We start from the raw sequence: 56,399 nt of genomic DNA, 5'->3' as shown, positions 1-56,399 counted from the left end.
TGCGCAGCCCGAAGCGGAACTGGGAGTTTCGGTGGCCGGAATGACCAGGTTGGTGGTGGGAACCAGTGCGCCTGTCACGTCTCCGCTGCCCGAGTAATCCAAGGTGGCCACCTCGTAGGGAGTGGGTGTGGGCGAGACTTGTGCAAGCGTCGCCGGGCTGACTTCCTGGTAAAACGGGAACTCGAACTTCTGCTCGGAGACCTTGTAGCCCGCCTTCTTCAACTTCTTCTTGACGTAGTCGGCCGAGGCCTCGAATCCGGGCGTTCCCGAGGCCCGTGTTCCGTCGTTGTTGTTTGCAATTCGCTGCAGGACGCGCTCGTGGGTCAGGATGTTGCCCACCGTGACGGCCTTGCGCAATTTGTTGGTGTTGACGTCATCCACGGCTGACGCGGCCGATACTGGAACCAGCATGGCCGCGACGACCGCCCCGGCTGCCAGCATTGCTCTTCCTTGCATGATTTCTCCTTCGCTCTAGCCCCAAGCGGGGATTACTGCACACGGTAGAGCGTTCCGCAAAGAGGGCGACTGCGATAGGGTCGTTATGCAATTGTTATAAATGGGAGCGTGTTTCACAGCCTAATTGCCGAGGGATCGCAAGGGGATGTGTTATTGGAATCTTTTACGCTGCACGCGCCTTGCTGCCAGGCGCGGGAGCAATTTTTTCACCGCTGGGCACTGGTACGATTCCGGTCAAAACGAAACCCCCGGTTCCCTTGCAATAAAAGGGAACCGGGGGTTTTCAATTGGCGGTGACGGTGGGATTTGAAGCCTTTTATGTGCCCAGCAGTGGCGGCAATTTACCGGATTCTAGGCAAATATTCATCACTGACAGTCATTGAAAACAGGCTGTTTCAGGATCAAATGTGCCCATTATGTGCCCAGATGGCGGAGGATATTCCCCCGCGAAACATCCCCGTCAAGTTTGGCGGCGTCGATCGCCGCTTCAAATTCTTTATCACTGGCTAATGCCATGGCCATTGAGTCGTGCATCTCCTGATCTGAACTGAAGTAGCTACGGATAGCAGCGTTACGGCTCCTGTACGCTTTCTGTTTACATGCTGGGCTACAGAATTTGCGGTCAGCCCTGCCTTCCATGGCGGACCCGCAACCCATGCACTCATGCGTTACGGCTACATGTACGGCTTTCTGCGCTTTGCGGAGGGCGGCAACCCGACACCGGGTCGAGCAGTAAGGGGCCTTACGCCGCTTATCTGCGGCCACAAGCAGAGGAACACCACAATGTGCACACTCGTGCGGCTCCCAGCCCTCTGTGAACTCTGGCGATGAGACCATGAACAAGTTGTCTTTGCCGCCCATTCCGGCGCGGCCAGTCGTGGCGCAGTCATTGCATGCAAGTACTTCGCCCCGATAGTGCTTGAATTTATGCTTCGGTGTAGTCCGCTTTTCGGCAAAGCGCATTTTGACGCCGGGATTCTCGGCAGTGATCGGCCCCAAGCAGATTGGACACTTAGCATCTGTACTCATAACCGTAACGTTACGGTTAGATGTACGTTTATGTCAACTGGGCGATGTTCAGCGGCAACAGTTCCATGCTCGTCCCCGGCAGCGCTGTTCCAAGCGCCACGTACCGGCCTGTTGAATAGATTTCAATGTTCCGGCCGTCGCGGATAACTCGGCCCTTCGTTGGTGCCAGCAAGCCCCAGACGTGGAGCCCTTCACCGGACTGTGAAACCTCCGTGAACGTCCCAGGATTAGCGGCCAGAACCTCGGCAGCCCACGGCAGAATCACTCCGTCAACAATCGCATGGTCAAGATCAATGACGCCTATGCCGTCACCACGGAGAACAAAGCCGAGCCCTGCCCCTGCGGTGGATGCCTGGGCTTCATCGAAGCTTGACCATGTGCGCGGATTGGTAGAGCTGGCAGCACGCCCGGTAACAGTCAGGGGCCGCTTGTCCGGTGCCCGTCGAACCCATCGCCTAAGCTCCATCATCGCGGCGGGAAGTGCTGGCGGCTTGTTCGCTTGGCGGCGGAAATACGTCCCACATTTGGGTGTGCAGAACTTTGCACCACGTCGCGGCAGGTTCATAGCCCCTCCGCAGTACCCGCAAGCCCTTGTTTCCATGCTCCCATTCTACCGTTTTGTACGCGATAAAACCAATGAATACAAGGAACTTGACCGCGCTTTACGGATGCATGGCAAGGGCAAAACTGAGGCTGCCCTCCACCATTTCCGGGGTCAAATATGCTCCATGAAACACCCAAACAGCGCCAAACAGGCCCCTAACGCCGCCTGAAACAGCCCCAAGCCCAATACTGCCGCACCTCGGGGGGGGACAAGCCCTGTCGCTAGTGGAGTGCCTGACGTAGGCGCAGGGAGGGGGCTGCTCCCCTGGGTGTCATCTATGAACTTACAGCCCTTGCGAGCCCTTAGAACGGGCCACCAACCATTGCGGACGTGTGGAAAAAACCGCAGCCTGTGGAATTTGAGCCCCGAGAGTGAAAACCCTCGCTATGCATGGGGTACGGGGCAGCGGGGAGGGGAAGGGTTAAGGCCCCTGGATGTTATCCGGTGAACTTGGTTGGTGCTTCGTGCCTCGTTGCTGTCGTTGCTGTCGTTGCTGTCGTTGGTGCGTTGCCTTGTGTTGGTTGCTTGTCGTGGCAGCGTTGACAGATCACTGTGTAGTGTTCGCCGTCGCGCCGTGTGGTGGCTGTGTTGGGGAGCGTTCCACGGTCGAAGTTGAGCGGCACTGAACAGTCTTTGCAGTGTGTTTGATGTTGTTGTGCTGCTCTGATTGCTTTGATTCTGTCGCGGTTCCATGGGCTGTCTGGCTTGCGTGGCACTGCTGTCCTGTCGTTGGTAATGGGTAAGGCCCCGCACCTTGGAAGATGCGGGGCCTTGTGGTGTGCTGCTTGGCTATGCCGTGATGGTGATCTTGACGGTTGACTTGGGCTGAGGGAAGCCGAACCCAACACGCATGGATGCTCTAATGGCGATTCTGTCAGAAGTGAAGTGGCTCTGGTTACTGACGGCGAGCTGCACGTCTTCCCGCAGGATGGTAAGGGTCTGCACTGCGTCGAGTCCCCAGATGGTCTTGGCGGTGGCCTTGTCACTGACGAACACGGGGCGTCCGAGGATCTCGCGGGGGTTGTCCAGCAGGGCCTTGTTTGAGGTGCCGGTGTCCTTGAGTTTGGCAATGGCCAGGGCGTCGGAGGGGTGGACTACAAACCCGGTGAGGTTGAACCCGGCCACTTCTGCTGCTGAGATTGCTTCTGCGAACACGTCCAGGTTGGTGAGTGTTCCCGTGACGGCGGTGGTGGTGGCAGCGAGGGAGCCGAGGCCCTTCTGTGCCGGGGCGGCGGCGTTACCCAACCATGCGGTGTTGATCTGGGTAATGATGGAGCGGGCGAGGCCGTCACCAACCATTTTCTGTGCGTCGGGGCTGGAATCGTCGGCGAGTTCGCGGGAGACGATGGTCAGGCCTGCAACCTTTGACGGGGTGATGGTCAGCTCGTCCAGCGTCGGGTCATCCGGGGTGATCTCTCCACCTTCTGCGACCCAAGCGGCACCGGCGTCCTTCTTGAGGACGGGGACGCTGAATGATGCGCTGCCGGTCGTGACGACGGTAGCGAGGGAGGGATCAAACGGGAGTGCAAGGGCGGCGACGGGGCCGGTAATGAGGGTGGAGTATTCGGGGGGCAGGATGCCGGTTGCGGCAGCTTCAAGAAAGGTCATTGTGTCCTCCAAGGACGGGTATTTAGTGCGAGTGTGCTTTTTCGGGAGGTCCAGCCTCTACCGGGTGCCCGTCCTGGGGCGTCTAGTCATAAGTGCGGCCCCTGGCCGGCAGTCTTACCACTAGGGCAATTCTACCAGTCCAGGGGCCGTTTGTTGAGCATTCTGCCCAGTTGGTGCGCTATTTGCGTTTCAGTGCGTCACTCCATGTGGGGCCGTCAGTGCCCGCATAGTGGCCTGTGCCGGAGCCGTGGACCGGGGAAAGTCCGAAGTGCAGCCCGAGGCGCTGGTGTGCTTCCTTGACTGCCACGGTGAGCTTGTCAGGGTCCAGTGCACCGGCTTCGTCAAAGAAGTCAGCGGGGTTGGCCCCTGAAGTCCATAGAAGCTCTGCCCCGGCGCTGCTGCCCGGTGGCATGTTCCCGGCGACGATCTGCTTACGCAGGGTGTCCACGGAACTGGTGAGGGTGTCGCGTTCGGCTTCGGTGTCGCGGAGCTGGCGGCGGTACCTGGCTGCTTCGTTGGCTGTCTTGCCTGCCTTGCCTTCTGGGGCCTCGGGAGCCTCTGCGGGCTCTACTACCTCGGCAGGGGCTGGCGGGGTCGGCACGGGCGGCGTCACGGTCGTATCGGGTGCCTCGGGGGCGGTGGTGGTGGTCTCGGTGCTGGTATTGGCTTTGGTGTTCATTTTCATTTTCCTAGTCTGCGTAGATGTTGTTGTTGATCTGGGCTTGCTCGTGAATTTCCTTGTACCGCTTCCACTCGGCTTTGAACCATTTCAGGGAACGCCCGGTGTCTTTGCAGCGCAGTTCCCACAGCTCGGCCAGCTCGTTGGCTGCCTTCGCTTCGGCCTGTGCTTTCACTCGTGCCCGCTCGGCTGCCTTGCGTGCGGCACGCTCCATAACCAGGGCGTCCATGCCGGCGGCTGCAAGTGGTGTGTTACTCATGCTGCATTCCTGTCTCTTGATTCAATGACATTCAAGATGTCATCGGCTATTTGAACGGCGTTCGCTTCGGTGGTGACGATCCACGCACCCGCATGGAAGATGTGCACGCCGGGGATTTGGTCGCCGTCAGGGGTATTGAGGATAGCGGGGATGACTTTGGCGGTGCGCTTGTTGTGGTGCCAGTGTCCGGGGGCTGCTGTGAACGTTCGCGGTGCTTCGGTCGTCATGGTGCGTCCGCCTTGAATCCGTCGGGAATGGTGATGTTGTAACCGCCTATCGCGTCACAGTGTGATGCTCGGTGCCCGCCGGGATCTCCTGGCCCTTCCCATCCGTGGGTGTGGTTCTTGGGGCAGTGTGGACATTTGACTTCGATTACGTAAAAGCCGGGATAGGTCCGGTTGGGCCAAGCTCTGACGGCTACGGCGTCCGGTGCTGTGTTGGTCATTTGGTGGCGCATTGTTAGGCTCCTTCTGTTTTCGGGGATAAAAAAACCGCCATTGGGGGGCGGTGATAATTTCGGGCGGCTTTCATGCTGCACATCCCTGGTGGCGATCGTGTTCATGCTCATGCAGGGGATCGCCGCAGGCGATGCAGAGCTCCAATGTTCCTAAGGGGTCTCCATTAGTTAGGGAGGTAGGAGGATTAGGGAGATTAGGAACATTGACGGCACATTCAGGCTCAATCTCCCTAACCGTCCTAATGTCCCTAACCTCCTGATATATGGGATCTTGACTAGGGAGGTTGGAGCCGTTGTTGAGCCGGAAGGTGAAGCCGCCGCCGAAGCCGTCACGGATTGAAGTGCCGAGCGCGCTTCGGGCTTTCTCGGATGCTGTCTTTCCGAAGCCCTCAGCCTCTAGATGATCCTTGAGATCGTCCACAGAACAACCGTCTGGATGGTCTTCCATGTAGGCGGTGACGGCTTCTTGTGCCTGCTCCTGCTTCGACTTGGGCCGCAAGGCTTGGTCTTGCTGCTCTTTCCATTCGGCAATCAGGTTGCTTATGTTGGTGTGCGCCCTGGTGTAGTTGGCAAGGCAGGCAGTTGTCCCCGGGTCGTCGTCTGAGGCTTCGCGGACATTCTCAATCTTGAGTCGGTACTTCACAGCATTGGCCTTGCCTGTCACGTTGGACTTGTCCGGGCCGATCCATACGAACTCACCTCCTGATTCCTTATCGTCAGGTGACCGTGCAGCGAACAACACCATGCGGGCCTTCTGCCTGAGGACCGCTGTTGAGCCCATAAGGTCACGCGTGCTGGCCGTGGACATTCTGTTGGTGTGGGTCATGAGGATGACGGCGAGCCTGTGGCGCTGTGCCAACATCTTCCACGGGTGCATGGCTTGGCGGGCCTGCTGGGAGTCCTTGAGCGTCAGGGAGCCCGCTACGGTGTCTACCCAGGCATCCACAACAACCAGTGCCGCGTCTATGGCCCCTTCCTCAAGGTAGGCGTCCAGCGTGGCCATATCGCCGTTCATCGCGTTACCGAACACCGGGTTTCCTGTGCCGTCAGCTTCGCTTGAAAACAAGTAGATATGGTTCAGGTCGGCACCGGCCAGCGTAAGCCGCGCCTTGACTTCGCCGGGGTTGTCCTCCGTGACGATAACAACAACATCGCGGGGCTTACGGGCTGGCAGACTTACAGAAGCATCTGCACGGCCTGACGTGATCGCAGCAGCCCACCGGACCCAAGCAAGGGATTTTCCAAGACCTTCCTCACCAACCAACACCGTAATCTCCGAATAGGGTATCCAGCCCTTGGCGAGCCACTGAGTGGGGGGCGGTGCCTTGATGTCGGAAAGCTTGCGCGGCTTGAGGATCGCTCTGCCGTGCTTGTCGTCTTCTGCTTCCTTTGCTTTCCAGTGCTCTTCTGGTGGCTGGGCGTAGTCGTCCGTCATAGTGCGCTCCTTTCTCTGGCCTTGATTACGTCGAGGAAACTGATTGTGGTCACTAGTTCTTTTCGGATTTCTTCCCACAGAGCAGGACGTGCGGCGGCGCGGCACGTGGTGCACAGCCAGTCGGTGGAGTTGTGGCAGTCGCAGGTAGTCGCAATGCAGCCGGCAGTCACTGTTTAGACCACCGTCCGCTTAGCCATGACGTTCTCCATGGTGGTGATGTAGGAGGACATTTCCAGCAGCGCGTGTGAGTACTTGCGAGTCTCGGAGGCTGTCATGGGGTCATCGTCAGTGGTCCAGAAGGTGAGAGTGAACTCGTTGGTGGTGCGGACCCATTCAGCCGCGATGATCCACCTATCACCTTTCATGCCCTTGCCCGTGTAGAGATCACACACTTGGTCTGACGGCACGAATCCGGGAGGGATGCTACCGGGCAGGATCTCGCTGGGCTTGGTAGGGTGTTGCATAGGAACTACTCCTTGGTAGGTGTTTGTTTCTTCGGTCGTGACGGACTTTGGCGAGGCGTCACGGCCTTTTTCTTTGGTGGCGGGTCTGAAGCTCATGCGGTCACCTGTTCGCCGGTCTGCTGACGGGTCTGTGCTTCGATCCACGACAGCACGTCGGCCTCCATGTAGCGGACCGAGCGCCCGCCAATCTTGACGAACTTGGGACCCTGCCCCATGTATCGCATCTGTGCTAATGCGCCAACAGTGGTGTCGAGCCACTCCGCCACTGTTGCTGGCTTCAAAGCCTTGTTCGCGTCCATCATGATCTCCATCTTTAGTAACTTGACCTTCATCTTTTGAATGTCTAGGTTCATAATAATCACATGAATGGGTCGTAGTCAACAATGGCAGGTGCACCTTCATCCTTTGTATGTCAGACTGGTGCAATGGCTGGACAGAAGATGGAACTAGGACCGACTGGGCGCACCGTCGCCGAGAACATGAAACGGGTGAGAGTTGACCGTGGGCTGAACTATGCAGATCTCTCGCGCAGCGTGACTGAGCGCGGCAGGACTATCTCACCCTTAGCAATCCGGCGCATGGAAGAGGGGGGGCGGCGCATTGATGTTGATGACCTGATGGCTTTGGCTATTGCCTTGGGCGTAAACCCAAGCGCCCTGCTCCTGCCGCACTACATCGGCGACGAAGACTATAGCGATGAGGTCACGGCCATGCCGGAAGGGACCACGGCGGCAGATATATGGGCGTGGGGCGACGGGTGGCAAGCGCTGCCCCATGAGCGGTCTAATGCTTTGGTAATTGACGAGGATGCCACCGACATGGAGCGCGGACGGCAGGCGTATCGTAAGTATGCAGCTGAGCAGGGGCAAGGATTCTTGGATCGCATACGCCCTAGCGGGGAGGTGTACACAACAAGAGAATTCATTGCCGGTGTAAGCAAAACCGTATCGGACCTTGACCCGGGGGAGTGGGTTTCGCTGTGGGTTCATACAGGCAAGGCCGACGTGGGCAGTTTTCGCGTTCGCGCATATCCAGAGGGCGGGTGGAGCGACATGGCAAAGTTCTATGACCGAATAAAAACTGAACTGGCCGGGATTGTCGACTCTGGACTTGCGGCACCATTTATCAAGGAAGTTCTGGCGAAGCGAAAGAGCAATGGCGACAGTTGAAGCCTACGAAACTGCCGGTGGTAAGCGGTATCAGGTCCGCTATCGGAAGCCGGACAGGAAGCAGACCAAGAAGCGCGGGTTCAGGACAAAGCGGGACGCTGAACTGTTCCTGGCTTCTGTTGAGGTATCCAAGGCTAAAGGTGAATACATTGACCCCGGCGCGGCGAGGGTCACTATCGGATCATTGGGACCTGCCTGGCTGAAACGGCAGACCCATTTGAAACCGTCGTCTTATCGGCCCCTTGAGATTGCCTGGCGCGTACATGTTGCGCCTGCTTGGGGTTCCACGGCTGTGTCTGAAGTGCGGAAAACTGAGATCCAAGAATGGGTTTCAGGCCTGACAGTGGGGGACGCTGAAGCGAAGCCAGTGCGCCCGCCCAAGGGTGCAACAACGGTTGTCCGGGCCTATGGGGTGCTGGCGTCCATCCTTGACGGTGCCGTGGATGACAGGCGTGTCTTAATCAACCCTGCGAGGGGCGTGAACCTGCCTAGAAAGGTCAAGAAGCCTCACGTGTACCTCTCACACGAGCAGGTGCATTTGCTCGCGGCAGAATCGAAATACGAGACGCTTATCTTGGTACTGGCCTACTGCGGTCTGCGCTGGGGTGAAGCCGTCGCCCTCCAGGTGAAGCACCTGAACATGCTCAAACGACGGATCAATGTTGAGGTAAACGCTGTTGAGGTCGGCAGCAAAATTGAGGTGGGCACTCCCAAGAGCCACAAGAAGCGATCTGTTCCGTTCCCTGCGTTCCTGACAGAGCCACTGGCGGCGGCGTGCGAGGGTAAGCACCGGGACGATATTGTGTTCCCCGGCGTGGATGGGCAATACCTCCGCAGTGCCAGAATCCATGAAGACAATCAGAGTTGGTTCGCTGGTGCGGTGAAGCGTTCAGGTATCCCAAGGATCACACCTCACGATCTCCGCCACACGGCGGCAAGCCTAGCTGTCAGTGCCGGGGCCAACGTCAAGGCCGTGCAGAGAATGCTTGGGCACAGCAGCGCGGCCATGACTCTGGACATCTATGCAGACCTGTTTGACGGGGACCTGGACGCCGTGGCGGTAGCTCTGGATAAGGCAGTCTCACAATCAGATGTGCCCAAACGGTGCCCAAACGTCTAATTCATGACAAAACAAAACCCCTGCTTCCCTTGTAAACAAAGGGAAGCAGGGGTCTTGTAAACTGGCGGTGACGGTGGGATTTGAACCCACGTTAGGCTCTCACCTAAACAACATTTCGAGTGTTGCACCTTCGGCCGCTCGGACACGTCACCAACGCGTCAACCTTACCGGCTCAAGGCCCCACAGCAAAAATGAGCCTGTGGGTGATCATGGACTCGGTGCACAATGGGTACATGGACAGTGCAACGCAGCGTGCATGGAGCTGGCACAAACAAGGCTTGGACGGCTCATTGGCGGGCAGTGATCCGCGACAGTACTGGGAAAGGCCGGATGGGCGCGCTCCATTGGCGGTGACAATCCGTACCTGACATTGTTCGCCAGGGCCGGGATTCGCAGGCACGAAGCCGACGCCGCCGTGGCAGCCTTGGACATCCACGAACTTCCGACGGCGCGCGGCTGCACCTACGTGCTGGGAGCGAGGGACTTCGCTTGGGCACTCACGCTTGGCCAGGGAGCTGCAGAATCAACCGCCAAGATACTCGACAAGCTCGGGGTGTCCCGCGAAGAAATCCACGCCCTTGAATCCCAAACATTGCAGCTGCTCCAGGATGCCGGAGCCAATGGCACCCGGGACCCCCGGCAACTCAAGGACCAGTTGGGCCCCGCAGTGTGCAGGCTGGGGGAGGAGGGCAAGGAGAAGGGCGCCTCAACCACGCTGCCCACAGTGCTGGGACTGCTGCAGGCCGACGGCCGAATCCGCAGAGTCTCCGTCAACGGCAGGTTCGACCAGCAGCGGTATGCCTACACCGCCTGGGGGCTGCCAGCTGCCACGGAGTCGCCGGAGCAGGCGCGGGCCCAGCTGATGGAAAACCATTTGAGCTGGACCGGCGGCACCACGCTCAAGCAAACGCAGTGGTTCACTTCCTTCACCGTGGCCCAGACAAAGGCTGCGCTCGCAGCCGTCCACGCCGTGGAAGTCCGGATCGAGGGAATCGGGCCGGGGGAAGACGGGACTGCGGGAGTCGAGGCCGAGGATGCCCCCGGGCTGTGGATGCTGCCAGCGGATGTGGACGCGGCGGGCGATTTCGAGACTCCGCAGGAAGAACAAATCCAGCTCCTCGCCGGTTCGGACTCGTTGTTTTTGCTGCGGCGCAACGCAAGCGACCACTTTGCACAGGCGGACCGCGAGAACTTGCAGCTCAGCACGAAATATGTCCTCCAAGCCGACCTGCCGGACCATCCCATTGTGGATCGCGGGCGGATCATCGGCCTGTGGCAGTACGATCCCGGGCAGGAGCGCATTGCCCATTGGCTCTTTGGCGCCCCCACGGAGGCGGTGAAGCAGCGTATCCGGGAGGTCGAGGCTTTCATTGGCGAAGACCTGGGCGACTTCCGCTCCTTCAGCCTCGATTCGCCCTCGAGCGGGCAAAAGCGGATTGACGCGCTCAACCAGGCCGGCAGTTAGCGGTGGCCACCAAAAAAGTCCCGCAGCAATGCCGCGCACTCGTCCTCGCGGACGCCCGGAAACACCTCGACCCAGTGATTTAGCCGACGTTCGCGCAGCACGTCAAAGACTGATCCCGCCGCCCCTGCCTTCTCATCCCACGCCCCAAAAACGACGCGCGGCACCCTCGCCAGCACAATCGCCCCGGCACACATGGTGCACGGCTCCAACGTGACCACCAAGGTGCAATCCGCCAAGCGCCAGGAGCCCAAATTCGCCGCTGCTTCGCGGATCGCCACCACTTCCGCGTGGGCCGTGGGGTCCCCATGCGCCTCACGCTCGTTGCGCCCCACACCCAGGATCGCGCCGTCGGGCCCGAGGACGACGGCGCCAATGGGCACGTCCTCGGTCCGCAGGGCAAGCCGCGCCTGAGCCAGGGCAAGGCCCATCCACTCATGGTGGGAGGCTGATATTGGGACGGCGGGACTAGCTGTGGTGGGCACGGCTCAATGGTAGCTTTTATTCATGCGCGTACTGGTTGCGGATCATCCGCTGATTGCCCACAAATTGACTGTCCTGCGGGACAAAGACACCCCGTCGCCGGTGTTTCGCCAGCTCACCGAGGAATTGGTGACCCTGCTGGCGTACGAGGCGACCCGGGAAGTGCGGGTGGAGCCCGTCAACATTGAAACCCCCGTGACCTCCACAGTTGGCACCGGACTGGTCAAGCCCACACCGCTGGTGGTGCCGATCCTGCGCGCCGGCCTGGGCATGCTCGAGGGCATGACCCGCTTGCTGCCCACGGCTGAAGTGGGCTTTCTGGGCATGGCCCGCAACGAGGAAACGCTTGAGGCGATCACCTACGCCGAGCGCCTGCCCGAGGACCTGACCGGCCGGCAGGTTTATGTCCTCGACCCCATGCTGGCCACCGGAGGCACGCTGATCGAGGCCTTCAAGTTCCTGTTTGACCGCGGGGCAGCGGACATCACCTGCATCTGCCTGCTGGCAGCGCCGGAAGGCCTCGCGAAGCTGGAGGCAGCCCACGGCGGACGCGACAACGTGCACGTGGTGCTGGCCGCCATTGACGAGGGCTTGGATGAGAACGCGTACATTGTGCCGGGACTCGGCGATGCCGGCGACCGCCTGTACGGAGTGGTCGACTGAGCCTTTCCGGGGCGCTGACGTCGCTTGTAGTTGCGCCGACGCTGACGACGGGGCCAACTGGCGGCGACGGCGTATCTTTTCGGCCAGTTGGCGAGGTAGCCCCGTCTTCGGCGAAAACGGTGTTTGGATACCCCGTTCTCGGCGCGCACGGGCTCAGGCGTGGGCCCGTGCGCACGGTGGCCCCGTCGTCGCGCGCCCGTCGACGCGCGAAGGAAGGCCGGTGTCAGTCGCCGGAGCGTTCAAGCAGGGATCGCAGCGGCGTCCACCCGATGGGCAACGGCCCCTTGATGGCTGCCCGCTGTCTGTCGGCGTCGGCGGACCAGCCCTGTGTGGTGGTGGAACCCGGGGCAGCAACGGCTCCGCGGGCCACCCTGAATCCCACGTCTTCCAGGATCGCGTCCGGGGCGCTGCCACGGCGCACTGAGGCCCGGGCGCTCCACGAGGGATCGTCCCAGCCGGCACCGCGCAAGCTTCTGTAGTCCCCGTAGCGGGCCGTGTCGGCATAATCCCAGCACCATTCCCACACGTTCCCGATCATGTCGAACAAACCGAAGCTGTTGGCCGCTTTTCCTCCCACGGGTTGCGGACCTGCCACGTGATCGGCTGCCGTCCAGGCGATGTCCGCCAGCTCCCCGTATCTGGGGGTGGAGGTTCCCGCACGGGCAGCCCACTCCCATTCTGCTTCGGTGGGCAGCCGAAAGCCGTCGCTGCCTGGATGCCATGCAACGTTGCGGCCGCTGATTTGATACGCCGGTGCTGCACCGGCCAATGTTGAAGCGGCGTTGCACCAGCGGACAGCCTCGAACCATGTGACGGGGTTGATCGGCACGGTTTTGCCACGCTCGACGTCGTGCTGCGGGGTCTGGTGCTCCAGTGCCAGCCGCTCCGTGGCCAGCCGCTGCACGGCAAGCCATTGCGCGGAGGTGACTGCGGTCCGGCCCAGCTCGAAAGGCAGCAATCCGACGGTGCGAGTGGAAGCGCTGCGGGCGTCGCGCAGCTCGATGGTGCCGCCGGCAATGGCGTTCAACGAAGGAAGGTCGCCAGGCAGCAAGACGGGGTCAGGATTGTTCGACACGCGCCACCTCGACACGTGCTGCACGGCCGGGAACTTTAGTACCAGTTGACGGCGTTTGAGTGGCCCCAGGCGGCGCAAGGGGAACCGTAGCGCTCCTCGATGTAGCCCAGTCCCCAGATGATCTGGGTTTCGTAGTTGGTCTTCCAGTCGCCGGCGACGCTTGCCATTTTTTCTGCAGGCAGGGACTGGGCAATGCCGTAAGCGCCGCCGTTGGGGTTTTCGGCGGAGGTGAGCCATTCCGATTCGCGGTTCCACAGCTGGGTCAGGCAGCTCATCTCGCCTGCACCCCAGCCACGGGTGGCCAGTTCCGCGGAGGCAAAGGCTTGGGCGGCGGCGGGGTCGTCCACCACGACGGGGGCAGCAGCGGGTGCGGGAGCCTTGCTGGGCGCTGCACTGGGCGCTTCGCTGGGGGCGGCGATGGGCTCTACCTTGGCAGCCTGGGCCTTTGCAGCTGCGGAGGTGGGGGCGGCGGACGGCTTCGAGCTGACGTCCGCGCCCGGGAAAGTGATGGGTGCATCAAGCGGAGCCGAAACGGCAGGTGCCGAAGCGTGTCCCGGAGCTGCCAGCAGGTTGGCGCCATTCTGCGCCGAAGCGGTGGTTTCCTCTGATTGGGTCACTGCACCGGCGGCCACGAGCGCCCCGACAACGGCCACGGCCGCCATGCATTTGGCGGTGGTGGTGACACTTGACCTGCCCGCTGCCCTTGTCCCCTTGCCGGCTGCGGAGAGCGCAAAAAGTGACGGGCGGCTGACGTTTTCGGCACGGCGACGGCCGCGTTGGGGTGATGCAGACATGGGTGTGGCCTCTCTACGCCTGCGAGGTGAGCTGTCGGGAACGGACTAGAGAATCCGGCTACGCGGCGCAGGCAAAATGGCCTAAAGTGCTGCGTTGGCTTAACCCCAAGGGCTTCCAAGTGGAGGCCCGCAAAGATTGGTTCCCCCGTCTCTGCCACGGGAATGGAGGGAAATGGGCGGCGGCAGAGCTCGGCGAACCGTCCATCTGTGCCATGAACCGTTGGTGGCTCAGCAGGCACGTTTGCCAGCGTAACGGAAACGAGACCTTGTGTCACATTTTGGTAACGAGCTTTGTAGCAGGGTGAGCAAAACAACATTTACTTAGCAATGCTAACGATATAAAGTGAAAACCCGGTGCACACAAAACATACTTCCTAGGCAGCTGACCCTCGATGACTGACACTTCCCTGCAACGCACGACGCCGGACACCGGGTCGCCCACGCTGGTGGACCCTGCAACGGTGGAGCCCGCGCCGGTGGAGCCCGCGCCGGTGGAGCCCGCGCCGGTGGAGCCTGCGCCGGTGGAGCCTGCGCCGGTGGAGCCTGCGCCGGTGGAGCCTGCGCCGGTGGAGCCTGCAACAGAAGAGCCTGCGCTAGAGGTGGGGAAGTCTGCCGGGCTGCTTGGCAGGGCGGGCAGGGCCGGCAGGTCCATTGGCGCCGGACCCCTGGCCGCCGAACTGCGGGTGGCAGTGATGCGCACCTCGCGCCGGTTGCGGGCCGAAGCGGCGTCCACGGACATCAGCCCAGGGCAGTATTCAGTGCTGGCGGCCATCTTGGAAGGTCCCCGGACAGTGGGCCAATTGGCCGCCAGGGAACAGATCCAGGCCCCTTCCATGACGCGGATCGTCAACGCCTTGGCTGCCTCAGGGCTGGTGGGGCGCGGGGAGAACCCGCAGGACAAGCGACAGGTGCTGGTGAGCATCACGGAGTCCGGCTCCACCGCCCTCCTGCGCGCCCGGTCCAAGCGGACTGCGTGGCTGGCCCGGCAGGTGGCTGCACTCACGCCGCAAGAACGTGCCACGCTCCACGAGGCGGCCTTGATCCTGCAGGAGATGAGCGCCTAAGTGAATTCAATGTTTCGCGCCCTCAAGGTATTCAACTACAGGCTCTGGGTGACAGGAGCGCTGGTTTCCAACATCGGCACGTGGATGCAGCGGGTGGCCCAGGACTGGTTGGTGCTTACTGTCCTGACCCACAACTCGGGGACCGCCGCCGGCATTACCACCGGCCTGCAATTTTTGCCCATCGTGTTCCTTGGCCCCTACGCGGGACTGCTCGGGGACAGGGTCAACAAGCGCAAGCTGTTGCTCATCACGCAGACCGCCATGGGGTTTTGTGCGCTTTTGTTGGGAATCCTGGTCGTCACGGGGTCTGTACAACTGTGGCACGTGTATGCGTTGGCGCTCCTGCTCGGTGTTGCCAGTGCCTTTGATGCGCCGTCGCGGCAGGCCTTTGTCTCTGAAGTGGTTTCGAAGGAAGACGTGCCCAACGCCGTCGCCCTCAACAGTGCCTCCTTCAACCTGGCCCGCCTGGCCGGCCCGGGCGTGGCGGGGCTCGTCATTGCGATGGTGGGGACCGGCCCGGCTTTCCTGATCAACGCTGCAAGCTTTGCGGCCGTGATCTTCTCGCTGTGGAGGATGCGCACCAAGGAACTGTTCCCTGCCGTTCGGGTGCCGCGCGCCAAGGGGCAGATCCGCGAGGGGCTGGCGTACATCCGCCAGCGCCCGGACCTGATGATGATCATGGTCCTTGTATTCCTGGTGGGCACCTTCGGCATGAATTTCCAGATTACCAACGCACTCATGGCCACGACCGTGTTCCATTTGGGTCCGGGGGAGTACGGGCTGCTGGGCTCGGTCATGGCCGTTGGAACACTGGCCGCAGCCCTCATGGCTGCGCGGCGCAAGAACATGCGCATGCTGTACATCGTCGGCGGGGCGCTCGCGTTCGGCGTAACAGTGGCAATCGCAGCCTTCATGCCCAGCTATGTCCTGTACGCACTGGCCCTCGTGCCCGTGGGGGTCGCCTCGTTGACGTTCATGAACGCATGCAACACCACGGTGCAACTGAATACCGATGCGGCGATGCGTGGCCGGGTGCTCGCTGTTTACATGGTGGTCTTGCAGGGCGGCACTCCCATCGGCGCTCCGCTGGTGGGATGGATCGCCACTGAATTCGGCGCCCGCTGGTCCCTGGGCATGGGAGCCGTGGTGGCCATCCTGGCCGGCCTGGCAGCCTTGCTGCTGATGAACCGACGCAACAACGTCAGGCTGCGCGACCAGTTCAGGGGCCTGCGGCCGTCCTGGCGGGTGTTGGTCCCGCATCGCTCCGGAGCCTAAGGGCAGTCCCGCCGCAGTCGCCACGCCCCTCGGCCGCTCCACTCTCAGTTCTCTCGACGCCTGGACTCTTCGGCCGCTCGATGCCTCGAGCCATGGGCAGCTCGGTTGCGGCAGCAGACAAGCCCGGCCAGCCACCCCGGGAAGTCGACGATTGGTAAACTCCTGTTTACCTAGCGTGAAAAACTGGCAATTCTCTGGGTTCCCTCCATGAGTTGCCCAAGGAAGCTCAAGCGTGCATTGGCACGAGATGAATATTTTTGCTCGAAACGCGTATTTGATCAAATTAATGTCGGTAATAGCCGTGTCATTATTGATTATATTTGACACAAGCCGTCATTTGCCCGCAAAACGAGAGCAATGCAACAACGCGACGTTGGTCACAAATTAGCGCAGAATCCCACATGCTGGACGCTTTGGGCCTTTGTTACTTGCAAGTTCGCTTTGTTACGTAGCAAACTAGCCCATGTGAACAACCACTCAGTGAACTCTGCAGCCGCAGCACCGCTCCGTCTCGGAGCGACCGGACGGTTTCTTTGTGGTTGTCGAATGCAGGCCTAACTAACAACCCTGGTAGCCACGCACCGCCAGCACCCACGCAACGCGGGACAGGCACGCACCAGTTTTGGCCTCTGGGCCGGCCCTGGCACAGGGCAGCAAAGGTTCTGGAGTGCAGAACCAATGGAAGCATTCGCGCCGTTGAGTACGGCCATACACCTAGGTAGTTCAATGTCAGTAGCATCTGGATACGTCCACATTTCCGTACGCAACGCCGCCAAGGCCGTCGCCCGCAGCACAGGGACCGGTTCGCTGGCAGGCCCCGTTTCAACCGAGCAGCCCGGCTATTCCAGCTTCCGCCCCGAATCATCCAGCGCCGCCGACCGGCTGCGCGCCTACCCGGGAAGCGACAGCAATCCAATGACAGCACCCACCCCAGTGATTGCCGGCGGTGCCGAGAAACTGCGCGGCGTCAGCCCCGACAATCTCGCCCGCGGCTTTGTCCTCTATGTTGGCGTCGACGAAGACACCGCAGCGGCAGCCGGCACCTCGCTGGCCAAGCTGGCCCAGGACATCCGTGCCTACGCCCAAACCCTTGTCCCGCAGGCCCAGAGCTACGCCGCGGTGGCGATTGCGCCGTCGGACGCTGTTGGCACACCCCTGGACGTGGTCCGCTCAACGTTCGGCGACCCCACCGTGGCAGCGCGCCAGCGTCACGAAGCGGTGCGGATTCCGGTGGCCGAGCAACGCCCCTCCGGCGTGCTGATCGATCTGGCCCGCCGCGAAGTCCACCTCGACGGGGACACGCTGAACCTGACGTTCAAGGAATTCGAGCTGTTGAACTACCTTGTCGAAAACGGCACCCGCACCGTGGGCCGCGACGAACTCCTCGAAGGCCTGTGGTCCAACGCCGACGAGGTCCCCAACGAACGCACCATCGACGTCCACATCCGCCGCCTGCGCTCGAAGCTGGGCCGCCTGGCCAACACCGTGCGCACCGTCCGCGGCGAGGGTTACCGCTTCTACGAGCACCCCGAAGTGGTTGTCTGGGCGGCACCCGAATACTCCATCTGATCCCCACGCCCCAGCTCGGCAAGCACGACGGCGGACAGCTCACCTGGCGGGTGGGTGCTCCGCCGTCGTACTGCTTTAACGGTGGTTCCACTGACGCCTGGTTCAACTCGAGCACGGCTCAACTAAACTGTGGGAATGAGCGAACACCACATCAAGCGGCTGATTCTGATGCGCCATGCCAAGGCGGCCTTCCCGCTGGGCGTGGACGACCATGACAGGCCGTTGGCCCAGCGCGGACACAACGAAGCACCGCTGGCCGGCAAATGGCTCGTGGAAAACAACACGGTGCCTGATTTCATCCTGTGCTCCTCGGCGCTGCGCACCAGGCAGACCTGCACCTGGGTGTGCCAGCAGCTGGGCGAGAAGGCGCCCACTCCGAAGCTGGAGAGCGCGCTTTACGCAGCCGGTGCCACTTCGATGCTGTCGGTGGTGAACCACGTCCCCGAGACCGTCAACACGCTGATGGTCATCAGCCACATGCCCGGGGTCCAGTCCTTGGCGTTGCACCTGGCCGCCAGGGATTCGGACCAGGACGCCTACATGGACTTGGCCTCCGGTTTCCCCACCAGCGCCTTTGCCGTCTTTGAACACAGCGGGGACTGGGCAACCCTTGACGGACAGGACGCCCAGCTGACGAACTTTGTGGTGCCGCGCTAGTTTGCAACGCGGCTACGCTTCGATTTCGGGCATCAGCGTCTTGAGCGTCCACGTCTTCTTCGTGGCCACGGCAGCCCAGGCGAGCAGGAAGCCCAGCACCATGTAGCCCAGCAAACCCAACACAATGGGCACCAGCGGCGCCAGATCCGCTCCGTAGATGAGGTGTCGCATGCCTTCCACCACGTGGCCCATGGGCAGCACCTGATGCATGATGTGCAGCGGTTCCGGAATGGTCTGCCAGGGGAACGTTCCACCTGAAGAGACCAGCTGGAGCACCAGCAGGATCAGCACCACAAACTTTCCGGGGGTGCCCAACAACGCGACAATGCCCTGAATCAACGCGGTAAACGCCAGGGACGCCAACAACAGCAACCCCAGTGTCAGCCATGGATGGCTCGGCTCCAGGCCCAACCCAAACTTCACTACCGCGTACAGCAGCAACGCCTGGACGGTGGCCACGGTGGCAAAGGGCAGCCAACCGCCAATGGCAATCTTCCACGCCGGGGCATTGGAGGCCAGCGCCCGGACCGTGAGCGGGCGCATGACCTGGACCAGCATGAACGCGCCAATCCACAGGGCAAGAACCAGGAAGAACGGGGCCAGGCCCGAACCATAGTTCGCTGCCTGGGCCTGCGAAATCGACTCAACCCGGATGGGGTCGGCAATGACCCCGGCCGCGTTTTCCTTCTCCTTGTCATTGGGATCCGGAACCTGCCCTGCCCCCTTGCTCAACTGGGTGGACAGTTCGGTGGAGCCTGCCGATAGCTTGCCTGAGCCGTCCTTCAGGTCGCCGGTGCCGGTGTTGAGCTTCGCGGCTCCGCCGGCCAGCTGCGTGGCTCCGTTCAAGGCGCTCTCCTGCCCTGTGGCCAGCGTTGCCGCCCCGTCGTACAGTTCCCCGGCCCCGGCGTGGGCCTGCGAAATCGCCGCGGTGAGGGCCGGCGTCGCGCTTGCCAGCTTGGCGGCTCCGGCCGCGACCGCCGCTGAACCGTCGGCCAATTTTTGAATGTCGGCGGCATCGGTGGCGAGCTGGTCCTTCACGTCCGTGACGGCCGCACTGCTGGTGGCCGATTCCAGTGCAGAACGGATTTCCGCCGCCTGCTCGGTAGTGAGAACCTTGTCGGCAACCAGCGCGTCGAGCTGGCCGTCAATGGCCCCTGTGGCCGCATCGTCCAACTTCCCGGCCGTGCCGATCGCTTCCTGGACCTTGGTGTTCAAGGCAGCATTGCCTGCGGCCACGGCGGCTGCACCATCGGAGAGTGTCTTGGTGTCCGCCGGCAGGGTGGCGGTTTGAGTCTCCAACTGGTCCAGGCCCTTGTCCAGGGCGGCAGCGCCGGACTGCAGCGCCTTGGCCCCCGTCACCAGCTGCTGCTGTCCGGCGACCAGGGAATCGGACCCCTTGACCAGTTCGTCGGTTCCCGACTGCAACGTCCCCACCCCCTTGTCAAGGGCGGTGGCGCCGTCCGCCAACTGTTGCGCGCCGTCGGCCGCCTTCACCAGCTGGGCGTGGATGGTGCCATAGCCGGTCAGCAGCGAATTGGCTGTTTGCTCGCCCACCTGCTGTGCCACCGAAGCATGCACCTGCGTGGCAACCTTGTCCACGATGGAGGTCAGCAGGTAGTTGTTGGCGTCGTTGGTGGTCACGCTCATCATCGCTTGCGTGGCCGCGTCAAAGTTCTCCGGGGAGGCCAGATTGGCCGAAAAGTCCTTGGGAATGGTCAAAGCGAAAGCAAATTCCCCGGCCTTGACCCCGGCGTTGGCTTCCTCCGGCGTGTCCACCCGCTCCCAATCAAACTTGTGGCCGTCAATGAGGTTCTTGGCAACGTCGTCGCCAACCTGCAGCTTCTCGCCGTTCTTGGTGACGGCGCCCTGGTCCTGAACCACCACGGCGGCCTTGAGCTGGTCGAGGTTTCCGTAGGGATCCCAGTTGGCGTAGAGATACACGGCCCCGTAGAGCAGCGGGACCATCACCATGGCCACGATGGTGAGCTTGGGCAGGATCCCGCCCGTCATTCGCTTGAGTTCGGACAACGCCAACCGGAAGACTGTCATTTGCTTTCCTCCGCGGCCTCATCGGCGAGCGTTGCCGTGCTGGATGGGTTGGTGCTGGATGGGTTGGTGCTGGACACATCGGGGCTGGATGGATCGGTACTGGTTGGGGCGGGGTCGGATGGGGCGGGGCCGGGCAGATCGCCGGGGGGCGCTTCGTCGGTGGGGGCGGCCGGTTCGGTCGGTGGGGTGGTGCCGCCTTCGCTGGTTTCCGACGATCGGCCGCTGGCGGCCTCCCGTCTCCCTGACGCAGCAACAGATGACACCACCCCACCGCTGTCTTCCACGCTGTCTGCGCTGTTCGCGTTGCCGGCAACAATGGCCGGGCCCTCCCAACGATCCGGGAGCCGTCCCACCACGCCCACCACCAGCAGCTGCCGGGGCTGGGAGCCTGCAGCGATATGGGGGCCGAGCCCCAATTCCCCTGCAGCGGCCTGCTCCAACAGCGGAAGCCAAGCGTCGACGTCGGCCGTGTGGCGGTCCGGGGAGTCCACCACGAGCAGGTCGACGTCCCGGTCAGCCAGCGCCAGCTCAAGTTGGAGGTGCAGGAGCCGGGCCGGTGCAAGTTCGTCGATCCAGTTGTCCAGGATGTCCCGGAAACCGTGCGTGACAAGCCACTCCGTGGGGCGGGTCCGTTCACGGAACTTGGTCGGCACCAGCGCCAGGTCCTCCGAGGCTAGGGACTTGACGGTTAAATGGTATTCCGGAGCGTTGACATCGGGCGCATCAATAATCGCGCTGCTCCGGCGGAGGGAGGCCATGGAATCATTGTGGCCGAGCACCACTGTCCCGGTGGAAGGCTTCATGCGGCCCGTCAAGGCGAGGGCCAGCGCAGTGCGCCGCTCCTGCCCGTCGGCCTGAACCAGGAGGACCTCGGCCCGGTTCGCCTCCAAGGTGGTGGCAGGGAGCAGCGTGTGCCGCCTGCCGTCGATGTGCAACCGGTTCGTGCTGAGCATGGGAGGTGTTCCTTCGGCAGGGGGTGAGCAGCCTTAAAGTATCAGTGCGGGACATGCCATGCAAGAAATGAGCGCTTCCGCTCAACCATCCAGGGGAACCGTGCCCTCGCACAGAATCTGCGGGTCGGGGCGTGCATGGTTGTCGGCGTTGGGACAGGCGCCGGGGGCCTACAGCCGGATGTACGCCCAGTTCTCCCACTGGCGTTGGGCGAGGTGCAGGACGGCGGACGGGACGGTTCCGACCCCGGGCAGCAGGTTTTCCCTGTCCAGCGCCGCCGCTCGCATGCTGTTTTCACAGGCGAAGACCGCAATGCCAGCCTGCTGTGCGTCGAATACCGGGATTGAGAGACCGCCGTCCACAGCCAAGGCTGTGACTGCCTTCCCTTGAATGACAATTTCAATGGAGGCCGCGGGCAGGGCCGCTGCAGCGTTCAGGGCGCTGCGGAAAACACCGGCCACCTGCTCGCCGGTTACGCCGAAGCCATGAAAAACCAGGCCATTTCGTGTGTCATTCGCATCTTCATTCCCAGCTGTCATGGGAGCTTCCTTTCACGTGGGCCCCGTCCACGGGAACCCCTCAAGTTTGGCTGCTGCGTTCATTCGCAGCAGAGCGCCGATGGAGTCTACTGCCTGTAACCTTCAACTTCGCTGGCGGGGCGCACCTGCGCGTTGTCGGGACTTTCTCCTGCATGAATCTTTGCCTGCCGCTGGCGCAGCAGGTCCCAGCACTGGTCCAGCTGGACCTCGATTTTCTGCAGCTGGGCGGCACGCTCCGGCAGCTTGGTCTGGTCCGCAGTGGAATCCCGCAGGTCTTGTTCCGTCTTGACCAGTTCCGCGATCTTGTGGTGTATCTGTTGATCGTCCATTGCGCATCTCCCTGCCGTCGTGTGGTTCGCCTTGCGCCGTCGCTCTTGCGCCGTCCATCTTTACGTTAGTGCCATTTTGGCCCGTCGGCGAGGGGAGAATCGGCTACGAGGATTGCTTGGACAGCTTCGGGTCCGTCGGGTGCAAGCTCTTGCCACGGCAGCCGCGGCAGCCACTGCCGACCGGCAGGGGGCACGGTTGGTGCCAACTTCACCTGTTGGGAGGTCACCGCTATCAACAACTCCTCACTCGGTGAAGCAACCTTCACCCATGACGCTTCCGGGCGGATCATGGTGTGTAGAAGACCACGGTCATGCCCTCGTAGCCGGGCGCCACCTCGCCGTCTCGGGTGGGCTCCGGGGTGCCTGTGATGGCAAGGAAGCAGCGTCGTTGTTGGTATCGACCCACGTCGCGAAGTTGGTCATATCTAGGGCCAGGGTGGAGGTGTCCAGGTCGTGGTCCTTCACGATGCGGGCCGTGATGCGGGCGCTGACGTCCTCCAGGTGGGTGGGGGTGAGTTGATTCATCGCGTCCCAGAAGCGGCGGTGGCCCAGTTTCGCGGCACTGATGTTCGTGAAGCGAGGTCCGGCGGTGGTGGCCCACCAATCGGCGATTCGCGCTCTGGAACATGCGGCCACGACCCGGTTCAGTGCGGCGATGGCCAGGAACTGGCCCACGCTAATGCCCCTGACCGGGTCGGTACTGCCGAGGACGTCGTCGATGATCTGTGCGATGTCCAGGGATCCGAGCATGCCCCAGACGGCGGCGATGTCACCGAATGTGTGTGGGCGCTGCGCAGCGTGGTGCCGGACGCTTCGGCACTGGCGAGTTTGGCCAAAACCTCCTCGGAGGAGCCCAGATACGTCTGGGAGACGATGCGGGGTTTTCCATCGATGCGTGCCGATTCCACGGCGTACGGGCAGGTCTTGTTTCCCTGTTTCTTGGATACGACGGAAGTCATATATAGGAAATACATGATTTTCCGCGTGATCACACAACACAACGCCACGTTTCACCAGAAAACTCGGAAACTCCCGCTAGCAGTTACTCGTAACAATATGTACTATTATTATGAGTAACTCGATAAGTCATAAAAATAGGATGGCCGCTTTATGAGTACCAACTCATCCTCAACGCAGAGTGAGCACGGATGGCCCAGCCTCGATTGGGAACAGCAAGACTGGGTTCCGGCTACGGCTGGCTACGGAATGCAGCAATCTGCCACATACTCACGCTACAAATCGGCCCTGCCTAGCAATATTGCCGACGAAACACCTGTTCCTGACTCTGCAACGCTGATCCTCGCCGAAGAAGCGGTTTACGAATTGACGCGGTTTGACGCGGAACTCGGGCACAAAGTGGCAACTTTCGCACCCGTGCTACTGAGATCAGAGTCTGCTTCTTCCTCTCAGATAGAAAACCTGACGGCAAGTGCACGCGCCATCTTTAGCGCCGAACTGGGACTGAAGAAGAGCCGGAATGCAGAATTGATTGCCGCAAATACCGGGGCCATGACGGCTGCTTTGAAACTGGCAGGAAGTATTTCCTCAAATTCAATCCTCCAGATGCACGGCGCGCTGATGGAGAACCAAAGCATTCATCAGGCAGGCCAATGGAGAGATGAGCCGGTGTGGATCGGAACACGGAGCGATACACGCGTTGGTGCGGACTTCGTGGCACCCCAACACACCAGAGTGCCCGAACTTATCAATGATCTGGTCATTTTTTCATCACGAGTCGATGTTCCAGCGTTGGTCTCGGTGGCCGTGGGCCACGCACAATTTGAGACCATCCACCCGTTCACCGATGGCAACGGCAGAACAGGGCGTGCACTGGCGCAATCGATCCTGCGATTCCGTGGCGTCACCAGAAACGTGGCCATCCCCGTATCGGCAGGCTTACTGGCCGACATTGAGGGGTACCACCGCGCACTCACCGCATATCGAGAGGGCGAAGTCGCCCCAATTGTTCGTGCCTTTGCCAACGCGGCGTTGAGGGCTGTCACTAACACCCGCCAGTTGGTCCAGGACATTGAGACTATCCAAGAGTCTTGGACCCACCAGCTCATGGCGCGCAAGAACAGCAATGCCTGGCGAATGCTTGATGTCATTGCCCGACGACCCGTGATTGACTCCGCTACAGTGGCGTTGGAGCTTGGGGTGGCGCAACCTAACGTATACCCGCCGCTGAAGGCTCTGGTCGAGGCCGGAATTCTCCAGTCAAAGGCAGAGCACAGGCTTGGACCTTTCTGGCGAAATGACGAAATCCTGAACGCCATCGATGCCTTTGCCAAACGGGCTGGCCGCCGGGCGAAGTCCTAGCCCATAGTCGCGCTTGTAGGGCGTGATGGCGGGGCCAGCCGCGCGGATTGACCCTACAGGCCTTAGAACGTCGGCCAGGAAGGGCCACCAGAAAAACCCGCTACATCTGTACTAGAACTCAAGAACTCAAGAACTCAAGAACTCAAGAGCTCAAGAGCTCAAGAGCTCAAGAGCTCAAGAGCTCAAGAGCTCAAGAGCTCAAGAGCTCAAGAGCTCAAGAGCTCAAAGGTCAACTCATCCGCGCTGCAGCGACCGTGGCAGACGGCCTAGGTGAGGTCCTCGGCGTCGTACTTGGAAAAACGATCAGGCGAAGGATGGCTGATCGGAACACCACACCTACCCGCCGGTAAGATCTTGACCTACGAAATTTTCGACTACCATGTGACGCGCTCGGGTCAGCGACTCTTTCCTTTGATGAGTCTGGCCGTCCCACCCGGGTTGACACGGTGGATGGTTCCGCGGAACTGATCACCTACGACGCGGCCGGGAACTCGGTGGAAATCCTCGACGGCGAAGGCTCACTGACACTGTTGGGCCGGGACGTGGCAGGGAAAATCACCTCGATCACCTCACCCACCGGTGCCGTGACCTAGTATGAACACGATGAGTGCGGGCGGCCCTGGAAAACCCGTGACCACCGTGGGGTGGCGTGCTGCCCGCCCCACCAAGCAAACAGACCCCTGGGTTGTCCTGGGTACCGGGATCATCCCCATGGGGCAAGACTAGCGCACCGCAAGTTGCCTTCCGAGACCCTGCGGCAGCGGCAACAACATCCATTTGTTTGCCAAGGCTTACCAAGTCACCAGCGGGTGGGGCTCCGACGGTTGGGGGCGGACCTGCGTCGGCGCGAAAGCGCGGGGTTTCCCTTGACTGCGATGGACCATGCACCGAGCGCCAGCGCCGCGGCAATCAGAGCGTCGAAGAGCACTAGATCCGCACCGGCACCCGTGAACGCGTTGACCATCCCCATAACCACAAAGACTGCTGCCGCTGCGGCCACGCACAAAGAAAGAATCATCGCCCAAAGGGGCAAGTTCCTCAGTTCCTTCACAATCGCCAACTCCTCGGGAATAGCGCGAATGAAATAGTGTTCTACATCATACGCTGGTCAGTTTCCCTGCCGCTGGCGGCGAAGGCCACAACCCGGCATCACCGCGTCCGGCGCGTTAGTCGGTGAGTGCCGCCTTGAACCATCCGGTGATGGTGGCCGGGTGGGTGATGGCCGTGCCGACCACCACGGCAAAGGCGCCGGCATCCAGGGCTGCGCGGGCCTGGGCGGGGGAGTGGATGCGGCCCTCGGCGATCAGCGGCCTGCCGAGCTTGGCGTCGGCGATGGCGGCAATGAGTTCAAGGTCCGGGCCGTCGGTCTTGGGGCGTTCGCCCGTGTAACCGGCCAAGGTGGTGCCAATGAGGTCGGCACCTGCCTCGACGGCGGCCACCGCGTCCTCGAGCGAGCCGCAGTCCGCCATGACGAGGGAGTTGGAGTTTTCGTGGACCCCGGCAATGGTCTCGGCCAGAGTCAGTCCGTCGGGGCGTGGGCGCCGGGTGCCGTCAATGGCAACAATCTGGGCACCTGCGCTGGCACAGGCCAAGGCGTGGCGCAGCGTGGGGGTGATGAAGACGCCGTCGTGCCCGTCCTTCCACAACCCGATGACGGGAACCTCCACGGCGGCGCGCGCAAACTGGATGTCGGCGATGCCCTGCACCCGGATGGCTGCGGCCCCGCCGGTCACGGCCGACGCCGCCACCTGGGCCATGGTGCGCGGGTCGCGCATCGGCTCGCCGGGGTACGCCTGGGCGGACACCACAAGCTGGCCGGCAAGCTCGTCAAGATTGGTCAATTTCAGCGTCACGGTGACTCCTAGGGAAAGAATTGGAACTACTTTAGCGGGCAAGGACCAGGGAGGCTGCGCCCAAAATTGCGGCCGTGTTGCCCAGCGTTGCCCTGACCACCGACACCGAGGCCAGCGGGGCGAGCAATTCGGCGCGCAGGGCCGGCACCATGGTGTCCCACCATAGCTCGCCGGCATCCGCCAAGCCGCCGGAAACCACGACGACGGCAGGGTCGAGGATGTTGATGAGACCGCCCACTGCCTGCCCGGCGGCGGCGGCTGCCGTGGAGATGACGTGCAGGGCCAGCTCATCGCCGGCCCTGGCCGAGGCAAAGACGGCTTTTGTGTCTTCCAAAGCGGCGCTGCCGCCGCCACGCAGGTAGGCGGCGTGGATGGCGGGTCCGGAGGCGATGGCCTCGACGTGCCCGGCATGGCCGCAGGAGCACGGCAGGGGAGTGCCGCGATCCACGGCGTAGGGGGAGGCGAAGTGGCCCACGTGCCCGCCCACAAAGTGATGGCCCAGCAGCGGTTGCCCGTTGAGCACAAAACTGCCGCCCACACCGGTGCCAAAGGCTGTCATCAGTACGGAGTCCTTGCCTGCGCCGGCGCCCTGAGCGGCTTCACCGAGAGCGTGGGCATGGACATCATTGACGACGGCGCAGCGAAGTCCCAGCCTGTCGCCCAGTCCCGCGGCAATGGCAGTTCCGGTCCAACCCAGGATGGCGTCGGTGGCGGAAATGACGGTGCCTTCGGTGGCGTTGATGACGCCGGCGGAGCCAACGCCTACAGCGTCAACGACGGCACCCATGGCGGCGGCACGTTCAACGAGCGAGCGAACCAGCGCGGCTGTGGCGTCAAGGATGGCTTCCCCGCCGTCGCGGTTGAGGGTGGGAATCAGTTCGGTGAACAGCACCGAGCGGTCCTCTGCCACGACACCGGCAGCGGTCTTCGTTCCGCCAAGATCAACACCTACTACGTACCGCATGCACATTCCTTCAAAGCAGTGGAGAGAAGATAAAGCAGAAAGCCAAGCTTCCATTCCGCTGTCCGGACCAGATGATGGGCCAGACAACGGCAAAGCAGCTTGGAGCGGGTGGGTGGGCCCACGCGCCCGAGGGGCCCCAACCGAATTCGCGCCAGCGGATTCAGTTGGGGAGGGTGTGGGGACTAGATCAAGCCGGTGCGCTCAAGGATAACCTTGATGGCTGCCGTCTCGTCCTCGTCGAGGGAGAGCATGGGGGTGCTCATGACGTTGGTCTTGATGACGCCCATGAGCATCAGTGCGGTCTTGAACGCGCCCAGGCCCGCGGCGTTTCCGGACACCCGGCCGGCCTTGGGGGTGTAGACGATGTTGAAGACGTCGGCGATGCGGTCCTGCTCTGCAGCAGCACCGGCCCAGTCGCCTGCGACCGTGAGGTCGTACAGGCGGCGGTACGCTGCCGGGTCAACGTTGCCAAGGCCAGGAACAATGCCTTGGGCGCCACCGAGCATGGCACCGTCAACAACCACTTCGTGGCCGGTGAAGATGTCAAAGTTCGGGATGTCGCGGGCGGCGATCAGCAGTTGGCGGAAGGAAACGTCGTCGCCCGAGGAGTCCTTGACACCGGCAATGACGCCTTCGCGGCCCAGCTCGACGAGCAGGTCCGTGGGCATCTTGAAGTGGGTGCGCACGGGAACGTCGTAGGCGAAGACCGGGACGTCCACGGAGGCGGCGATAGCACGGAAGTGGCGGCCGTTCTCCTCGGCGTTGCTGATGGCGTAGTACTGGCTGGTGGCCACGATGGCGTCGGCGCCGAGGGAGACCATGCGAGCGGCTTCCTCCAGCACGCGGTTGGTGGTCTGTTCAACAGCACCAACGAGCAGCGGGACCTGTCCGGCGTTGACGCCGGCAATGGTGGTCATGACGGTGTCGCGCTCGGTGTTGGTCAGGTGCGTGACTTCGCCGGAGGAACCGTTGACGAACAAGCCGGAGACGCCGCCGTCGATCAGGTGGCGGGTCAGGTTCTCCAAGGAGGGGACGTCGATGGCGCCATCGGCGGTGCGGGGGGTGCAGACGGGCGGGATGACGCCCTGGAAACGAGAAGCGACGGTAGTCACGTGAATTACTCCAAAATTGTGTTGATAAATAGGGAAAACAGGGGGTTTTAGTGGTGAAGGAGGGAGGGCGCGGCGCCCAGGAGCTTCTTCGTGTAGTCGTTGGCCGGGTTCTCGAAGATCTGGGCCGCGGGGCCCTCTTCAACAATCTGGCCGAAGTACATGACGGCGATGCGGTCTGAAACGTATCGCACCGTCTGGATGTCGTGGCTGATGAAGACCATGCCCAGGTTCAGTTCCTTCTTCAGGTCCGAGAGCAGGTTCAGCACCTGGGCACGGACCGAAACATCCAGTGCGGAGGTCGGTTCGTCGGCCACGATGATGTCCGGGCCAAGGGCCAGTGCGCGGGCAATGGCGACGCGCTGGCGCTGACCACCGGACACTTGCGACGGCGTGACCTCGGCTGCCGACTGCGGCAAACCAACCAGGGAGAGCAGCTCCGCGACCTTGGCCAGGCGCGAGGCCTTGTTGCCAATGCCGTGGATGGCCAGGGGATCAACCAGAATGTCTTGGATGGTCATGCGCGGGTTCAGTGCCGTGGAGGGGTCTTGGAAGACCACTGCCACGGAACGGCCGAAATCCTTGCGCATCGCTGCGTTGCGCTTGATGGCCGGCTTGCCACGGAACAACACTTCCCCGGATGTGGGCGTCTGCAGGCCAACCAGCACCGAGGCCAGCGTGGACTTGCCACAGCCGGATTCACCCACAATGCCCACGGTTTCCCCGCGGCTGATGGAGAAGTCCACGCCGTTGACGGCCTTGACATAGCTGGGGTGGAACAGCCCGCCGGAACGGGTCCGGTGGTGGACATGCAAGTCCTTGAGTTCAATAACAGGGGTTGCGCCGTGTCCGGCAGCTTCTACCGTCAGCTTGCTCATGAGGCACCTTCCGTTTCTGCCCCGGCGGAAACCGGCTGGGCATCGTCGAGCTTGTGGCTGGCCCAGAAGTGCTCGCCCGAGACGCCATCGCCCGAGACGCCATCGCTCGAGACGGGGACAAACGCCAATTTCTGGTTCGGGTCGGCGTCGGGACGCTGGGAGCGACCGGCAAACCTGTCGCCGGAGGCAAACTCACGGGGTGAAGGAACCGTTCCGGGGATCTGGTGCAACCGGGCGGCGTCGGACTCAATGGAGAGCACGGCGCCCAGCAGGCCACGAGTGTATTCGTGGGTGGGGTTTGCCAGCAGTGCCGAAGCCTGTGCGGATTCCACCACCTGGCCGGCGTACATGACGGTGATCTTGTGCGCCAGCGAGGCCACCAAGGCGAGGTCGTGGCTGACGAAGACCATGGCAAAGCCAAGCTGCTCGCGCAGTTCGTTCAGCAGGTCCACAACCTGTTTCTGGACTGTCACATCCAGGGCGGTGGTGGGCTCGTCGGCAACCACAATCTTCGGTGAACGCGAGAGCGCCATGGCGATCAGCACGCGCTGGCGCTGGCCGCCGGACAGCTCGTGCGGGTAGCTCTTGAGCGTGCGCACGGGATCCAGCTTCACCAGTTCAAGCAGTTCCGCCGGTGTCTTGCGTCCATTGCGGCGGGTCAGCTGCAACATCTGGTCCTTGATCAGCATGGACGGGTTGAGCGAGCTCAACGCATCCTGGTAGACCATGGCGATCTGTTCGCCACGCAGACCTTGGTAGGCCTTCTCGGAGCTGTTCTTGGCGACCGGATCCAGCAGTTCCTTGCCGTCGAACTTGATGGAACCGGTGACTTCCGCCGTCTTGGGCAGCAGGCCCATGACAGCCAGTGAAGTGATGGACTTGCCGCAACCGGACTCGCCCACCAAGCCCATGGTTTCACCCTCACGGACGGTGAAGGAGACACGGTCCACGATGGCGGTCTGGTCGTACCGTCCGGGGAAGCGGATCGAGAGGTCCTTGACTTCGAGGATCACACGGGCGTTCGCACCTACTTGGGGCAACCGGTCGCTGCGTGAGAGCTCCACTTCCTGGAGCCGGAGCAGTTCCACATCCAGGGCCGCGAAGGGGTCTTCGACGGCTGCGCGGGCAGCGGCATCAGCCTTGGCGAGCGCCACAGCGGCAGCTGCCGAACCGTCGTCGTCCTTCACTGGAGCAGCTTTCTTGATGCGCGGGTTGACCATGGCATCGGTGAGGCCTTCAGCCAGGATGTTCAGTGCGAGCACCGTCAGCAGGATGACGAGACCGGCAAAGGTGGTTGCCCACCAGCCGCCGGACAGCACCAGGTTGCGCCCGTAGGAGATGACGTTGCCCCAGCTGGGATCGGGATCCTGAATACCGGCGCCGAGGAAGGAAAGGGAAGCTTCCAGGATGATGGCGTCGGCCACCATGACCGTGGCGAACACCAGCACGGGGGCGGCGGTGTTGCGCACAATGTGCTTGATCATGATGTAGGCGCGGCCTGCGCCGATCACACGCTCGGCGCGGACGTAGTCCTCACCGTACTGGGACAGGACGTTGGCACGCACCACGCGGGCAAGCTGCGGGGTGTAAATGATGGCGATCGCGATGATGATCGTGGGGACCGAGTTGCCGAAAGCCGTCAGCAGCACCGCGGCCAGGGCGATGCCGGGGAAGGCCATCAGGACGTCCATGACACGCATGATGGTCTCATTGACGGCCTTGGACGACGTCGCAGCCAGCGCGCCGAGGGTGGCGCCGAGGAGGATGGCCAGGGCCACCGAGCCGAGGCCGATCATCAGCGATGCCTGGGCCCCGTACATCAGGCGGGACAGGACATCGCGGCCAATGCGGTCGGTGCCGAACCAGTGTTCGGAGCTGGGCGCCTGGGCCGGATCGCCGGTGTTGAGCGGATCGTACGGAGAGATCCAGGGAGCCAGAATGGCAACAATGGCGATGAAGAGCAGGAAGAGCAGGGACAGTTTGGAACCCAGCGACAGGGCCTTGAAGCGCAGGCCCGGGGCGCTGAGTCGTTCGGCAAGTTTGCTGCGCATGACTTAGACCGTCCTGATTCGGGGGTTGATGAGCAAGTAGAGAAGGTCCACCAGGATGTTCACGAGCACAAACGTCACGGCGATGACGAGCACCACGCCCTGAACCAGGTTGGTGTCCACGTTGGTGATGCCGTTGAGGATCTGCTGGCCCATGCCGGGCAGTGAGAAGATCATTTCAATCACGACGGCGCCGCCCAGCAGGTAGCCGATGCGCAGTCCCAGCACGGTCACCGGGGTGACAAGCGCGTTGCGCAGCACGTTGCGCGAAACAACAGTGGTGTACGGGACGCCGTTGCCGATGGCGGTGCGGACGTAATCGCGGTCCAGTTCCTCCACCATGGAGGTGCGGACAACGCGGATCAGCGACGCGGAAACCGGGATGGCAAGCGCCAGCGCCGGCAAGCTCATCGACTTCAGCCAGCCCATGAAGCCTTCGTCGGGACTGGCGAGGCCGCCGGAGGGGAACCAGGAATTGTCGCCCAGTGCGAACCACTGGATGAGCAGGATGCCCAACCAGAAGGACGGGGTGGCGATGGCTGCGACCGAGAAGATGCGGATGAGCTGGTCGGCCCATTTGTCGCGGTACAGTGCGGCGAGCACGCCGAAGACCAACGCGATGACGATGGCAATCAGGACGCCCAGGAACGTCAGCTGCAACGTCACGGGGAACGCGGCGGCAATAACCTCGGTGACGGGTTTTGCCGGCGGAAGGGTGTCACCGAAGTTGCCAGTCAGGAGCTTGCCCAAGTAGGTGAAGTATTGAATGAAAAGGGGGTCGTTGTATCCGTTGGCCTCGCGGTATTGCGCCAAGGCTTCCTTGGAGGCACCTTCGCCCAACGCTGCAATGGCTCGGTCGCCGGGAGCGAACTGCAGCACCACGAAGACGAGCAGGGTGACACCCAGGATCATCAACGGCAGTGCTGCGAGCCGACGTCCCAGCAGTCGCAAAAAGTTTGCCAATGTACTTACTCCGGTTCTATTTGCAGCGTTTCAGAGGGAGACTGTGTGCTGCGTCATAGGAAAAATGGTTTCAGGCCAAGGGGCCATGGCCCGGTGGGCCACAGCCCCTTGGTCTGTGTAAGAGCGAACGAACCTAGGAGGTCCGGCCAACTCCAAGGAAAGAAATGCCCGTGGTGGGCAGCGGCTGGAAGTCCACGAGCTTCTTGGAGTCCCAAGCCGTGGGCAGCTTGCGGTGGAAGATCGGGTACAGCGGGGCTTCTTCAGCGATGATGTTGATGATTTCGCTGTAGAGCTTCTTGGCGTCTTCCTCGGGCGCGGCCAGTGCTTCGTTGAGCTTGCCCTGGACTTCCTTGTACTCGGCGGTGTCGCTCCAGGCGAAGCGGTTCTTGGCCCAGGTGTCGCCGCGGAAGAACCAGCTCAGCAGGATGTCTGCATCGTTGCCGAAGACGGACGGATCGCCGGGGGCGGCGACGACGTCGTAGTTCAGGCCGCCGACCTTGTCGGGTGCGTAGACGGCAGCCGAAGCCAAGGGCTGCAGTGTGGTGTCAACGCCAATGGCATCCCAGTTCTTCTTGATCAGCGGGATGACGTCCTTGACCCATGCGGTGTCAGTGGAGGTGAGGGTCAGCTTGAGGTTCTTCACCCCGGCCGATTCCAGCAGCGACTTGGCCTTGTCGGCGTCGTAGCCGTAGACGGTGGAAGCCTTCTGGTAGTTGGGGCTGCCCTCCTGGAAGTAGGAGGTGGCTGCCGTCGCGTTGCCCAGCAGGGCAGTTTTGATGATGGCGTCCTTGTCCATGGCGTAGTGCAGTGCCTGGCGGACTTCCTTCTTGTCGAAGGGAGCCTTGGACAGGTTGAACATGAGGAACAGCAGGCCGAAGGACTGCACGGACTCAACGTCAACCTTGTTCTTGAGCGCGTCAACGTCCAAGTAGGGGACGTCTTCGATGGCCTGGACGCGGCCGGACTGCATGGCCGTGACGCGGGCCGAGGCATCGGCGAGCAGGAACCAGGTCATACCCTTGGCAAGCGCCGGCATGGAGCCGTTGTACTCGTCAAAGCGGGCGAAGACGATCTTGTCGTCCTTGGCTGCGGAAACGAACTTGTAGGGGCCGGTGCCGACGGGGTTGGCGTCGAAGGCCTTCTGGTCTTTCGAGGCCAAAGCCTTGGGGACAACCTTGACGACCGAGATGCGCGGGCCGAAGCCGTTGAATGCGGTGTTCAGCTTGAACTCGACGGTCTTGTCATCGAGTGCCTTGACGGAGTCGATGAAGAAGATGAACTGTGCGAACAGGGCCTGGTTGGCCGGGTCCAGCACGCGCTCGAAGGAGTAGGCGACGTCTTCGGTGGTGACCGGTGTGCCGTCGTGGAAGGTGGCGCCGTCGCGGATGGTGACCTGGTAGGTCTTGTCGTCAACCATTTTGGGGTCTTCGGCAGCCAGTGCGTTGTAGGGTTCACGCGTTGCGGGGTGGAGTTCCACCAAGCCCTCGAAGATGTGCAGATTGGCCGCCAGCGGGGTGGCGCCGGAGGAGCTCATGGGATCAAAACCGGTGGACAGTGAGTACGAGATGCCAGCTTCAATGCTGAGATCCTTGTTGACTTCGCCGGTGTTCTTGGTGCCGGTGCCGGTGTCGGATGAAGATCCGCATGCTGCCAGGGTTGCGGTGAAGGCGGTTGCTGCACCAAGGACGCCGGCGGCCTTGAGGAATGTCCGCCGCGAGGCGGGGGTCACAGGCAGGTTCTGAAGAGTATTGCTCATTCGGTTGACTCACCATTTCGTGTAATAGTTATCGGAGGTAGGACGTCCGATGCTTATGGTGAAACTGTAATAGCCATCACAGCGGTTGGTCAAGTGGAGTTTTGATCTCGTTTTGGACTCGGTCGAGGCTTCGTCGCACGGCTGTGCCGACTCGGCGCAAACGCTGGCCAACAGCTTTGCCTAGGCAAGTTGTCGGACATCCGATATTCTATGATTGAAATCACGTCGACGCACAGGTGGCGACCACGGCACGAAGGTTGCCCTTCGCCGGAAATCATGCTTGATCATGCGCGCGGGAACGTCTCCTGCAATATGACCAAGCAAGTGACAAAAGGCGCAGGATGCGACGCACATTTTTTGAGGAGTTTTGTTGTCCATTTCGACGGTAACCCCGAAGGCCCGCTTCAGCGCCCAAGCACGGCTTCGCGCACTCCAAGCGGACATCATGGAGCTCATTTTGGAGCGGGATCTCGATGCCGGGGACCCCATGCCCACCGAAGGTGAGCTGTGCGAAGTCCTGGGCGTTGGCCGCAACACCCTGCGAGAGTCGCTGAAGGTCCTTCAAGCCTTGGGCGTCATTGAGATCCGGCACGGTTTTGGCATGTTTGTGGCACCCAGCAACTTTGACGCGCTTGCCGACGGGCTGACGTTCCGTGGCCGCCTCTCGCTGCGCCATGAAGGACTCGAGGCGTTGCAACTGGTCGATATCCGGCAAGCCCTTGAATCCGGCCTTGTCAGTTCCAGCATCCCCGTTGTCTCGAAGGAACACCTGTTGCTCATTGACGCAGCCGTGGTGAAGATGGAACAGCTGGCAGCCCGCGGGGAACAATTCGCCGAAGCGGACGCAGAGTTCCACCGCCTGCTCTTTGAACCTCTCGGCAACGACCTGTTGATGAGCCTCATGAGTGTTTTTTGGAAGGTCTACCGCAAGATCCACGTGGAGATCGGTACCGATGGCATGCACCTGGTGGACACTGCCGCTGCGCACCGGAAGATTTACGAGGCAGTCGCCGCCCGTGATGCGGCAACCGCGGCACAGCTGCTCAACTGCCACTTCGACGGGATCCGCGCCAAGATCAAGGCCTTCGTGGAATGCGACTGATTCCACCGGGAAAACTATAGGCGGCGTAAACCACCAGCGACGCGAACCGCCAGCGACGCACGGGACTGAACTTCCGTGCGTCGTTCTTGTTTATGCACAGTTTCTAGTTCAAGCACCGGGGGAGGTCTGGCGTGACACTTTCACGGGGCTGACATATCGCTGGGCATCGTCGTCGGAAGTCCACACGGGGGAGGTTTGGCCCAAGCCTGTCACCGGGCGGGCGAAGCCGTCATACTGGGGTTCGGAATGGTCCCGGAACCACTCCACCAGCTGGCTGTGCAGTTGAGTCCGAACCGACGCGTAGGCCTGATTCTCGAATTCGTTGGACAACTCGCCGGGATCGGTTGTGAGGTCGTAAAGCTCACCGGGGGCATCGCCGTGGCGCGAGACATACTTGTGCGTGGTGGTGCGGATCATGCGTGTGCCGCCGTATTCGTCGAAAATGACGATCGAGTCCTTTCCCGCGGCATCCCATTCCTCGGGTGCTCCCAGAAAACGCGGGGCAATGGAGTCTCCGGCGATGAGCGGATCAACGGGTTTGGGTGCCCCCGCCAGTTCGAGAATTGTCGCATGGAAGGAAGCTGCCGTGGTGAGGACGTCATCCAAGCGGGGCGCGATGGTGCCGGGCCGGTTGATGATGAACGGGACAAGAATCGACTCGTCCCAGACATTGAGCGGAAGCGTCCCATTGCCCTTGCCCCAAATTCCGTGGTGGCCGCAGCTGAAGCCGTTGTCCGAGGTAAAGATGACATAGGTGTCCTCCCTGGCTCCGGCGTCCTCCAGAACATCCAGGAGCTGGCGAACGCCCTTGTCGACAGCTGTCAGTGATGCACAGAAGCCGGCCAAATTCTCCCTCGGGTCCCGCATGGCAGCGGCAAGGTCTCCGTGCTCCCAGTTGAACCAGTCATGGGCGGGAAGCCGCGGCACGCTGGGGAACTCGCACCCGTCGTAAAGGTCCAAGTATTCCGCCGGGTGGTTGCCTTCGGTCCATGGGCTGTGCGGTGCCGTGTAATGCACTTGCAGGAAGAACGGTTCATCCGCGTCCGTCAGCTTGCGCAGCATCCCTGCTGCATGCTCCGAGATGGCATCGGTGATGTAGCCGGGCTCGTCGTGCAACATACCGTCTTCCACCATGGGCGCCCCATAGTAGGAGCCGCCGCCATCCCTGTGGCTGTACCAATGCTGAAAGCCCGGTGCCGCCTGGCGGGCATCGCCCAGGTGCCACTTGCCGGCGTGTGCGCAGGTGTACCCGGACCGGTGCAGAAGCTCGGCTGTGGTTTCGAAGTTCTCAAGGTAGTGGACACCGGCTGTGCTGACTCCGCTGTTTTCGCTGCGCAGCCAGTCATGGACTCCGTGGGCCGACGGCATGCGACCGGTGGCCATGGACGCCCTGGCGGGGGAGCACACCGGCGAGGTGCAGAAGAACCGAGTGAGCTCATGCCCCGATGCCCCGAGGTCATCAATCGTGGGCGTAATGAGCTCGGGCATGGTGCGGCCGCGGGCCCAGGCGCCTTGGTCGTCAGTCATGACAACGATGAAATTCGGGGATTTTTGTTCAGTCATTTGTCGGCTCCTGCTGCATGTTGGTTCCATTGGGTCGAGACTTGCTGAAAGATCTGGTCAGATCGTGCTGCAGTGTCGGGATATCACCGGAGCGGGCGGGATCAGGACCACTGGAGGTCGGTGCCGGCGCCTTTTGGTGGCCACAACATCCACAACGGTGACAACGTCGAAAGCCAATGGTGCAAGGACCTGCCACCAGATACGGTAGTCGCCGCTCGTGCGGGAAGCGAAAAATGGCCACGCCGCACCGTTGTTCGCGGCCCCGTCACTCGCCGCCGCGCCCGTCCCCCTGCCGTCCACCCTCGCGGCTCTATCATCCTGCCCGTACCCTCGCCGCCTCGCCGAAAGTACATTAGTCGGCAATGTTCTTCGAGAACATTGCCGACTGCTCCGCTTTCGATTGGGGGAGTGGCGTCAGCGCGGGTTTCAGCCCTTTGCTGGCAGGAGTCGCTGGGCCAACTGGATCGCGGTTAAATGCGAAAAAGAAAGGGTCCCAAACTCAATGTTTGGGACCCTTTCTGCAATAGTGCGCGCGAAGGGACTCGAACCCCCAACCTCCTGATCCGTAGTCAGGTGCTCTATCCATTGAGCTACGCACGCATATTCTGTTTCTTTGTTTCTTTGTTTCTTTGTTGACCCTCGGGCCGTGAATAACTCTAACCCGACATGGGCGCCGCAGACAAATCGAAGCCGTGGTGTTCCCCGGCACTAGACCGGTCTACGTGATCTAGCACACGTTTAATGGCGATAACTGAAAGGAAGATCCTTACAAAATCGGGGAATTTGCTCTGCCACCAGCGTGTACATCCCATATCCGATGCCCGGAGGGTCCAAATGGCGAGCCATAGCATTTAGACATCACCCACCCATTCATCGAAGGGAATCGCAATGGGCCACGCTGTTGCAGTGCAGGAAACCGTTGAGCAGGCAATGACCACCCATAAGAGGCTCGCCTCTTGGGTCGCGGAAGTTGCCTCGCTCACTTTGCCGGAGAGCATCCGCTGGGTGGACGGATCTGCAGCGGAATATGCACAGTTGACTGATCAGTTGGTTGAAAAGGGAACGCTGACCCGGCTCAATCAGGAACTGTTCCCCAACTCCTTTGCAGCATTCTCGGACCCGGTGGATGTGGCCCGCGTTGAAGGCCGGACGTTCATCTGCTCCGAAAAAGAGCGCGATGCCGGCTTCACCAACAACTGGATGGCTCCGGCGTCCATGAAGGAAATTCTGGACGGCAAGTTTGCCGGCAGTATGCGCGGGCGCACCATGTACGTCATTCCATTCGTCATGGGCCCGCTCGACGCCGAAGACCCCAAGTTTGGCGTGGAGATCACCGACTCCGCCTACGTGGTTGCCTCCATGCGGATCATGGCGCGTATTGGCAGCGACGTCCTGCGCAAGCTCGAAGACAGCAATGCCTTTTTCGTCCCCGCCCTCCACTCGGTGGGAGCACCGCTGGCGCTCGGGGACAAGGACGTGTCCTGGCCGTGCAATCCGGAAAAGTGGATCGTGCACTTTCCGGAAGAGCGCTCCATCTTCTCCTTCGGCTCCGGCTACGGCGGCAACGCACTGCTGGGCAAGAAATGCTTCGCCCTGCGCATCGCCTCCGCCATGGCGCGCGACGAAGGATGGCTGGCCGAACATATGCTGATCCTGAAGCTGACAAGTCCGGAAGGCCAGGACCACCACGTGGCCGCCGCGTTCCCGTCCGCGTGCGGCAAGACCAACCTGGCGCTGCTCGAGCCCACCATCCCCGGGTGGAAGGCTGAAACCTTGGGCGACGACATCAACTGGATGCGCTTCGGCAAGGAGGGCGAGCTGCGGGCGGTGAACCCGGAGGCGGGCCTGTTTGGCGTTGCGCCAGGTACCGGCTGGCACACCAACCCCAATGCCATGGCTGCCATTGCCAAGGGCAATTCCATCTTCACCAACGTTGCCCTGACGGACGACGGCGGTGTCTGGTGGGAGGGCATGACCACCGAAGTGCCCGCTCACCTGACGGATTGGCAGGGCAACAGCTGGGTGCCAGGTTCCGGACGCCCGGCAGCGCACCCCAACTCCCGTTTCTGCACCCCCATTGACCAGCTGGACATGCTCTCCAAGGATTACTACGACCCCAAGGGCGTGGAAATCGACGCCATTTTGTTTGGCGGGCGCCGCAAGACCACCATCCCGCTGGTCACCCAGTCACGGGACTGGAACCACGGCGTCTTCATGGGCTCCACGCTTTCTTCGGAAACGACGGCGGCCGCCACCGGTGCTGTTGGAGTGGTGCGCCGGGATCCGATGGCCATGCTGCCGTTCATCGGTTACAACGCGGGGGACTACCTCAAGCACTGGATTGAGCTTTCAGCCAACGCCAACCACGAGCGGTTGCCCAAGATTTTCCTGGTGAACTGGTTCCGCCGCACGGACGACGGCAGCTTCGCCTGGCCCGGGTTCAGCGAGAACAGCCGCGTGCTCAAATGGGTAGTCGAGCGTTTGGAGGGCACCGCTGAGGCTGTTGAAACACCCATCGGTTTCATCCCGGCCCCCGGCTCACTGGACCTGGCCGGGATTCAGGTCACGGACTCGGACATGGCCGATGCACTCAAGGTGGTCCCGGAAGAATGGGAGACCGAGCTGGCCGGCATCGAGGAATGGTACGCCCGCTTTGGTGACTCCCTGCCCCAGGAATTGGCTGCCGAACTCAGCGGCCTGAAGGAACGGTTCGCCGCATAGACAACGGTGTCTGGAGCGACCACTGAAAAGGGGCTCGATGGATCTCGACCACAACCGGCCGGTATCCATCGGGCCCTTTGATTTGAGGTGCCGCAAGCCGCGGCGCCGTTTCCGCAATCAGCCGTGGCCAGTCCCAGTCTCCTGCCGGCAGCTTCTTGCCGGTGCTGCGTTCTGTTCTGCAGCTCCTGCGGGTGCGGGCTGGCTCCGGCATTCTATTCTGCAGCTCCTGCGGGTGTTCGGTGCGGTGACCCGCAGGTGCTGCTGAATGGACGGGGTGAGCAGGGAGGGGCCCGCAGGTGCTGCTGAATGGACGGGGTGAGCAGGGAGGGGCCCGCAGGTGCTGCTGAATAGAGTTGGTGGGTGGGGGATGACTCGCAGGTGCTGCTGTATGGGTGGTGCGATCGTGGGATGACCGTCGTTGTCCAGCCGAGAGGTAGCAAGATCCTGAGCAGGACACTACGTTTGAGGTGCCGCAAGCCGAGGCGCCTTTTTCGCAACCAGCCGTAGCCAGTTCCAGTCTCCTGCCTGCCGCTTCTTGTCCGTACTGCGTTCTGTTCTGCAGCTCCTGCGGGTGCGGGCTGCCCCCGGCATCCTATTCAGCAGCTCCTGCGAGTGTTCGGCGCGATGACTCGCAGGAGCTGCTGAACAGATTCGGTGGGAGGGGGATGACTCGCACGTGCTGCTGAACAGATTCGGTGGGAGGGGGATGACTCGCAGGTGCTGCTGAACAGATTCGGTGGGAGGGGGATGACTCGCAGGTGCTGCTGAACAGATTCGGTGGGAGGGGGATGACTCGCAGGTGCTGCTGAACAGATTCGGTGGGAGGGGGATGACTCGCAGGAGCTGCTGAACAGATTCGGTGGGCGGGGGATGACCCGCGTTGTCAGGCCAAGGGACGGCAAGATCCGGGGCCGGACGCCAAAAAGGGCCCCGCCGAGCTCAACCACAGGTGGTCGAGCTCGCCGGGGCCCTCAAGGAGCCGAGACTAAAGGAGCCGAGACTAGTTGGCGGCGCCGGCCAGCCACAGGTCGGGGCCGAAGACCTCGTAGTGGATCTTGGCGGACGGGATGCCGGCGTCCATGGCCTGGTTGCGGATGGCCTTCATGAACGGCAGCGGGCCGCATACATACATGGAGGCGTCGCTGGGAATGTCCAGTCCGTCAAGGGTCATGAAGCCCTTGTTGAAGCCTTCGGTGGGCTCTTCCAGCCAGAGCTGCATGGTGGCGCTGGTGATAGTGTCGACGTCCGTGGTCATCTGCTCGCGCAGCGCCCAGGCCTCGAGGTTCTTCTCGGCATGGAGGACCAGGACCTCACGGTCGACGCCGGCGTTGGCCAGGGCGCGCAGGGCCGATGCGGACGGGGTGCAGCCGATGCCTGCCGTGGCAAACACGACCGGGCCTTCGCCGTCGAGCGTCACATCGCCGTAAGGGTTGGAAAGTTCCACGACGTCCCCGACCTTCACATGGTTGTGCAGCACCGGTGAAACCTCGCCACCGTCGTCGCGCTTGGTGGTGAACACGCGGCGGGTGGTGGATTCAACGTCGGACGAGAGCGAGTACTGGCGGCACTGGAGCAAGCCGTCGGGCAGGGCAACCTTGACTGTGACGAACTGGCCGGGGCGGGCCACCGTGACGGGGGTGTCGTCGGCCGGTTCCAGCACGAAGGTCATGGAGTCGGCGCCTGCGGGGTTCTTTTCGACGATGGTCCAGGGCATCCACAGCTTGTCGTTGGCCTGGAGCGCGTAGAGGCCCTTTTCAATCTTGACCAAGGCGTTGGCCATGAGCCAGTAGACCTCGGTCCAGGCTTCGGCGATCTCTGCGGTGATGACATCGGCAAGCTCTTCGGCGATGGCCTCGAAGAGGTACTTGTAGACAATTTCGTACTGGTCTTCGGTGATGCCCAGGCCCGTGTGCTTGTGGGCGATGCGGCTGAGCATCTGCTCGGGAATCATGTCCGGGTTGGACACCAGGGCGGTGGCGAAACCTGCGATGGAGCCGGCCAGGGCCTTCTGCTGCTCACCGTTGTTTTGGTTGGCGCGGCTGAACAATCCGTCCATGAGCTCCGGGCGTGCAGCGAACATCCGGTTGTAGAAGTTCGGGGTGATGGCGCCCAGCCTAGAGCCAACCAAAGGCAGCGTGGCAACAATCAATGGGCGCGATTTTTCCGAAAGCATCTTTACTCCTTGGGTGAAAGTCATAGTGACAACTCCAAAGTAGCATCTGAAATGCGAGTTTAAATTCAGTTTTTCTACGTGTCGTAGAAAAACTGTGGAATTACGCGGAACAGCTCGGGCGTGCTGTGCTCAACGTCACAGGGACCGGGCCGTTGGAGGTCTTCCTGGCCAGGCTGTAGATGGTCACATTGTCCAGTGAAACGTAGAAGGCTTCGCGCGCATGGTTCAAGGCGCCGCGCAGCCCGCAGTCGTGCACCAGCGGGCAGGAGCCCATGTCGGTGACGCATTCGGCCACGTCGCTGTGGTCATCCAGCACGCGCAGCACCTTGCCCACGGTGGCTGCCTTGCCCGCGGAGGTGATGCGCACGCCGCCGCTGCGGCCGCGGATGGCCTCCAACAGCCCCATTTGCCGCAGCTTCAACACGGCCTTGCTGACGTGGTTGTAGGGGGTGCCCACCTGTTCAGCGAGCTCGCGCGAGGTGGCAAGTTCGTCGTCGGGCATGGAGCTGAGCACCATCAACAGGCGCAAGCTCACATCGGAAAAGCTATTGATGCGCATGGCTTATGCCCAAATTGCCAGTTCGCCGGCCTCGAGGAAGGGATTGCCGAACTCCCAGCCGCTGGGTGCCTGGCGGTAGGGGCGCACGGCGGAGACGCCCAGGCCCGTGCTGTGCTCGGCCATGACGTGGATGGCGTCGGTGGCATCGTCGGGCAGGTGGATGTCACACACGACGGCGGCCGCCCGGTTTTGTTCGCGCTGCTGCGTCAGTGCCTCGAACAGGTCCGCGACCATTTGGTCGGCGTCGAGCTCGGTTTCTTCCTCACCCTCGCCGGCCACCTCGTTGGGTGACACGGCCACCAAGTTGAGTTCGCCGTCGAGCGTCATGACAAGGCCCACCGGCAAGAAGGCGCCGTGGGTTTCCAGCTGTTCGGCGGCCACGCCCAGCGCGGTGCCGATGACCTTGTTGAGGTCGTCCTGGACCAGTGCGTCTGTTTCGGATTGCTCGGGCGTGGTGTGCTCCATGGTGACTCCTACAAAATGGGGTGGGTGGATGATGCCGGGATGCGCCGGCGGGAGGGGGTGTTACCTGCGGACGACGGCGAGGACGTCGTCGCGGATGTCGGCCATGGTGACGGCGTCGACGGCTTCGGCGTTCAGGCGCAGGAAGGGTTCGGTGTTGGAGGCGCGGAGGTTGAACCACCAGGTGCCGTCGTTGGCGGTGAAGGTGATGCCGTCGAGTTCGTCGACGGTGATGCCCTCGCGCGTGTAGGTGGCACGGACCCTGGCCACGGCGGCCGGGACGTCGGCGAGTTGGGAGTTGATTTCCCCGCTGGAGACGTACGGTTCGTATTCGCGGCCGAGGTCCGAGAGGGTGCCGTCTTGTTCGCCCAGTGCGGCGAGGACGTGCATGGCGGCGAGCATGCCGGTGTCGGCGTTGAAGAAGTCGCGGAAGTAGTAGTGGGCGGAGTGTTCTCCGCCGAAGACGGCTCCTTCGGCGGCCATGGTGGCCTTGATGAAGGAGTGGCCCACGCGGGTGCGGACGGCGCGGCCGCCGTCGTGGGTGATCAGTTCCGGCACCGCGCGGGAGGTGATGAGGTTGTGGATGACGGTGGGGTGGTCCTCGCCGAGGGCTTGGGCGCGGGCGATTTCGCGCCGCGCCACCAGTGCCGTGACGGCCGAGGGGGAGAGCGGGGCGCCGGTTTCATCGATCACGAAGCAGCGGTCGGCGTCGCCGTCGAAGGCCAGGCCTATGTCCGCCCCGTGCGCCACGACGGCGGCCTGCAGGTCGAGCAGGTTGGCCGGTTCCAGCGGGTTGGCGGGGTGGTTGGGGAAGGTGCCGTCGAGTTCAAAGTACAGCGGGACGATCTCGAAGGGCAGGGAGGGCAGGAGCGTGTCGCCCAGGACGGCCGGGGTGGTCATGCCGGCCATGCCGTTGCCGGCGTCGACCACGATTTTCAGCGGCCGGGAGTCGGAGAGGTCAACGAGTTTGCGCAGGTATTGGGCGTATTGCTTCAGGATGTCGTCTTCGCCGATTTCCCCGGCGCTTCCGGAGGGTGTGCCGTCCGGGATGCCGTCGTTCAGGTAGGACTGCGCCAGGTCGCGGATCTCGGCCAGGCCGGTTTCGGAGGAGAGCGGCACGGCCCCGGCACGGGTCATCTTCATGCCGTTGTACTCGGCTGGGTTGTGGCTGGCGGTGAACACCACGCCTGCGGCGTTCAGGATGCCCGAGGCAAAGTACAGTTCGTCGGTGGAGATCAGGCCCAGCAGCGTGACGTTGGCGCCGCGCCCGGCAGCCCCCTCGGCGAAGGCTTGGCAGAACTCAGGGGAGGAGGGCCGCATATCTCCGCCGACCAGCACGCTCTCGCCTGCCAGTTCCAGGACGTCGACAAAAGCCGCCGCCACGGCCCGGACGGAGTCGGCGGTGATGCTCTCTCCGACAATCCCGCGGACGTCGTAGGCCTTGAACGAAGCGGACAAGTCAACCGGAGCGTTCTCTTCAGTAGTCACCTTTCAATCGTACCGTGGGGGGACAAACCGGGAAGTTGTGCACAGATCTTGCCGGCAGCACGCCGGATGTCCCCGCCCGCTGGGATACTGGGGGCATGAGTAACCAACCAACCTCTGCTGCAATGACCCCCGTTCAACCCACAGCTCCCGGCAGCCCCGCTTCCGCCGGAGCCCCTGTTGGGGACCCGGCGGGAACCAGGGCCCAAGCGCTGGTGGTGCTGCGCGCCTTGGTGGGGCATCCGGAGGCGGAATTTCACGACGGACAATTCGAGGCCATCGCGGCGTTGGTGGACGGCAACCGCCGCGCCCTTGTGGTCCAGCGCACCGGTTGGGGCAAGTCGGCCGTGTATTTCGTTTCCTCGCTGCTGCTGCGCGCCAGGGGTGCCGGACCCACCCTGATCGTCTCGCCCCTGCTGGCCTTGATGCGCGACCAAGTGGCTGCCGCCGAACGTGCCGGTGTGCGGGCCATGGCCATCAACTCCGCCAACGCCACGGAATGGGCGGATGTCTCCGCCGCGCTGGCAGCTGACGAAGTGGATGTGCTGCTGGTGTCTCCCGAACGATTGACAAACCCCTCGTTCCGGGAAAACCAGCTCCCCGACCTGATCCGGCGCACCGGGCTGCTGGTGGTCGATGAAGCACACTGCATTTCCGATTGGGGGCACGACTTCCGTCCTGACTACCGGCGCATTGCGGACCTGATTGCCCAGCTGCCGGCCTCAGTTCCCGTCCTGGCCACGACGGCCACGGCAAACTCCCGCGTGGTGGCAGACATTGAGGAGCAGCTCGGCGCGGGGGTGTTCACCATCCGCGGCCCGCTGGCCCGCAAGTCCCTGCGGCTGGGCGTGCTGCGACTGGCCGATTCCCGGGACAGGCTGGGCTGGCTGCTCACCCACTTGGCCGAACTGCCGGGCAGCGGCATCATCTACTCCTTGACGGTCTCCGCGGCCGAGGACACGGCCCGCCTGCTGGCGGACGCCGGGCATGTGGTCAAGGCGTACACGGGGCGCACCGACACCATGGACAGGGAAGCCCTGGAAGAAGCCCTCAAGAACAACCAGGTCAAGGCGTTGGTTGCCACCAGCGCGCTGGGCATGGGCTTCGACAAGCCGGATCTGGGATTCGTGGTCCACCTGGGGGCGCCGTCCTCGCCGGTCGCCTACTACCAGCAGGTGGGGCGTGCCGGCCGTGGCACCGCCAACGCCGATGTGCTCCTCCTGCCCGGCAGCGAGGACGCGGATATTTGGCGATACTTTGCCACGGCATCCATGCCGGACAGGGAGAAAGCCATGGCCGTTTTAGAAACGTTGGGCGGTTCCGCAAAACCCATGTCAACACCAGCCCTGGAAGCCCGGGTCGACCTCCGGCGCACACCGCTGGAGCTCCTGTTGAAAGTGCTGGCAGTTGACGGTGCTGTGCAGCGGGTCTCCGGCGGTTGGGAGGGCACCGGCCAGCCCTGGGCCTATGACGAGGAACGGTACAGGCGCATTGCCCAGGCGCGGGTGGATGAGCAGCAGTCCATGGTCGAGTACGAACGCATGTCCGGTTGCCGCATGGAATACCTGGCGGCAGCGCTCGACGACGACACCGCGGCTCCGTGCGGCCGTTGCGACAACTGTGCCGGGCGGTGGTTTGACACCGAGGTTGGCTCCGGTGCAGCCGAAGCCGCGGGGGAGTCCTTGCGCCATGCAGGTCTGCCGCTTGACCCGCGGGCCATGTGGCCCACCGGGATGGACAGGCTGGGAGTGCCGGTGAAGGGCAAGCTCAAGCCCGCGGAATTGGCATCCACGGGACGGGTTCTGGCCAGGCTCACCGACTTGGGATGGGGCAATGCATTGCGGGCCATGTTCGCCTCGGGAGCGCCCGACGCTCCCATCGACCCGGCGATGGCCCAGGCCGTTGTCGCCGTGCTGCGCGAATGGGGACAGACCGGATGGGCGGGTTCCGGGCGGCCCGTGGCCGTGGTTGCCATGCCCTCGCGCACCAAGCCACAGTTGCTGAACTCCTTTGCCCAGGCCATCAGTGAGATTGGGAAGCTGCCGTACCTGGGTGAGCTGTCCCTGGACTTTGGCGGGCCCACAGGTGCGCGCGGAGGCAACAGCGCCTACCGGCTGGCAGGGGTCTGGGAGCGCTTCGTGGTGGGGGAAGAGCTGCAGGCAGCGCTCGCAGCCAGCTCCGACGGTCCCGTCCTGCTGCTGGACGACTTGGTGGACAGCCGCTGGAGTCTCACCGTCGCCGGGCGCGCACTCCGGCTTGCCGGCGCCGAACAGGTCCTGCCACTCGTGCTGGCACAGGCCGGATAGGAGGGGGCGGCCCGTCACCGCCTAGGCGTTGGTGTCGGTGCTGACTGCACTGTCACGGAGTTGGGACCGGAGCCAGCGCAACAGGCCCACCAGGGCGATGGCCCCGCCAATCCCGCCAGCCACCATTCCGACAAACAGCCAGAGGAACATGGGGTCAAGTTGCGTCTCGGTGTCCGGGGAGCCGATCATGGTGCCGCCGAGGAATCCGGCCAATGGCGCAAGAAACAAGATGATGGCCCCCAGGACAATCATTTTCAGGCCGGGACGGGTTTCCGGGGCTTGGATGGGAGCGGCCGCTGCGGGCGCGTCGTTCTCAGACATTGTCAGGCCTTTCCAGCTGGATTTCGGGGAACGGAGTCAGGTCATGTTCCGGGCCGGCCCCGGCTTCGTGCTGCTCCGACTCCTGCTGCGTTGACGGCTTTTTTGGGCCGTTGTGGTTGGTCCCCGTCGGCACCGTGTCGGCAGCCTTTTCGTCCCGTCGCGGCATCCTGTCAAGGAACGGTCCAATGATGTCCATGGGCAGCGGGAAGACGACTGTCGAGTTCTGGTCTGCTCCCAGTTCCAGTAGCGTCTGCAGATAGCGCAACTGGAGCGACGCGGGGTTGCCGCTGAGGACGTCGGCAGCCTGGCGCAGCTCCTTCGAGGCCTGAAGTTCCCCCCGGGCGTTGATGATTTTGGCGCGCCGCTCCCTCTCGGCTTCGGCTTCCCTCGCCATGGCCCGTTGCATGGCCTCGGGGATCTCCACGTCCTTGATCTCAACCACCTTCACGTGCACGCCCCAGGGTTCGGTCTGTGCATCGATGGTGCGGGCAAGGTCTTCGTTGAGGTCGGCCCGGTGTGCCAGCAGGGTATCGAGGTCGGCCCGGCCCACCACTGAGCGCAGTGTGGTTTGGGCCATCTGCGAGGTGGCCACCGCGTGGTTCTCCACTGCCATGACCGACCGCGTCGGGTCCACGACCTTGAAGAGCACGACCGCGTTGACACGAGCGGGCACATTGTCCTTGGTGATGACCTCCTGAGGGGGGATGGTCAGCGTGACTATGCGCAGGTCCACGCGCACCATCTTCTCCAGCCCCGGCAGGATGAGGCGCACGCCAGGATCGAGCACGGGACGGAGACGCCCCAGCCGGAACGCAACGCCGCGTTCGTATTCCCGGATAATCTTCACCGAGGCAAGCAGGAACAGCAGTGCAACCGCCACCACAACAACAATCAGGATCTGGATCCAGGCCATGTGTTCTTCCTCCTGCTCCGTCCCGGTGCGGTTGCCTCGCCGCCGGGTTCCCCGAACGACCCCCAGCGGGTCGCAAACTTGTCGTGTTCCCCGGCCGTGTCAGCTTTCACCGTCTCGCCGGCGTTCACTGCTGTGCCTGCGTGGTGCGGTGGCGGTGTGAGCTGGACCGGAACCGGGCCGGGCCGGTGGTCGCTTCCGTAGCTGGTGTGCCTGCGGGCTTCGCGTTCGGATCCTGAAGCATGGCGGGCCACCGTGTCATCGAGCACCTCCACCTTGACGTGGTCAGGGAACCTCGCCGGTGACCGGTGCAGGTGGGACCACAGCGGCCAGCTTGCGGCGGCGATGGCCAGGACCGTCACCGCCAGGACCAGCAGCTCGGCTCCGTTCCTGGCCCCGATCATGGTGGCCAGGGGCCACGCCAAAGCCAGCACGACGACCGCGCAGGCAATGCCACGGTGGAAGCGTTCAGCTTCGGAGCTGGGCCACGGATCAACGTTGCGGCTCATTGCCCGGCCGCTGCTTGACGTGGTGCAGGAGTCCTTGACGGGGCAGGCGTTGCACACGGCCGGATTGGCCCGGTACCGCATGACGCGATTGTCCGGGTCAAAGGATTCCGGCCACAACCACTGGTCCTGGGGACACAGCCAGGCGTCGTGGTCACCATGATAGTGGAACCCGCCGGAGCGCCACTCCACTGTGCGCTGTGCCGTGCGCCGCGCAAGGATGTCAAGGAAGTGGGCAACGGCCAGCAGGACAAGTCCGTAGCCGATGGCAAACCACACGAGCGGATCAATGGTGTCCATCACGGCTCCCCGTCCCCGGGACCGTCTCCGGGCCCGTTGCCTGCGTGCCGGGCCCCGCGGTTGTCGGAGCCGTAGCGTTGGCGGGGTTCGTCGTCGTTGCCCGTTCGGGCCCCGGCCGCCACTGTGGCCGGCTGCTCCACAACGAAGAGGGCTTCTTCCGGGACATCGTAGGTTGTCGCCTTGATCCCGTGGCGAACGCCCAGCCACGTGATCCACAGGAACGGCAGCACGCCGACGACGATGAGCATCAAATCCCCTGGCAGGCGCAGCCATTCAAGGACGGCGTTGCCCGGTTGCGTAATGAAGTTCAGCGTCCGCGCCTCGTAGTAGCTGTCATTGATGGAGTGCCAGAGCTGGATAACGCCGAGCGGAATCAGTGTAGCAAAAGACATCCATGCCAAACCTATGTTCAGGCCCCAGAAGGAGAGACGGGCAGCCTTGTCCGACCAACGCTCCGCCGGGATGATGTAGCGCAACGCGAACAGCGCCAGTCCAACGCCCAGCATCCCGTACACGCCCATCATGGAGGCGTGCGCGTGGTTGGCTGTCAGTGCTGTGCCTATCTCGTAGTAGGAGACAATGGGCAGGTTCACCAGGAAGCCAAAAACACCCGCCCCGAGGAAATTCCAGAAGCCCACTGCCACCAGGAACATGACAGCCCAACGGTGCGGGAACGGGGCCGAACTTCGTGATTCCTGGCGTGAACCGAGTTGCAAAAAGCTCCAGGCCTCGATGGTGAGGAACGTGAGCGGAATGACTTCCAACGCCGAGAAGAACGCACCCAATGCCATGTTCTCCACCGGCGTGCCGGAGAAGTACAGGTGGTGCATGGTCCCGATCACGCCGCCCACGGAGTAGAGGATGACGTCGAGCAGGATCAGTTGCATGGCAATTTTTCGCCGGATCACCCCGAGCATGACGAAGATGTAGGCAACCATGACGGTGGTGAACAATTCCAGGAAGTCCTCAACCCACAGGTGCACCACCCAAAAGCGCCAGTAGTCGGCCACGGGCAGCGCCGTCTCGGTGCTGGCCAGCAGGCCCACGGCATAAAAGCCGGGGATTGCCAGCCCGGAGTAGAAGAAAAGCCAGGGCAGGTTGAACCGGTGCTCTTTTTGCAGCCGGGCCCGGATGCCGCGGTAAATGATGATGATCCACAGGAACAGTCCGACGACGAGCACCCCCTGCCAGACCCTTGGCAGGTCCAAGTACTCCCACTGCATGTCCCACAGTGGATTCCCGGCCACGGCCTCGACCCCAAAAATGCTCATAGCCTCTCCGACGAACGATCCTGCGATGACCAGGGCCAAGGCGCCGAGGAGGCCGTAGATGAGCCAGCTTTGGCGTTTTGGTTCACGTCCGGAAATGTAGGGGGCCAGGAAGATCCCCGCGGCCAGAAATGATGCTGCCGTCCACAAAATGGACAGTTGCACATGCCAGGTCCTGGCTAGGTTGAACGGCAGCAGCTTGGCCATGTCGAAGCCAAAGAAGCTTGAGAGGTCGGCACGATAATGTTCGATGGCGCCGCCAAGCAGCGTCTGGCCAAGAAACAGGATGGCCACGATGAAGAAGAACCAGGCCGTGGCGCGCTGGCCCGGGGTGATGGCGACCTTGCCCGGTTGCCGGAATGACAACGCGGGGGTTTCCCCGCTGTGCCAGCCGACATTTCGGCTCCACCGGCCATACATCGCGAACAGCAACCCGATTCCCACGAGGAGGGCAATCAGCGACAACCCGCTCCAGACGATGATGTCCGCCGTCGGGCCGTTGTTCACCAGCGGCTCGCCGGGCCAATTGTTGGTGTACGAGTAGTTGTGGCCGGGGCGTTCGGCAGCCGCGGCCCACGACGTCCAGGCGAAGAAAGAGGTCAGTTGGCGGATGTCCTGGGGACCTGTAATGGCATTGGGAATCAGCCCGTATTGTGTGGTCGGCGAACCAAAGTAGTCCGCGTAGTGCGTCTGGATGGCCTTGAAGGCCTTGATCTGCTCATCCGTAAACACCAGCGTGCCGGTGCCCGGGTCATAGCGGTTGGTGCGCATCATGGTGACGAGTGCGCCCTGTGGGTCCTGAATGCCGGTAGCGGTGAGGTCCGCCAGCACCATGGTGGCCGACCGGCGCAGGTAATCGGCCGTGTAGTCGGGGCCAAGGTAGCCGCCGTGCCCAACGATGGAGCCATATTCCTGCAAGCCCCGTCGGAGGAATATCTGTTGGCCGGCGGTGATATCCGCCCCGGTGAAGACAACTCCCCCTTGCGAGTCAACCACCTGCTTCGGCATCGGCATCGAGTCCGTATACGTGCGGACCGCCAAAAACCCCATGACCAGGAACCCAAAGATCATCACCATGGCAACGGCTTGGATCCATACTCTTGAAACAATCAACTCGGATCGTTGACGCCCGTTTTTACGCGCAATTTCAACCACAACGCTGCCCCCTCTGGTTCCCCGCCCGGGAAAGGCACTGCAGGTGCGTGCATGCAAAGCAACTCAACTACCGGCACTGTGGCTCACCAAATAAGGTGCCGAAATTCTCTCCGGCACAAGAATCGGGGATCTTGAATTTTTAGTTGTTGGTACGAGTTCCAGACACATTACGCCTGCGTCCAGACAAGGGGAAGCGTTTGAACCATAAAAGTTGCATATTTTATACATGTTTGGAAAGGGGGTTGAAAAGTTGGCGAAAGGGCGCGGAAACTTAGAATTCAACCATCAACACACCCTCCCCGCGCATGGGCGGGATTGACGAAGACCGGAGCACCTAGCCAGCCGTGTTTGGAACTGCAACAATGGTGCCGAAGACAGGGGCCTTGGCAATGGCCGATGCGTTCCGGGACGGTGAGGTGTTCTGTGATTTCCCATGAGGCCTATAGCTGCGAGGGATGGTGCCTGCGGGAAACGGACTTGGATCTGGACGTGCTGGCCCAGAGCGAATCCTTGTTTGCACTCTCCAACGGCCATATTGGCTGGCGGGGCAATTTGGACGAGGGGGCGCCCTACGAGCTGCCGGGGTCCTATCTCAACGGCGTTTACGAGCTGCGCCCGCTGCCCTATGCGGAGGCCGGTTACGGTTATCCCGAGTCGGGCCAGACGATGATCAGCGTGGCCAACGGCAAACTGATTCGGCTGTTGGTCGACGACGAGCCCTTCGACGTCCGCTACGGCCAGCTGCACAGCCACGAACGCGTCCTTGACTTCCGTGCAGGCGTCCTGAGTCGCAGCGCGCTGTGGTCTTCACCCGCCGGGCGCACAGTCCGCGTCTCATCGACCCGCCTGGTGTCGCTGGCCCAGCGCTCGATTGCTGCCGTCGAGTATCAAGTTGAGGCTGTCGATGGCCCGGTACGCCTGGTGATCCAGTCGGAGCTGGTGGTCAACGAGCCGCTGCCCCCGGGCAGCGACGACCCTCGGGCGGCCGCAGTATTGGAATCTCCCTTGCGGTCGGAGATGCACGCCAACGACGGCGCGCGGGCAGAGTTGGTGCACAGAACCGAGCAGAGCGGGCTCTTGGTGGCTGCGGCCATGGATCATGTGGTGGACGGCCCGGACTCCACCCATGTGTTGGCTGAGAGTTTCGACGACCTGGGCCGGGTCAGCATGACAGTCGCCTTGGAACCCGGGGAGCGGCTGCGTTTTGTAAAATTTGTCAGCTATGGCTGGTCGGCGGTACGAAGCCGCCAGGAGTTGCGCGACCAGGTGGACGCAGCCATCACCGGGGCGCTTCAAGGCGGTTGGGAAGGTCTGCTGGCCGAACAACGCAGCTATCTGGACGACTTCTGGGCCCGCGCCGACGTTCAAGTGGAAGGGGACGCTGAAATTCAACAGGCCGTGCGATTTGCCTTGTTCCACGTCCTGCAGGCAGGGGCCCGGGCCGAGCGCCGGGCCATCCCTGCCAAGGGTTTGACCGGGACGGGATATGGCGGCCACGCTTTTTGGGACACGGAGACGTTTGTGCTTCCAGTGCTGACCTACACTGTCCCCGCCGCCGCCGCCTATGCCCTGGACTGGCGGCATTCCACCCTGCAGCCGGCCCTGGACAGGGCGGCCCAACTGGGCATGAAGGGGGCAGCTTTTCCCTGGCGCACCATCACAGGAGCCGAATGCTCCAGCTACTGGCCCGCGGGGACCGCGGCCTTCCACGTGGGGGCTGACATCGCCGACGCCGTGGTCCGCTATCTGAATGCCACCGGCGACACCGACTTCGAACAGAAGATTGGCTTGGAACTGCTGGCTCAGACGGCACGGTTCTGGCGCTCGCTGGGCCACCACGATGCCCAAGGCCGGTTCAACATCGACGGAGTCACCGGCCCGGACGAGTACAGTGCCGTCGCGGACAACAACGTCTACACCAACCTGATGGCCCAGCACAATCTGCGCTCCGCCGCGGCCGTCGCCAAAAGAAATCCGGACAGGGCCCGTGAACTGGGCATCGACGGGGAAGAGATGGCGGCCTGGTGCGATGCGGCGCGGGACATGCGCATCCCCTACGACGACGAGCTCGGCATTCACCCGCAAGCGGAGGCCTTCACCGCGCACCGGGAGTGGGATTTCGAGGGCACAGTCCCCGCGGAATACCCCTTGCTTCTGCACTTCCCGTATTTTGACCTCTACCGCAAACAAGTGGTGAAACAGGCAGACCTCGTGCTGGCCATGCACCTGCGAGGCGAGGCTTTCAGTGCAGAACAAAAGGCCGCCAACTTCCGCTATTACGAGCGCCTCACAGTGCGCGATTCTTCGTTGTCCGCCTGCACTCAGGCTGTCATGGCCGCCGAAGTGGGCCAGCTGGGCTTGGCGTATGACTACCTTGCCGAGGCAGCGCTGATGGATCTGGAGAACCTTGAACACAACACGCGAGACGGCGTGCACATCGCGTCGCTGGCCGGTACCTGGATCGCCCTGGTCGCAGGCTTGGGCGGCATGCGCGAATTGGATGGCTCGCTAAGCTTCGCCCCGCGCCTGCCCGAGGGCGTCACCAGGCTCTGCTTCCGGGTCCTCTTTCGTGGACGGTGCCTGCAAGTGGAGACCACGGAAGCCAGCACGAGCTACAGCCTGTTGGAAGGGGACGCTCTGCAAATATTCCACTTCGGCGACCCCGTCACCGCGACCACAACGGCGACCTCTTGCCCGACGCCGCCGCCCCGGCTGCTGCCGGGAGAATCCAAGCGTCCCACCCAGCCGGCGGGACGCGAGCCAACCCTCCGAAGCGGTCGCCGCAGGACCTCCGCACGAAAGGAAACGCCATGAGCAGCGCGCATCCCTCCGGGAGCGAAAGAATGCACGTGGACATAGGTGCCTACGACGCCTGGCTCTTCGACCTCGACGGGGTGCTGACGAAGACCGCCTCGGTCCACACCGCCGCGTGGAAGCAGGCATTTGACAGATTCCTCGATGAAGAGGGCGCCCGGATCGGCAAGGACTTCGATCCCTTCGATCCGGTCGCCGACTACCAGCGCTACGTGGACGGGGAACCACGCGCCGACGGGGTGCGGAATTTCCTGGCTTCCAGGGGCATCACCCTGCCGGAAGGAAGCGACGGGGACGATGCCGACGCCCGCACGGTCGTGGGGTTGGGAAATCGCAAGAACGAGTTGCTCCTGGATGCCCTCAAGTCCGACGGAATCGACACCTACTCCGGCGCCGTGGCACTGGTGAAGGCCCTGCGCGCGCAGGGAACGCCCACCGCCGTGGTCTCTGCCAGCGAGAACACCGCCGCTGCTCTTGACGCCGCCGGGATAGCGGACCTTTTCGATGCCCGCGTCGACGGCCACGTGGTCAAGGAAAGCCAGCTGGCAGGCAAGCCCGCCCCGGACAGTTATCTCGAGGGGGCACGCCTGCTGGGCGTGGACCCGGCCCGGACCGTCGTCGTCGAGGACGCGTTGGCAGGAGTGGAATCAGGCCGGGCCGGCCATTTTGGATTGGTGGTCGGCGTCAACAACCACGACAGTGCCGGCGGGCATGACTATGCCGACCAGCTGCGGTCGCACGGTGCCGACGTTGTCTTCACCGACCTTGCCGAGTTGTTGGAGGGTTAGGAAGCGCCCTGTTTGGTGCCGGCGCGGAAGAATTCCTGCCGCTGGCGGCCCAGCCCGTGGATCTCGGCTTCGACCACGTCGCCGTCCTGGATGTAGGGGAAGCGTCCTGACATGGCCACGCCGGCCGGCGTTCCTGTCAGAACCACATCGCCCGGTTCCAGCACCATGTACTGGCTCAGGTGGTGGATGATCGTGGGAACGTCAAAGATCTGGTCCGAAGTGCTGGAATCCTGGCGGATTTCACCGTTGACCCAAGTCTTCAGGGTCAACGCGGTGGCGTCGACTTCGCCAGCCGGGACCAACCACGGACCCAGCGGGGTGGACTTGGGCAGTGATTTGCCCTTGGTCCACTGTCCGGCGGCACCGGGGAGCTGGTATTCGCGCTCGGAAAGGTCGTTGGCCACCACGTAGCCGGCAACGGCACCGGCTGCTTCTGCAAGGCTGGAGAGGTAGCTGACTTCGCGGCCAATGACCACGCCGAGTTCCACCTCCCAGTCGTATTTGGCCGCTTCCGGCGGGATCGGGGACGCGTCGAAGGGGCCCGCAACGGTGTTGCTCGGCTTGAGGAAAACTACCGGAATGGTGGGTGGAAGAGCGCCGGACTCCGCAGCGTGGGCAGCGTAGTTCATGCCGATGCACACCACGTTGTTGGGGCGGGCAATGGGAGATCCGATGCGCAGTTCGCTGGCGTTTTCAAGCACCGGAAGGATACCGTCTGCGAGGGCTTTGCGCAGGGTTTCCAGGCCTCCACCGGCCAGGAATGGCCCGTCGATGGTGTCTGTGAGCGCCCGTGCGTCGTAGCTTTGCTCGGTTCCGGATGAGTCGGCGGCGATGACCACGGGAATTTCCCGGCCAAGCTCGCCAAGGCGTGCAATCTTCATTGATTTCGTATCCTTTTCAACCGCAAACTGCGCGGTCCTCGTTGCTGTCAACCCTTGCGGGGCCTTGCCACCTGAGCTTTGGGCCTCTTTACCCACACCTTTCGGTGGCCTCAGCATGACGTTTATACCCACCCGTATAACGCCGGATGGTTAGCTTGATTCAACTCTTCAATGATTCCATGTCTCTTCCCCACGGAATAATCCACAAGTATTCCGTGGACACAACACAGTGCTTTCCCTCCAGCGGAACCGTGCGCAGGGGCCCTACGCGCTGGCCCGGCGCGCTGCTCAGACCAGGGCGTCCAGCAGTGCGATGAGGCCAAGCATCAGCAAGCCGAAGACGGGAAAGAGCCAGTGCGGCAGAATTGCCAAGAGCCGTGGTGCCCAGGCGGTCCGGGCCCGCGCAGGCTTGAGCGGGTCGCTGATGGCGTCGGGCGTTTCATTCAAGTCGCCGATGGTGCCGACAATCGCCAGTACAAGCATTAGTGCCAATGCCGTTCGGTTAGGCCGTGGTGTTTGATGTCAAGTCGGCGTGTCTAGTGCGGAATGAGGTGTGGCTCCTATTTGAGTAGTTCGGTCCACCAAGACTGATCTACTCCAACGGGAGCCACTATGTCCGATTCTGCCATCAATCATGCCTCGGGGGTATTTGCCCCTGGCCATTTGGGTGAGTTGACCCGTGTCATCCCATTTGAGGTGGTCGATGCCGCACTAGAGGCGGCCGGCGGCAGAGAACATCGTGTGCGGCGGCTGCCCTCACGGGTGGTAATTTATGTGTTGCTGGCCGGTGTCTTGTTCGCCGATCAAGGCTGGAAACAGGTCTACTCCCGTCTGGTCTCAGGATTGCCCGAGCCGGTGAAGAGCCCCTCAGCGTCAGTGCTCAGTGAAGCGATGCGCCGGGTTGGGGCCGGGCCACTGCGCGAGTTGTTCACTTTGGTCAGGGGCCCAGCGGTGACCGGAGCGAATCACGTGACACGGTTCGCCGGGCGGCTGGTCGTGGCTATT

The 56,399-nt window shown here is 62.5% G+C and carries 53 protein-coding genes, 2 tRNA genes, 1 pseudogene and 1 riboswitch (1 of these 57 running past the window's edge); of the genes and pseudogenes, 18 read left to right on the top strand and 38 right to left on the bottom strand.

Annotation, left to right across the window (positions count from 1 at the left end; translation table 11 throughout):
• From QMG25_RS00275 to QMG25_RS00235, 9 genes are all read right to left on the bottom strand, one after another.
• Positions 1-456, bottom strand: the beginning of a protein-coding gene (locus QMG25_RS00275; protein ID WP_283456157.1) for a M20/M25/M40 family metallo-hydrolase. It extends 1,080 nt beyond the left edge of the window; 456 of the gene's 1,536 nt are visible here — the first part of the coding sequence; its start codon is at positions 454-456; the stop codon falls past the left edge of the window.
• 1,057 nt (positions 457-1,513) lie between these two features.
• Positions 1,514-1,954, bottom strand: a complete 441-nt coding sequence (locus tag QMG25_RS00270; RefSeq protein ID WP_283456154.1) for a bifunctional DNA primase/polymerase — start codon at positions 1,952-1,954, stop codon at positions 1,514-1,516.
• Between the two features lie 924 nt (positions 1,955-2,878).
• The gene (locus QMG25_RS00265) at positions 2,879-3,697 is read right to left on the bottom strand and encodes a phage major capsid protein (protein ID WP_283456152.1); all 819 of its coding nucleotides are present in this window, start codon (positions 3,695-3,697) and stop codon (positions 2,879-2,881) included.
• A gap of 178 nt (positions 3,698-3,875) precedes the next feature.
• Positions 3,876-4,376, bottom strand: a complete 501-nt coding sequence (locus QMG25_RS00260) for a hypothetical protein (protein WP_283456150.1) — start codon at positions 4,374-4,376, stop codon at positions 3,876-3,878.
• Positions 4,377-4,386: 10 nt separating this feature from the next.
• Positions 4,387-4,635, bottom strand: coding sequence for a hypothetical protein (locus QMG25_RS00255; RefSeq protein ID WP_283456148.1), 249 nt, complete (start codon positions 4,633-4,635; stop codon positions 4,387-4,389).
• Complete coding sequence (locus QMG25_RS00250; RefSeq protein WP_283456147.1) at positions 4,632-4,862, bottom strand: hypothetical protein; 231 nt, start codon at positions 4,860-4,862, stop codon at positions 4,632-4,634. Before QMG25_RS00250 ends, QMG25_RS00255 begins: the two co-directional genes overlap by 4 nt.
• Positions 4,863-5,162: 300 nt before the next feature.
• Positions 5,163-6,527 (bottom strand): AAA family ATPase, encoded by a 1,365-nt coding sequence (locus QMG25_RS00245; protein ID WP_283456145.1) that lies wholly within the window; start codon positions 6,525-6,527, stop codon positions 5,163-5,165.
• A gap of 173 nt (positions 6,528-6,700) precedes the next feature.
• The gene (locus QMG25_RS00240) at positions 6,701-6,991 is read right to left on the bottom strand and encodes a hypothetical protein (protein ID WP_283456143.1); all 291 of its coding nucleotides are present in this window, start codon (positions 6,989-6,991) and stop codon (positions 6,701-6,703) included.
• Between the two features lie 92 nt (positions 6,992-7,083).
• Positions 7,084-7,323, bottom strand: coding sequence for a helix-turn-helix transcriptional regulator (locus tag QMG25_RS00235; protein WP_283456141.1), 240 nt, complete (start codon positions 7,321-7,323; stop codon positions 7,084-7,086).
• Positions 7,324-7,416: 93 nt separating this feature from the next.
• On the opposite strand from QMG25_RS00235, the gene QMG25_RS00230 reads away from it, so the two are divergent.
• From QMG25_RS00230 to QMG25_RS00225, 3 genes and pseudogenes are all read left to right on the top strand, one after another.
• A complete protein-coding gene (locus QMG25_RS00230) occupies positions 7,417-8,160 on the top strand; it encodes a helix-turn-helix domain-containing protein (protein ID WP_283456139.1) in 744 nt (247 codons plus the stop codon).
• A pseudogene (locus QMG25_RS20465) lies at positions 8,147-8,239 on the top strand (hypothetical protein); the annotation flags it as partial. The gene QMG25_RS00230 and the pseudogene QMG25_RS20465, both read left to right, overlap by 14 nt.
• Positions 8,240-8,503: 264 nt before the next feature.
• A complete protein-coding gene (locus QMG25_RS00225; protein ID WP_349307104.1) occupies positions 8,504-9,280 on the top strand; it encodes a tyrosine-type recombinase/integrase in 777 nt (258 codons plus the stop codon).
• A 62-nt stretch (positions 9,281-9,342) separates the two neighbouring features.
• On the opposite strand, the gene QMG25_RS00220 is transcribed toward QMG25_RS00225, so the two are convergent.
• Positions 9,343-9,432, bottom strand: a tRNA-Ser gene (locus QMG25_RS00220).
• A gap of 218 nt (positions 9,433-9,650) precedes the next feature.
• On the opposite strand from QMG25_RS00220, the gene QMG25_RS00215 reads away from it, so the two are divergent.
• Entirely contained in the window at positions 9,651-10,745 is a 1,095-nt protein-coding gene (locus tag QMG25_RS00215; RefSeq protein WP_283456136.1) for a DNA glycosylase AlkZ-like family protein, read from the top strand.
• Here QMG25_RS00215 and tadA read toward each other — a convergent pair.
• Positions 10,742-11,227 (bottom strand): tRNA adenosine(34) deaminase TadA, encoded by a 486-nt coding sequence (gene tadA, locus QMG25_RS00210; protein WP_283456134.1) that lies wholly within the window; start codon positions 11,225-11,227, stop codon positions 10,742-10,744. The two genes, QMG25_RS00215 and tadA, sit on opposite strands and share 4 nt — an antisense overlap.
• A gap of 22 nt (positions 11,228-11,249) precedes the next feature.
• Here tadA and upp point away from each other — a divergent pair, with 22 nt between their 5' ends.
• Positions 11,250-11,888: a uracil phosphoribosyltransferase gene (gene upp / locus QMG25_RS00205; protein WP_283456132.1), complete on the top strand. Its 639-nt coding sequence runs from the start codon at positions 11,250-11,252 to the stop codon at positions 11,886-11,888.
• Between the two features lie 223 nt (positions 11,889-12,111).
• Here the strand turns inward: upp and QMG25_RS00200 are convergent, their stop codons facing one another.
• Both QMG25_RS00200 and QMG25_RS00195 read right to left on the bottom strand, forming a co-directional pair.
• Positions 12,112-12,963, bottom strand: a complete 852-nt coding sequence (locus QMG25_RS00200; protein ID WP_283456130.1) for a formylglycine-generating enzyme family protein — start codon at positions 12,961-12,963, stop codon at positions 12,112-12,114.
• Between the two features lie 35 nt (positions 12,964-12,998).
• On the bottom strand, positions 12,999-13,757 hold the full coding sequence (locus tag QMG25_RS00195) for an aggregation-promoting factor C-terminal-like domain-containing protein (RefSeq protein ID WP_283456128.1): 759 nt from the start codon (positions 13,755-13,757) through the stop codon (positions 12,999-13,001).
• 4 nt (positions 13,758-13,761) lie between these two features.
• A riboswitch (cyclic di-AMP (ydaO/yuaA leader) is annotated at positions 13,762-13,946 on the bottom strand.
• Between the two features lie 203 nt (positions 13,947-14,149).
• Between QMG25_RS00195 and QMG25_RS20410 the strand changes: the two genes are divergently transcribed.
• The 4 genes from QMG25_RS20410 to QMG25_RS00175 all read left to right on the top strand — a co-directional run bounded on the left by QMG25_RS20410 (position 14,150) and on the right by QMG25_RS00175 (position 18,322).
• A complete protein-coding gene (locus QMG25_RS20410; protein WP_349307094.1) occupies positions 14,150-14,821 on the top strand; it encodes a MarR family winged helix-turn-helix transcriptional regulator in 672 nt (223 codons plus the stop codon).
• A gap of 9 nt (positions 14,822-14,830) precedes the next feature.
• Positions 14,831-16,096, top strand: coding sequence for an MFS transporter (locus QMG25_RS00185; RefSeq protein WP_283457325.1), 1,266 nt, complete (start codon positions 14,831-14,833; stop codon positions 16,094-16,096).
• Between the two features lie 726 nt (positions 16,097-16,822).
• Positions 16,823-17,665 carry a winged helix-turn-helix domain-containing protein gene (locus tag QMG25_RS00180; RefSeq protein ID WP_283456126.1) on the top strand — a complete coding sequence of 281 codons (843 nt, stop codon included), beginning with the start codon at positions 16,823-16,825 and terminating at the stop codon, positions 17,663-17,665.
• A gap of 135 nt (positions 17,666-17,800) precedes the next feature.
• Positions 17,801-18,322: a SixA phosphatase family protein gene (locus tag QMG25_RS00175; protein ID WP_283456125.1), complete on the top strand. Its 522-nt coding sequence runs from the start codon at positions 17,801-17,803 to the stop codon at positions 18,320-18,322.
• Positions 18,323-18,334: 12 nt separating this feature from the next.
• On the opposite strand, the gene QMG25_RS00170 is transcribed toward QMG25_RS00175, so the two are convergent.
• The 5 genes from QMG25_RS00170 to QMG25_RS00150 form a co-directional block, all read right to left on the bottom strand.
• On the bottom strand, positions 18,335-20,371 hold the full coding sequence (locus QMG25_RS00170) for a YhgE/Pip family protein (protein WP_283456123.1): 2,037 nt from the start codon (positions 20,369-20,371) through the stop codon (positions 18,335-18,337).
• Positions 20,368-21,324 (bottom strand): ABC transporter ATP-binding protein, encoded by a 957-nt coding sequence (locus QMG25_RS00165; RefSeq protein WP_283456121.1) that lies wholly within the window; start codon positions 21,322-21,324, stop codon positions 20,368-20,370. Before QMG25_RS00165 ends, QMG25_RS00170 begins: the two co-directional genes overlap by 4 nt.
• A 168-nt stretch (positions 21,325-21,492) precedes the next feature.
• Positions 21,493-21,861 (bottom strand): DsrE family protein, encoded by a 369-nt coding sequence (locus tag QMG25_RS00160; protein ID WP_283456117.1) that lies wholly within the window; start codon positions 21,859-21,861, stop codon positions 21,493-21,495.
• An 86-nt stretch (positions 21,862-21,947) separates the two neighbouring features.
• Entirely contained in the window at positions 21,948-22,190 is a 243-nt protein-coding gene (locus QMG25_RS00155; RefSeq protein WP_283456115.1) for a DUF2630 family protein, read from the bottom strand.
• Between the two features lie 309 nt (positions 22,191-22,499).
• Positions 22,500-22,940 (bottom strand): hypothetical protein, encoded by a 441-nt coding sequence (locus tag QMG25_RS00150; protein ID WP_283456113.1) that lies wholly within the window; start codon positions 22,938-22,940, stop codon positions 22,500-22,502.
• A gap of 456 nt (positions 22,941-23,396) precedes the next feature.
• Here QMG25_RS00150 and QMG25_RS00145 point away from each other — a divergent pair, with 456 nt between their 5' ends.
• The 3 genes from QMG25_RS00145 to QMG25_RS00135 all read left to right on the top strand — a co-directional run bounded on the left by QMG25_RS00145 (position 23,397) and on the right by QMG25_RS00135 (position 25,235).
• Positions 23,397-24,509: a Fic family protein gene (locus tag QMG25_RS00145; protein WP_283456111.1), complete on the top strand. Its 1,113-nt coding sequence runs from the start codon at positions 23,397-23,399 to the stop codon at positions 24,507-24,509.
• 446 nt (positions 24,510-24,955) lie between these two features.
• Positions 24,956-25,102, top strand: a complete 147-nt coding sequence (locus QMG25_RS00140; RefSeq protein WP_502866314.1) for a hypothetical protein — start codon at positions 24,956-24,958, stop codon at positions 25,100-25,102.
• Between the two features lie 10 nt (positions 25,103-25,112).
• On the top strand, positions 25,113-25,235 hold the full coding sequence (locus QMG25_RS00135; protein ID WP_283456109.1) for a hypothetical protein: 123 nt from the start codon (positions 25,113-25,115) through the stop codon (positions 25,233-25,235).
• Between the two features lie 73 nt (positions 25,236-25,308).
• Here QMG25_RS00135 and QMG25_RS00130 read toward each other — a convergent pair whose 3' ends face one another.
• The 8 genes from QMG25_RS00130 to QMG25_RS00095 all read right to left on the bottom strand — a co-directional run bounded on the left by QMG25_RS00130 (position 25,309) and on the right by QMG25_RS00095 (position 34,080).
• On the bottom strand, positions 25,309-25,560 hold the full coding sequence (locus QMG25_RS00130; RefSeq protein WP_283456107.1) for a hypothetical protein: 252 nt from the start codon (positions 25,558-25,560) through the stop codon (positions 25,309-25,311).
• 115 nt (positions 25,561-25,675) lie between these two features.
• On the bottom strand, positions 25,676-26,362 hold the full coding sequence (locus QMG25_RS00125; RefSeq protein ID WP_283456105.1) for an N-acetylmannosamine-6-phosphate 2-epimerase: 687 nt from the start codon (positions 26,360-26,362) through the stop codon (positions 25,676-25,678).
• Between the two features lie 31 nt (positions 26,363-26,393).
• Positions 26,394-27,326 (bottom strand): ROK family protein, encoded by a 933-nt coding sequence (locus QMG25_RS00120; RefSeq protein ID WP_283456103.1) that lies wholly within the window; start codon positions 27,324-27,326, stop codon positions 26,394-26,396.
• 182 nt (positions 27,327-27,508) lie between these two features.
• The gene (locus QMG25_RS00115) at positions 27,509-28,438 is read right to left on the bottom strand and encodes a dihydrodipicolinate synthase family protein (RefSeq protein ID WP_283456101.1); all 930 of its coding nucleotides are present in this window, start codon (positions 28,436-28,438) and stop codon (positions 27,509-27,511) included.
• A gap of 47 nt (positions 28,439-28,485) precedes the next feature.
• The gene (locus QMG25_RS00110; protein ID WP_283456099.1) at positions 28,486-29,313 is read right to left on the bottom strand and encodes an ATP-binding cassette domain-containing protein; all 828 of its coding nucleotides are present in this window, start codon (positions 29,311-29,313) and stop codon (positions 28,486-28,488) included.
• Positions 29,310-31,364, bottom strand: a complete 2,055-nt coding sequence (locus QMG25_RS00105) for a dipeptide/oligopeptide/nickel ABC transporter permease/ATP-binding protein (protein ID WP_283456097.1) — start codon at positions 31,362-31,364, stop codon at positions 29,310-29,312. Before QMG25_RS00105 ends, QMG25_RS00110 begins: the two co-directional genes overlap by 4 nt.
• A gap of 3 nt (positions 31,365-31,367) precedes the next feature.
• Positions 31,368-32,324: an ABC transporter permease gene (locus QMG25_RS00100; RefSeq protein ID WP_283456095.1), complete on the bottom strand. Its 957-nt coding sequence runs from the start codon at positions 32,322-32,324 to the stop codon at positions 31,368-31,370.
• 133 nt (positions 32,325-32,457) lie between these two features.
• Positions 32,458-34,080, bottom strand: a complete 1,623-nt coding sequence (locus QMG25_RS00095; RefSeq protein ID WP_283456093.1) for an ABC transporter substrate-binding protein — start codon at positions 34,078-34,080, stop codon at positions 32,458-32,460.
• A 370-nt stretch (positions 34,081-34,450) separates the two neighbouring features.
• Here QMG25_RS00095 and QMG25_RS00090 point away from each other — a divergent pair, with 370 nt between their 5' ends.
• On the top strand, positions 34,451-35,182 hold the full coding sequence (locus QMG25_RS00090) for a FadR/GntR family transcriptional regulator (protein ID WP_283456091.1): 732 nt from the start codon (positions 34,451-34,453) through the stop codon (positions 35,180-35,182).
• A 108-nt stretch (positions 35,183-35,290) separates the two neighbouring features.
• Here the strand turns inward: QMG25_RS00090 and QMG25_RS00085 are convergent, their stop codons facing one another.
• Both QMG25_RS00085 and QMG25_RS00080 read right to left on the bottom strand, forming a co-directional pair.
• Positions 35,291-36,745, bottom strand: coding sequence for a sulfatase-like hydrolase/transferase (locus QMG25_RS00085; RefSeq protein WP_283456089.1), 1,455 nt, complete (start codon positions 36,743-36,745; stop codon positions 35,291-35,293).
• A 527-nt stretch (positions 36,746-37,272) separates the two neighbouring features.
• A tRNA-Arg gene (locus tag QMG25_RS00080) sits at positions 37,273-37,345 on the bottom strand.
• Between the two features lie 288 nt (positions 37,346-37,633).
• On the opposite strand from QMG25_RS00080, the gene QMG25_RS00075 reads away from it, so the two are divergent.
• Complete coding sequence (locus QMG25_RS00075; RefSeq protein ID WP_283456087.1) at positions 37,634-39,466, top strand: phosphoenolpyruvate carboxykinase (GTP); 1,833 nt, start codon at positions 37,634-37,636, stop codon at positions 39,464-39,466.
• 1,000 nt (positions 39,467-40,466) lie between these two features.
• Here QMG25_RS00075 and QMG25_RS00070 read toward each other — a convergent pair.
• From QMG25_RS00070 to QMG25_RS00055, 4 genes are all read right to left on the bottom strand, one after another.
• Positions 40,467-41,639 (bottom strand): globin domain-containing protein, encoded by a 1,173-nt coding sequence (locus QMG25_RS00070; RefSeq protein WP_283456085.1) that lies wholly within the window; start codon positions 41,637-41,639, stop codon positions 40,467-40,469.
• Positions 41,640-41,739: 100 nt separating this feature from the next.
• Positions 41,740-42,198, bottom strand: coding sequence for an RrF2 family transcriptional regulator (locus tag QMG25_RS00065; RefSeq protein WP_283456082.1), 459 nt, complete (start codon positions 42,196-42,198; stop codon positions 41,740-41,742).
• 3 nt (positions 42,199-42,201) lie between these two features.
• Positions 42,202-42,663: a hypothetical protein gene (locus QMG25_RS00060; protein WP_283456080.1), complete on the bottom strand. Its 462-nt coding sequence runs from the start codon at positions 42,661-42,663 to the stop codon at positions 42,202-42,204.
• Between the two features lie 60 nt (positions 42,664-42,723).
• Positions 42,724-44,148 carry a phosphomannomutase/phosphoglucomutase gene (locus tag QMG25_RS00055; RefSeq protein WP_283456078.1) on the bottom strand — a complete coding sequence of 475 codons (1,425 nt, stop codon included), beginning with the start codon at positions 44,146-44,148 and terminating at the stop codon, positions 42,724-42,726.
• A gap of 95 nt (positions 44,149-44,243) precedes the next feature.
• On the opposite strand from QMG25_RS00055, the gene QMG25_RS00050 reads away from it, so the two are divergent.
• Entirely contained in the window at positions 44,244-46,451 is a 2,208-nt protein-coding gene (locus tag QMG25_RS00050; protein ID WP_283456076.1) for a RecQ family ATP-dependent DNA helicase, read from the top strand.
• Between the two features lie 21 nt (positions 46,452-46,472).
• Here the strand turns inward: QMG25_RS00050 and QMG25_RS00045 are convergent, their stop codons facing one another.
• The 4 genes from QMG25_RS00045 to QMG25_RS00030 are packed head-to-tail and all read right to left on the bottom strand — an operon-like array spanning position 46,473 to position 50,833.
• Entirely contained in the window at positions 46,473-46,772 is a 300-nt protein-coding gene (locus QMG25_RS00045; protein WP_283456074.1) for a hypothetical protein, read from the bottom strand.
• Positions 46,765-47,685 (bottom strand): slipin family protein, encoded by a 921-nt coding sequence (locus tag QMG25_RS00040; protein ID WP_349307093.1) that lies wholly within the window; start codon positions 47,683-47,685, stop codon positions 46,765-46,767. The genes QMG25_RS00045 and QMG25_RS00040 overlap by 8 nt, the downstream gene beginning before the upstream one ends.
• Positions 47,664-48,488, bottom strand: coding sequence for a hypothetical protein (locus QMG25_RS00035; protein ID WP_283456072.1), 825 nt, complete (start codon positions 48,486-48,488; stop codon positions 47,664-47,666). The genes QMG25_RS00040 and QMG25_RS00035 overlap by 22 nt, the downstream gene beginning before the upstream one ends.
• Positions 48,488-50,833 (bottom strand): nitric-oxide reductase large subunit, encoded by a 2,346-nt coding sequence (locus QMG25_RS00030; protein ID WP_283456070.1) that lies wholly within the window; start codon positions 50,831-50,833, stop codon positions 48,488-48,490. The genes QMG25_RS00035 and QMG25_RS00030 overlap by 1 nt, the downstream gene beginning before the upstream one ends.
• A gap of 474 nt (positions 50,834-51,307) precedes the next feature.
• Between QMG25_RS00030 and QMG25_RS00025 the strand changes: the two genes are divergently transcribed.
• Together QMG25_RS00025 and QMG25_RS00020 are read left to right on the top strand one after the other, a co-directional pair.
• Positions 51,308-53,725, top strand: coding sequence for a glycoside hydrolase family 65 protein (locus QMG25_RS00025; RefSeq protein ID WP_502866313.1), 2,418 nt, complete (start codon positions 51,308-51,310; stop codon positions 53,723-53,725).
• Complete coding sequence (locus QMG25_RS00020) at positions 53,722-54,513, top strand: HAD family hydrolase (RefSeq protein ID WP_283456066.1); 792 nt, start codon at positions 53,722-53,724, stop codon at positions 54,511-54,513. Before QMG25_RS00025 ends, QMG25_RS00020 begins: the two co-directional genes overlap by 4 nt.
• On the opposite strand, the gene QMG25_RS00015 is transcribed toward QMG25_RS00020, so the two are convergent.
• Both QMG25_RS00015 and QMG25_RS00010 read right to left on the bottom strand, forming a co-directional pair.
• Positions 54,510-55,394, bottom strand: a complete 885-nt coding sequence (locus QMG25_RS00015) for a fumarylacetoacetate hydrolase family protein (protein WP_283456064.1) — start codon at positions 55,392-55,394, stop codon at positions 54,510-54,512. The two genes, QMG25_RS00020 and QMG25_RS00015, sit on opposite strands and share 4 nt — an antisense overlap.
• Positions 55,395-55,682: 288 nt before the next feature.
• Positions 55,683-55,877, bottom strand: coding sequence for a hypothetical protein (locus tag QMG25_RS00010; RefSeq protein ID WP_283456062.1), 195 nt, complete (start codon positions 55,875-55,877; stop codon positions 55,683-55,685).
• A 129-nt stretch (positions 55,878-56,006) separates the two neighbouring features.
• On the opposite strand from QMG25_RS00010, the gene QMG25_RS00005 reads away from it, so the two are divergent.
• A partial coding sequence (locus QMG25_RS00005; protein ID WP_283456060.1) for a transposase domain-containing protein occupies positions 56,007-56,399 on the top strand: 393 nt, incomplete at its 3' end.

Source organism: Arthrobacter sp. H35-D1 (assembly GCF_030063185.1).
Lineage (GTDB): Bacteria > Actinomycetota > Actinomycetes > Actinomycetales > Micrococcaceae > Specibacter.
This window is presented reverse-complemented; position numbering and strand designations above follow the sequence as displayed.

Excerpts from the sequence above, each read along its gene's own strand:
- QMG25_RS00270 (WP_283456154.1), bottom strand. The coding sequence starts at position 1,954 with ATGATGGAGCTTAGGCGATGGGTTCGACGGGCACCGGACAAGCGGCCC.
- QMG25_RS00265 (WP_283456152.1), bottom strand. The coding sequence starts at position 3,697 with ATGACCTTTCTTGAAGCTGCCGCAACCGGCATCCTGCCCCCCGAATAC.
- QMG25_RS00260 (WP_283456150.1), bottom strand. The coding sequence starts at position 4,376 with ATGAACACCAAAGCCAATACCAGCACCGAGACCACCACCACCGCCCCC.
- QMG25_RS00255 (WP_283456148.1), bottom strand. The coding sequence starts at position 4,635 with ATGAGTAACACACCACTTGCAGCCGCCGGCATGGACGCCCTGGTTATG.
- QMG25_RS00250 (WP_283456147.1), bottom strand. The coding sequence starts at position 4,862 with ATGACGACCGAAGCACCGCGAACGTTCACAGCAGCCCCCGGACACTGG.
- QMG25_RS00245 (WP_283456145.1), bottom strand. The coding sequence starts at position 6,527 with ATGACGGACGACTACGCCCAGCCACCAGAAGAGCACTGGAAAGCAAAG.
- QMG25_RS00240 (WP_283456143.1), bottom strand. The coding sequence starts at position 6,991 with ATGCAACACCCTACCAAGCCCAGCGAGATCCTGCCCGGTAGCATCCCT.
- QMG25_RS00235 (WP_283456141.1), bottom strand. The coding sequence starts at position 7,323 with ATGAAGGTCAAGTTACTAAAGATGGAGATCATGATGGACGCGAACAAG.
- QMG25_RS00230 (WP_283456139.1), top strand. The coding sequence starts at position 7,417 with ATGGCTGGACAGAAGATGGAACTAGGACCGACTGGGCGCACCGTCGCC.
- upp (WP_283456132.1), top strand. The coding sequence starts at position 11,250 with ATGCGCGTACTGGTTGCGGATCATCCGCTGATTGCCCACAAATTGACT.
- QMG25_RS00195 (WP_283456128.1), bottom strand. The coding sequence starts at position 13,757 with ATGTCTGCATCACCCCAACGCGGCCGTCGCCGTGCCGAAAACGTCAGC.
- QMG25_RS20410 (WP_349307094.1), top strand. The coding sequence starts at position 14,150 with ATGACTGACACTTCCCTGCAACGCACGACGCCGGACACCGGGTCGCCC.
- QMG25_RS00185 (WP_283457325.1), top strand. The coding sequence starts at position 14,831 with ATGTTTCGCGCCCTCAAGGTATTCAACTACAGGCTCTGGGTGACAGGA.
- QMG25_RS00180 (WP_283456126.1), top strand. The coding sequence starts at position 16,823 with ATGTCAGTAGCATCTGGATACGTCCACATTTCCGTACGCAACGCCGCC.
- QMG25_RS00175 (WP_283456125.1), top strand. The coding sequence starts at position 17,801 with ATGAGCGAACACCACATCAAGCGGCTGATTCTGATGCGCCATGCCAAG.
- QMG25_RS00170 (WP_283456123.1), bottom strand. The coding sequence starts at position 20,371 with ATGACAGTCTTCCGGTTGGCGTTGTCCGAACTCAAGCGAATGACGGGC.
- QMG25_RS00165 (WP_283456121.1), bottom strand. The coding sequence starts at position 21,324 with ATGCTCAGCACGAACCGGTTGCACATCGACGGCAGGCGGCACACGCTG.
- QMG25_RS00160 (WP_283456117.1), bottom strand. The coding sequence starts at position 21,861 with ATGACAGCTGGGAATGAAGATGCGAATGACACACGAAATGGCCTGGTT.
- QMG25_RS00155 (WP_283456115.1), bottom strand. The coding sequence starts at position 22,190 with ATGGACGATCAACAGATACACCACAAGATCGCGGAACTGGTCAAGACG.
- QMG25_RS00150 (WP_283456113.1), bottom strand. The coding sequence starts at position 22,940 with ATGCTCGGATCCCTGGACATCGCACAGATCATCGACGACGTCCTCGGC.
- QMG25_RS00145 (WP_283456111.1), top strand. The coding sequence starts at position 23,397 with ATGCAGCAATCTGCCACATACTCACGCTACAAATCGGCCCTGCCTAGC.
- QMG25_RS00135 (WP_283456109.1), top strand. The coding sequence starts at position 25,113 with ATGAGTGCGGGCGGCCCTGGAAAACCCGTGACCACCGTGGGGTGGCGT.
- QMG25_RS00120 (WP_283456103.1), bottom strand. The coding sequence starts at position 27,326 with ATGCGGTACGTAGTAGGTGTTGATCTTGGCGGAACGAAGACCGCTGCC.
- QMG25_RS00110 (WP_283456099.1), bottom strand. The coding sequence starts at position 29,313 with ATGAGCAAGCTGACGGTAGAAGCTGCCGGACACGGCGCAACCCCTGTT.
- QMG25_RS00105 (WP_283456097.1), bottom strand. The coding sequence starts at position 31,364 with ATGCGCAGCAAACTTGCCGAACGACTCAGCGCCCCGGGCCTGCGCTTC.
- QMG25_RS00095 (WP_283456093.1), bottom strand. The coding sequence starts at position 34,080 with ATGAGCAATACTCTTCAGAACCTGCCTGTGACCCCCGCCTCGCGGCGG.
- QMG25_RS00085 (WP_283456089.1), bottom strand. The coding sequence starts at position 36,745 with ATGACTGAACAAAAATCCCCGAATTTCATCGTTGTCATGACTGACGAC.
- QMG25_RS00075 (WP_283456087.1), top strand. The coding sequence starts at position 37,634 with ATGGGCCACGCTGTTGCAGTGCAGGAAACCGTTGAGCAGGCAATGACC.
- QMG25_RS00070 (WP_283456085.1), bottom strand. The coding sequence starts at position 41,639 with ATGCTTTCGGAAAAATCGCGCCCATTGATTGTTGCCACGCTGCCTTTG.
- QMG25_RS00065 (WP_283456082.1), bottom strand. The coding sequence starts at position 42,198 with ATGCGCATCAATAGCTTTTCCGATGTGAGCTTGCGCCTGTTGATGGTG.
- QMG25_RS00060 (WP_283456080.1), bottom strand. The coding sequence starts at position 42,663 with ATGGAGCACACCACGCCCGAGCAATCCGAAACAGACGCACTGGTCCAG.
- QMG25_RS00050 (WP_283456076.1), top strand. The coding sequence starts at position 44,244 with ATGAGTAACCAACCAACCTCTGCTGCAATGACCCCCGTTCAACCCACA.
- QMG25_RS00045 (WP_283456074.1), bottom strand. The coding sequence starts at position 46,772 with ATGTCTGAGAACGACGCGCCCGCAGCGGCCGCTCCCATCCAAGCCCCG.
- QMG25_RS00040 (WP_349307093.1), bottom strand. The coding sequence starts at position 47,685 with ATGGCCTGGATCCAGATCCTGATTGTTGTTGTGGTGGCGGTTGCACTG.
- QMG25_RS00035 (WP_283456072.1), bottom strand. The coding sequence starts at position 48,488 with ATGGACACCATTGATCCGCTCGTGTGGTTTGCCATCGGCTACGGACTT.
- QMG25_RS00030 (WP_283456070.1), bottom strand. The coding sequence starts at position 50,833 with ATGGTGATGATCTTTGGGTTCCTGGTCATGGGGTTTTTGGCGGTCCGC.
- QMG25_RS00025 (WP_502866313.1), top strand. The coding sequence starts at position 51,308 with ATGCGTTCCGGGACGGTGAGGTGTTCTGTGATTTCCCATGAGGCCTAT.
- QMG25_RS00020 (WP_283456066.1), top strand. The coding sequence starts at position 53,722 with ATGAGCAGCGCGCATCCCTCCGGGAGCGAAAGAATGCACGTGGACATA.
- QMG25_RS00015 (WP_283456064.1), bottom strand. The coding sequence starts at position 55,394 with ATGAAGATTGCACGCCTTGGCGAGCTTGGCCGGGAAATTCCCGTGGTC.
- QMG25_RS00010 (WP_283456062.1), bottom strand. The coding sequence starts at position 55,877 with ATGCTTGTACTGGCGATTGTCGGCACCATCGGCGACTTGAATGAAACG.